Source organism: Pseudomonas putida, assembly GCF_001941965.1.
Classification (GTDB): Bacteria; Pseudomonadota; Gammaproteobacteria; order Pseudomonadales; family Pseudomonadaceae; genus Aquipseudomonas; species Aquipseudomonas putida_L.
This window is the reverse complement of sequence record NZ_MKZO01000047.1, coordinates 226,870-282,747: the sequence shown is the minus strand read 5'-3', so window position 1 is coordinate 282,747 and position 55,878 is coordinate 226,870. Positions and strand designations below refer to the sequence as shown.

Annotated in this window: 53 protein-coding genes, 1 pseudogene and 1 riboswitch (2 of these 55 cut by a window edge); of the genes and pseudogenes, 24 read left to right on the top strand and 30 right to left on the bottom strand. The window is 64.6% G+C overall.

All coding sequences use genetic code 11. The annotated features are described in order from the left end of the window. The 3 genes from PSEMO_RS24660 to PSEMO_RS24650 all read right to left on the bottom strand — a co-directional run. Positions 1 to 2,134 carry the 5' portion of a TonB-dependent siderophore receptor gene (locus tag PSEMO_RS24660; RefSeq protein ID WP_075805548.1) on the bottom strand. The gene continues 293 nt to the left of window position 1, outside the view, so 2,134 of the gene's 2,427 nt are visible here — the first part of the coding sequence; its start codon is at positions 2,132 to 2,134; its stop codon lies off the left edge, out of view. A 109-nt stretch (positions 2,135 to 2,243) separates the two neighbouring features. Continuing rightward, a complete protein-coding gene (locus PSEMO_RS24655; protein WP_075805547.1) occupies positions 2,244 to 3,188 on the bottom strand; it encodes a FecR domain-containing protein in 945 nt (314 codons plus the stop codon). Further along, positions 3,185 to 3,688, bottom strand: coding sequence for a sigma-70 family RNA polymerase sigma factor (locus tag PSEMO_RS24650; RefSeq protein WP_075805546.1), 504 nt, complete (start codon positions 3,686 to 3,688; stop codon positions 3,185 to 3,187). Before PSEMO_RS24650 ends, PSEMO_RS24655 begins: the two co-directional genes overlap by 4 nt. Before the next feature lie 163 nt (positions 3,689 to 3,851). Between PSEMO_RS24650 and PSEMO_RS33605 the strand changes: the two genes are divergently transcribed. Together PSEMO_RS33605 and PSEMO_RS24645 are read left to right on the top strand one after the other, a co-directional pair. Continuing rightward, entirely contained in the window at positions 3,852 to 4,004 is a 153-nt protein-coding gene (locus PSEMO_RS33605) for a hypothetical protein (protein ID WP_178392050.1), read from the top strand. Then, positions 4,001 to 4,438 (top strand): hypothetical protein, encoded by a 438-nt coding sequence (locus tag PSEMO_RS24645; RefSeq protein WP_075805545.1) that lies wholly within the window; start codon positions 4,001 to 4,003, stop codon positions 4,436 to 4,438. The genes PSEMO_RS33605 and PSEMO_RS24645 overlap by 4 nt, the downstream gene beginning before the upstream one ends. A 36-nt stretch (positions 4,439 to 4,474) precedes the next feature. On the opposite strand, the gene PSEMO_RS24640 is transcribed toward PSEMO_RS24645, so the two are convergent. The 8 genes and pseudogenes from PSEMO_RS24640 to PSEMO_RS24605 form a co-directional block, all read right to left on the bottom strand. After that, on the bottom strand, positions 4,475 to 5,368 hold the full coding sequence (locus PSEMO_RS24640) for a LysR family transcriptional regulator (RefSeq protein ID WP_075805544.1): 894 nt from the start codon (positions 5,366 to 5,368) through the stop codon (positions 4,475 to 4,477). An 82-nt stretch (positions 5,369 to 5,450) separates the two neighbouring features. Next, the gene (locus tag PSEMO_RS24635; RefSeq protein WP_075805543.1) at positions 5,451 to 6,503 is read right to left on the bottom strand and encodes an alpha/beta hydrolase; all 1,053 of its coding nucleotides are present in this window, start codon (positions 6,501 to 6,503) and stop codon (positions 5,451 to 5,453) included. A gap of 49 nt (positions 6,504 to 6,552) precedes the next feature. Beyond that, positions 6,553 to 7,497 carry an alpha/beta hydrolase gene (locus PSEMO_RS24630; protein ID WP_178392054.1) on the bottom strand — a complete coding sequence of 315 codons (945 nt, stop codon included), beginning with the start codon at positions 7,495 to 7,497 and terminating at the stop codon, positions 6,553 to 6,555. A 121-nt stretch (positions 7,498 to 7,618) separates the two neighbouring features. Then, positions 7,619 to 8,392 (bottom strand): annotated as a pseudogene (locus tag PSEMO_RS24625) (carboxymuconolactone decarboxylase family protein). Between the two features lie 228 nt (positions 8,393 to 8,620). Continuing rightward, positions 8,621 to 9,088, bottom strand: a complete 468-nt coding sequence (locus tag PSEMO_RS24620; protein ID WP_075805541.1) for a (R)-mandelonitrile lyase — start codon at positions 9,086 to 9,088, stop codon at positions 8,621 to 8,623. Between the two features lie 60 nt (positions 9,089 to 9,148). Continuing rightward, entirely contained in the window at positions 9,149 to 10,141 is a 993-nt protein-coding gene (locus PSEMO_RS24615) for an aldo/keto reductase (protein ID WP_075805540.1), read from the bottom strand. A 24-nt stretch (positions 10,142 to 10,165) separates the two neighbouring features. Continuing rightward, positions 10,166 to 10,756, bottom strand: coding sequence for a flavodoxin (locus tag PSEMO_RS24610; protein WP_075805539.1), 591 nt, complete (start codon positions 10,754 to 10,756; stop codon positions 10,166 to 10,168). Further along, the gene (locus PSEMO_RS24605; protein WP_075805538.1) at positions 10,753 to 11,742 is read right to left on the bottom strand and encodes an aldo/keto reductase; all 990 of its coding nucleotides are present in this window, start codon (positions 11,740 to 11,742) and stop codon (positions 10,753 to 10,755) included. Before PSEMO_RS24605 ends, PSEMO_RS24610 begins: the two co-directional genes overlap by 4 nt. A gap of 288 nt (positions 11,743 to 12,030) precedes the next feature. Between PSEMO_RS24605 and PSEMO_RS24600 the strand changes: the two genes are divergently transcribed. After that, positions 12,031 to 12,705: a hypothetical protein gene (locus PSEMO_RS24600; RefSeq protein ID WP_256721191.1), complete on the top strand. Its 675-nt coding sequence runs from the start codon at positions 12,031 to 12,033 to the stop codon at positions 12,703 to 12,705. Between the two features lie 17 nt (positions 12,706 to 12,722). After that, positions 12,723 to 13,238: a DUF2846 domain-containing protein gene (locus PSEMO_RS24595; protein WP_075805537.1), complete on the top strand. Its 516-nt coding sequence runs from the start codon at positions 12,723 to 12,725 to the stop codon at positions 13,236 to 13,238. A 162-nt stretch (positions 13,239 to 13,400) separates the two neighbouring features. Here the strand turns inward: PSEMO_RS24595 and PSEMO_RS24590 are convergent, their stop codons facing one another. Then, entirely contained in the window at positions 13,401 to 13,841 is a 441-nt protein-coding gene (locus tag PSEMO_RS24590; protein WP_075805536.1) for a PACE efflux transporter, read from the bottom strand. Between the two features lie 115 nt (positions 13,842 to 13,956). Between PSEMO_RS24590 and PSEMO_RS24585 the strand changes: the two genes are divergently transcribed. Together PSEMO_RS24585 and PSEMO_RS24580 are read left to right on the top strand one after the other, a co-directional pair. After that, positions 13,957 to 14,847: a LysR substrate-binding domain-containing protein gene (locus tag PSEMO_RS24585; RefSeq protein WP_075805535.1), complete on the top strand. Its 891-nt coding sequence runs from the start codon at positions 13,957 to 13,959 to the stop codon at positions 14,845 to 14,847. Positions 14,848 to 15,037: 190 nt separating this feature from the next. Further along, positions 15,038 to 16,264: an MFS transporter gene (locus PSEMO_RS24580; RefSeq protein ID WP_075805534.1), complete on the top strand. Its 1,227-nt coding sequence runs from the start codon at positions 15,038 to 15,040 to the stop codon at positions 16,262 to 16,264. A 140-nt stretch (positions 16,265 to 16,404) separates the two neighbouring features. Here the strand turns inward: PSEMO_RS24580 and PSEMO_RS24575 are convergent, their stop codons facing one another. Beyond that, positions 16,405 to 17,322: a bifunctional helix-turn-helix transcriptional regulator/GNAT family N-acetyltransferase gene (locus PSEMO_RS24575; protein WP_075805533.1), complete on the bottom strand. Its 918-nt coding sequence runs from the start codon at positions 17,320 to 17,322 to the stop codon at positions 16,405 to 16,407. Positions 17,323 to 17,437: 115 nt separating this feature from the next. On the opposite strand from PSEMO_RS24575, the gene PSEMO_RS24570 reads away from it, so the two are divergent. Then, a complete protein-coding gene (locus PSEMO_RS24570; RefSeq protein WP_075805532.1) occupies positions 17,438 to 17,884 on the top strand; it encodes a GNAT family N-acetyltransferase in 447 nt (148 codons plus the stop codon). Positions 17,885 to 18,221: 337 nt separating this feature from the next. Further along, positions 18,222 to 19,556: an MFS transporter gene (locus tag PSEMO_RS24565; RefSeq protein ID WP_075805531.1), complete on the top strand. Its 1,335-nt coding sequence runs from the start codon at positions 18,222 to 18,224 to the stop codon at positions 19,554 to 19,556. A gap of 99 nt (positions 19,557 to 19,655) precedes the next feature. Here PSEMO_RS24565 and PSEMO_RS24560 read toward each other — a convergent pair whose 3' ends face one another. From PSEMO_RS24560 to PSEMO_RS24540, 5 genes are all read right to left on the bottom strand, one after another. Then, positions 19,656 to 20,990: an OprD family porin gene (locus tag PSEMO_RS24560; RefSeq protein ID WP_075805530.1), complete on the bottom strand. Its 1,335-nt coding sequence runs from the start codon at positions 20,988 to 20,990 to the stop codon at positions 19,656 to 19,658. Further along, entirely contained in the window at positions 20,987 to 21,421 is a 435-nt protein-coding gene (locus PSEMO_RS24555) for a pseudoazurin (RefSeq protein WP_075805529.1), read from the bottom strand. The genes PSEMO_RS24560 and PSEMO_RS24555 overlap by 4 nt, the downstream gene beginning before the upstream one ends. Beyond that, the gene (locus PSEMO_RS24550; RefSeq protein WP_075805528.1) at positions 21,418 to 22,431 is read right to left on the bottom strand and encodes an ABC transporter substrate-binding protein; all 1,014 of its coding nucleotides are present in this window, start codon (positions 22,429 to 22,431) and stop codon (positions 21,418 to 21,420) included. Before PSEMO_RS24550 ends, PSEMO_RS24555 begins: the two co-directional genes overlap by 4 nt. Positions 22,432 to 22,558: 127 nt before the next feature. Next, positions 22,559 to 22,759, bottom strand: a riboswitch (cobalamin riboswitch). 22 nt (positions 22,760 to 22,781) lie between these two features. Next, positions 22,782 to 23,903, bottom strand: coding sequence for a ShlB/FhaC/HecB family hemolysin secretion/activation protein (locus tag PSEMO_RS24545; RefSeq protein ID WP_075805527.1), 1,122 nt, complete (start codon positions 23,901 to 23,903; stop codon positions 22,782 to 22,784). A gap of 160 nt (positions 23,904 to 24,063) precedes the next feature. Then, positions 24,064 to 24,357, bottom strand: a complete 294-nt coding sequence (locus tag PSEMO_RS24540) for a hypothetical protein (protein WP_075805526.1) — start codon at positions 24,355 to 24,357, stop codon at positions 24,064 to 24,066. A gap of 261 nt (positions 24,358 to 24,618) precedes the next feature. On the opposite strand from PSEMO_RS24540, the gene PSEMO_RS24535 reads away from it, so the two are divergent. The 3 genes from PSEMO_RS24535 to PSEMO_RS24525 all read left to right on the top strand — a co-directional run bounded on the left by PSEMO_RS24535 (position 24,619) and on the right by PSEMO_RS24525 (position 27,924). Next, positions 24,619 to 25,311 carry a response regulator gene (locus PSEMO_RS24535; RefSeq protein WP_256721190.1) on the top strand — a complete coding sequence of 231 codons (693 nt, stop codon included), beginning with the start codon at positions 24,619 to 24,621 and terminating at the stop codon, positions 25,309 to 25,311. A gap of 59 nt (positions 25,312 to 25,370) precedes the next feature. After that, positions 25,371 to 27,131 carry a sensor histidine kinase gene (locus tag PSEMO_RS24530; RefSeq protein ID WP_178392049.1) on the top strand — a complete coding sequence of 587 codons (1,761 nt, stop codon included), beginning with the start codon at positions 25,371 to 25,373 and terminating at the stop codon, positions 27,129 to 27,131. 283 nt (positions 27,132 to 27,414) lie between these two features. Continuing rightward, positions 27,415 to 27,924 carry a GNAT family N-acetyltransferase gene (locus PSEMO_RS24525; protein ID WP_075805524.1) on the top strand — a complete coding sequence of 170 codons (510 nt, stop codon included), beginning with the start codon at positions 27,415 to 27,417 and terminating at the stop codon, positions 27,922 to 27,924. Here PSEMO_RS24525 and PSEMO_RS24520 read toward each other — a convergent pair. Continuing rightward, on the bottom strand, positions 27,860 to 28,999 hold the full coding sequence (locus tag PSEMO_RS24520; protein WP_075805523.1) for an NADH:flavin oxidoreductase: 1,140 nt from the start codon (positions 28,997 to 28,999) through the stop codon (positions 27,860 to 27,862). The genes PSEMO_RS24525 and PSEMO_RS24520 overlap by 65 nt on opposite strands. A gap of 114 nt (positions 29,000 to 29,113) precedes the next feature. On the opposite strand from PSEMO_RS24520, the gene PSEMO_RS24515 reads away from it, so the two are divergent. The 5 genes from PSEMO_RS24515 (at position 29,114) to PSEMO_RS24495 (ending at position 31,950) form a co-directional block, all read left to right on the top strand. Then, positions 29,114 to 30,007, top strand: a complete 894-nt coding sequence (locus PSEMO_RS24515) for a LysR family transcriptional regulator (RefSeq protein ID WP_075805522.1) — start codon at positions 29,114 to 29,116, stop codon at positions 30,005 to 30,007. Between the two features lie 72 nt (positions 30,008 to 30,079). Continuing rightward, positions 30,080 to 30,697 carry a hypothetical protein gene (locus tag PSEMO_RS24510; RefSeq protein WP_075805521.1) on the top strand — a complete coding sequence of 206 codons (618 nt, stop codon included), beginning with the start codon at positions 30,080 to 30,082 and terminating at the stop codon, positions 30,695 to 30,697. Between the two features lie 7 nt (positions 30,698 to 30,704). Continuing rightward, positions 30,705 to 31,100, top strand: a complete 396-nt coding sequence (locus tag PSEMO_RS24505; protein WP_075805520.1) for an ASCH domain-containing protein — start codon at positions 30,705 to 30,707, stop codon at positions 31,098 to 31,100. Next, positions 31,091 to 31,594 carry a surface-adhesin E family protein gene (locus PSEMO_RS24500; RefSeq protein WP_075805519.1) on the top strand — a complete coding sequence of 168 codons (504 nt, stop codon included), beginning with the start codon at positions 31,091 to 31,093 and terminating at the stop codon, positions 31,592 to 31,594. The genes PSEMO_RS24505 and PSEMO_RS24500 overlap by 10 nt, the downstream gene beginning before the upstream one ends. 53 nt (positions 31,595 to 31,647) lie before the next feature. Beyond that, positions 31,648 to 31,950 (top strand): hypothetical protein, encoded by a 303-nt coding sequence (locus PSEMO_RS24495; RefSeq protein WP_075805518.1) that lies wholly within the window; start codon positions 31,648 to 31,650, stop codon positions 31,948 to 31,950. 1 nt (position 31,951) lies between these two features. Here the strand turns inward: PSEMO_RS24495 and PSEMO_RS24490 are convergent, their stop codons facing one another. Next, positions 31,952 to 32,380, bottom strand: coding sequence for a TOBE domain-containing protein (locus tag PSEMO_RS24490; RefSeq protein ID WP_075805517.1), 429 nt, complete (start codon positions 32,378 to 32,380; stop codon positions 31,952 to 31,954). Between the two features lie 375 nt (positions 32,381 to 32,755). On the opposite strand from PSEMO_RS24490, the gene PSEMO_RS24485 reads away from it, so the two are divergent. Next, the gene (locus PSEMO_RS24485) at positions 32,756 to 34,114 is read left to right on the top strand and encodes an 8-oxoguanine deaminase (RefSeq protein ID WP_075805516.1); all 1,359 of its coding nucleotides are present in this window, start codon (positions 32,756 to 32,758) and stop codon (positions 34,112 to 34,114) included. Positions 34,115 to 34,213: 99 nt separating this feature from the next. Here the strand turns inward: PSEMO_RS24485 and PSEMO_RS24480 are convergent, their stop codons facing one another. Both PSEMO_RS24480 and PSEMO_RS24475 read right to left on the bottom strand, forming a co-directional pair. Next, the gene (locus PSEMO_RS24480; RefSeq protein WP_075805515.1) at positions 34,214 to 35,140 is read right to left on the bottom strand and encodes a PDR/VanB family oxidoreductase; all 927 of its coding nucleotides are present in this window, start codon (positions 35,138 to 35,140) and stop codon (positions 34,214 to 34,216) included. Continuing rightward, positions 35,137 to 36,189, bottom strand: a complete 1,053-nt coding sequence (locus PSEMO_RS24475; protein ID WP_075805514.1) for an aromatic ring-hydroxylating oxygenase subunit alpha — start codon at positions 36,187 to 36,189, stop codon at positions 35,137 to 35,139. Before PSEMO_RS24475 ends, PSEMO_RS24480 begins: the two co-directional genes overlap by 4 nt. Positions 36,190 to 36,381: 192 nt before the next feature. On the opposite strand from PSEMO_RS24475, the gene PSEMO_RS24470 reads away from it, so the two are divergent. From PSEMO_RS24470 to PSEMO_RS24445, 6 genes are all read left to right on the top strand, one after another. Then, complete coding sequence (locus PSEMO_RS24470) at positions 36,382 to 37,083, top strand: GntR family transcriptional regulator (RefSeq protein WP_075805513.1); 702 nt, start codon at positions 36,382 to 36,384, stop codon at positions 37,081 to 37,083. Positions 37,084 to 37,235: 152 nt separating this feature from the next. Next, on the top strand, positions 37,236 to 38,051 hold the full coding sequence (locus tag PSEMO_RS24465; protein ID WP_075805512.1) for an NADPH-dependent oxidoreductase: 816 nt from the start codon (positions 37,236 to 37,238) through the stop codon (positions 38,049 to 38,051). A 64-nt stretch (positions 38,052 to 38,115) separates the two neighbouring features. After that, positions 38,116 to 39,450, top strand: a complete 1,335-nt coding sequence (locus PSEMO_RS24460) for an MFS transporter (RefSeq protein ID WP_081430330.1) — start codon at positions 38,116 to 38,118, stop codon at positions 39,448 to 39,450. A 329-nt stretch (positions 39,451 to 39,779) separates the two neighbouring features. Continuing rightward, a complete protein-coding gene (locus PSEMO_RS24455; RefSeq protein ID WP_075805619.1) occupies positions 39,780 to 40,937 on the top strand; it encodes a TolC family protein in 1,158 nt (385 codons plus the stop codon). A gap of 22 nt (positions 40,938 to 40,959) precedes the next feature. Beyond that, a complete protein-coding gene (locus PSEMO_RS24450) occupies positions 40,960 to 42,174 on the top strand; it encodes an efflux RND transporter periplasmic adaptor subunit (protein ID WP_075805510.1) in 1,215 nt (404 codons plus the stop codon). A 24-nt stretch (positions 42,175 to 42,198) separates the two neighbouring features. Continuing rightward, positions 42,199 to 45,345, top strand: coding sequence for a CusA/CzcA family heavy metal efflux RND transporter (locus PSEMO_RS24445; protein WP_075805509.1), 3,147 nt, complete (start codon positions 42,199 to 42,201; stop codon positions 45,343 to 45,345). Between the two features lie 39 nt (positions 45,346 to 45,384). Here the strand turns inward: PSEMO_RS24445 and PSEMO_RS24440 are convergent, their stop codons facing one another. Next, positions 45,385 to 46,098, bottom strand: a complete 714-nt coding sequence (locus PSEMO_RS24440) for an alpha/beta fold hydrolase (protein ID WP_075805508.1) — start codon at positions 46,096 to 46,098, stop codon at positions 45,385 to 45,387. A 177-nt stretch (positions 46,099 to 46,275) separates the two neighbouring features. Continuing rightward, positions 46,276 to 47,157, bottom strand: a complete 882-nt coding sequence (ptrR, locus tag PSEMO_RS24435; protein WP_075805507.1) for a putrescine utilization regulator PtrR — start codon at positions 47,155 to 47,157, stop codon at positions 46,276 to 46,278. A 105-nt stretch (positions 47,158 to 47,262) separates the two neighbouring features. On the opposite strand from ptrR, the gene PSEMO_RS24430 reads away from it, so the two are divergent. After that, positions 47,263 to 48,654 carry an aldehyde dehydrogenase family protein gene (locus PSEMO_RS24430; RefSeq protein ID WP_075805506.1) on the top strand — a complete coding sequence of 464 codons (1,392 nt, stop codon included), beginning with the start codon at positions 47,263 to 47,265 and terminating at the stop codon, positions 48,652 to 48,654. Between the two features lie 113 nt (positions 48,655 to 48,767). Here PSEMO_RS24430 and PSEMO_RS24425 read toward each other — a convergent pair whose 3' ends face one another. The 6 genes from PSEMO_RS24425 to PSEMO_RS24400 form a co-directional block, all read right to left on the bottom strand. Continuing rightward, positions 48,768 to 50,198 carry an aldehyde dehydrogenase family protein gene (locus tag PSEMO_RS24425; RefSeq protein WP_086937259.1) on the bottom strand — a complete coding sequence of 477 codons (1,431 nt, stop codon included), beginning with the start codon at positions 50,196 to 50,198 and terminating at the stop codon, positions 48,768 to 48,770. 7 nt (positions 50,199 to 50,205) lie between these two features. Next, positions 50,206 to 51,705 (bottom strand): purine-cytosine permease family protein, encoded by a 1,500-nt coding sequence (locus PSEMO_RS24420; protein ID WP_075805504.1) that lies wholly within the window; start codon positions 51,703 to 51,705, stop codon positions 50,206 to 50,208. Positions 51,706 to 51,778: 73 nt separating this feature from the next. Then, on the bottom strand, positions 51,779 to 52,180 hold the full coding sequence (locus PSEMO_RS24415; RefSeq protein ID WP_075805503.1) for a YybH family protein: 402 nt from the start codon (positions 52,178 to 52,180) through the stop codon (positions 51,779 to 51,781). A gap of 220 nt (positions 52,181 to 52,400) precedes the next feature. Beyond that, complete coding sequence (locus PSEMO_RS24410; protein WP_075805502.1) at positions 52,401 to 53,825, bottom strand: aldehyde dehydrogenase family protein; 1,425 nt, start codon at positions 53,823 to 53,825, stop codon at positions 52,401 to 52,403. Further along, positions 53,822 to 55,108 (bottom strand): aminotransferase class III-fold pyridoxal phosphate-dependent enzyme, encoded by a 1,287-nt coding sequence (locus PSEMO_RS24405; protein WP_075805501.1) that lies wholly within the window; start codon positions 55,106 to 55,108, stop codon positions 53,822 to 53,824. Before PSEMO_RS24405 ends, PSEMO_RS24410 begins: the two co-directional genes overlap by 4 nt. A gap of 24 nt (positions 55,109 to 55,132) precedes the next feature. After that, on the bottom strand, positions 55,133 to 55,878 hold the 3' portion of the coding sequence (locus PSEMO_RS24400; RefSeq protein ID WP_064303937.1) for a serine hydrolase domain-containing protein. Its footprint extends 754 nt past the window's final position; only the last 746 of its 1,500 coding nucleotides appear in the window; its start codon lies beyond the right edge, outside the window; it ends in the stop codon at positions 55,133 to 55,135.

The window sequence follows — 55,878 nt, the reverse complement described above, 5'->3', positions numbered from 1 at the left end:
GCGGCGCGGTTTCGGTGCCATAATCCTTGCCTTTGTTCGGACCTGCCACGTACTCGGGGTGGCTGTAGGTATAGCCGGCCAATGCATTCCAGCCCGGCAGCAGCTCGCCCGACACTTCCAGGTCGAACCCCTGGTTACGCACTTTTGCCCCTTCGCTGTAGCAGCGCGAAGTGCGCGTCGGCCCACACTGACGAGGTGCATCCGCAATCACCGCCGGCAGGCCCGTCTGGTCCACTTCGAAGAGCGCCACGGCGGTGTTGAGCCGACCATCGAAGTACTCGCTTTTCACACCGATTTCATAGTTGCTGCCGGTGATGGGCTTCAGCAGTTTGTTGTCCAGGCTGTAGTTGCTTTGCATCTTGTAGATCTCGGTGTAGCTGGCATACACCGAGTGGTTGTCGTTCAGGTCATACACCACCCCGCCGTAGGGAATGATCTTGGCATCCTCCTTGAACGCGTCGGTATCCCAGGGCCCGGCGGTGTCGTAGTCGGCCCAGCTCAGGCGGCTGCCGATGATCAGGTGCAAGTCGTCGACCGGGTTGAGGCGCGTGGCGAGGTAGAGGCCTTTGTCCTTGCGCAGATGGCGACTTTCGGAGACGGAGGGAAGCAGCTCTGGCGCGGGCAGCGGGCCTCCGCTGAAGGTATCCAGGTCGATCGTGGTGGGACCAGCGGTGCTGCGGGTGCCGTATTCCAGGCGGTCGCGCCGCGCACTGGCCCCGATCACCAGCTCATGCTTGCGGCCGAACAGTTCGAAGGCGCCATCGAGCGCGGCATCCAGGCTGATCTGGTCGTCGTCGTAGCGCGCCGAGTTGGCGTAGAAGTCCAGAACGCTGTCGTCACCACTGCGGTGGTAACCGTACTGGGCGAGAAAGTCGGCGTTGGACCAGATGACGTTGGTGGCCAGCGTCAGCTTCCAGTCCTCGTTGAAGCTGTGCTTGATATCGGCAAATACACTGCGATTGATCTTGTCCAGGTGCGCCCACTTGCCAGTGAACGAGGTGGAGCGGGAGAACCCGTAGGACTGGCCATTGCTGCGGGTCGGCATGCCGCCCCAGTCGTAGCCGCCGTTGTCGTCCTGTTGCAGGGAGATACCCAGCGATACCGTGGTGCGCTCGCCGAGGTCAGCCTCGCCGATGGCATAGAACAGCTGGTTGTCCTTCTCGGAATAGTCCTGGTAGCTGTTGCCCGTGTTGTACATCAGTACCGTGCGCCCCCGCAGGGTGCCCTGCTGGTTGAGCGGCCCGCCGACGTCCAGCTGACCGCGGTACTGGTCCCATGAGCCGGCGCTGAGTTCGCCCTTGAGCTGGTAGAAATCGGTCGGCCGTTTACGCACCAGGTTGACCGCTGCGGACGGGCTGCCCGCGCCTTGCAGCAAGCCATTGGCGCCGCGCACGAACTCGACGCGGTCGTAGATGGCCATGTTGGTCACCGACATCACGTCCATCGAGAAGCTTTCCGAGATGCTCGTCGGCAGGCCATCGAACTGCAGATCGTCAACCTGGAAACCGCGGGAGAAATACCGGGAGCGTTCAGTGCCGAAGTCCTTGACGGTGTTGATCCCCGTCGCGGCCCGCGCGACGTCATCAAGGGACTGCATGTTCTGATCGTCCATCTGCTGGCGCGTCACCACGGTGACCGACTGCGGTGTTTCCCGTGGCGACAAGGCAAGCTTCGTTGCGGTACTGGTGGAGCCGGTGATGTAGGACCCGGTGCCCTCGCTCGCCGCCCCGGGCGCCCGCGCGTTCACGTTGGTCGCCCCCAGCTCCATCACCGCGTCACCGCTGGCGACCACCAGCACATAACCCCCATTTGCCTGGCGCTGGGCGTGCAGGCCACTATTGGCCAACAGGCGTTGCAAACCTTCCTCGACACTGTAGGCACCTTCAAGCCCGGGGGTGGTGAGCTGGCGTGTCTGATTGGTGTCGAACGACAAAGTCACGCCGGCCTGCACGGCAAACTGCGTGAGTGCCGCGCCCAGAGGGCCGGCGGGAATCTGGTAGATGGCTTGGGTTTGCGCTGCGACCTGGGCTGGCAACAGCACGGCGGTAGGCACCGCGGCGAGGGTGATGCCGAACAGGGAAAGGCGGATGGCGCGGGTAATGGCGGGGCTGGCATCGAGGTGAAGCGGGAGCATTGAGTGATCCTTCCGTTGCTATGGCAGAAGTCGCTGTGATCGCGGCTTGTGTCATTGACGGATGAGAATCCAGATCAGCAAGGCAGCCCGAAAAGTTTTTGCAAAGGGCTCAGGCGGGTTCGACGCTGGCCCAGTAGCGCGTGAGGTAGCGCACCCTGACCGGCAGGCTCTTGCCGAGGTTTTCCAGGACCGTGTCGGTATCGTCGATGCGGAAGGCGCCGGAGATCTTCAGGTTCTCCACGGCGGCTGCACAACGCAGTACGCCCGGACGGTAGCGCCCCAGCTCGCTGATGAAATCGCCCAGCCGGCAGTCGTTCACGCTCAGCATGCCCTGCACCCAGGCGGCCGAGTTGGCGGGTAAAGGCTCGATGCTGCCGGTTTGCGTGTCGTCGAAGACTACCTGCTCTCCGGCCTCTACACGCAGGGCGGTCCCGGCAAGATATTGCGGACGCACCTCCACCGCTGCCTGCAATACTCCGACCTGGGTCCGCTGTTCCAGCTGGCGCACGCTGAACCGGGTGCCCAGGGCGCGCACGCTGCCGTTGGCGGTCTGCACGATAAAGGGCCGTTGCCCAGGGTCCCTGGCCGTTTCGATCAGCACTTCCCCTTGGTACAAGCGGATCAAACGCGTGTCGGCATCGAAGCGAATATCCACGGCGCTACCGGCGTTCAGTTCCAGTTGCGAACCATCGTCCAGGCGCAGCGAGCGGCGTTCGCGCACGCTGGTGCGCTGCTGGGCAAGCAGCGCTTGATACGGCAGCTGTTCGACGGCCAGCCAGGTGCTGCCGCTGGCGGCGAGCAACAGCCCCAGCAGCTTCAGCACCTGGCGTCGTTGTGCCTGGGCGGCCCCCAGACCGGACAGCGCCGCCTCCTGGGGAATCCGCGCCCATTGCTGCTGCAGCCGCTCGACCCGCGCCCAGGCCGAAGCGTGCTCAGGGCTGGCCAGCAGCCAGGTCCGCCAGGCCTGCTTGCGCGCGGCATCATCGTCACCGTCATTGAGTTGCACATACCAGGTTGCGGCGGCCTCCAGGACCTTGAGGTCGGGAGCGTTCATGGCGCGTCGACCAGCAACAGGCAGCGGGTGGTGGCACGGATCAGGTGGTTCTTCACCGTGGTGATCGACACGCCGAACTGCTCGGCAACGGCCCCGTAGCTCAGGCCCTCCAGTTGCACGGCGAGGAAAATATCCCGCGTGCGCGGGCCCAGTTCATCGAGCAATGTATCGATCTGGAGCAGCATCTCGATGATCGACAGCCGCACCTCCGGCGACACCTCCACCGGCTCCGGGCGCTGCGCCAGGGCGAACAGATAGGCCTGTTCGATGGCCCGGCGGCGTGACTTGTCGATCAACAGGGACCGGGCGATGGCACTGAGGTAACCGCGCGGCTCGCGGATGGGCGCGTCGTTGCGCGCGGTCATCACCCGGATGAAGGTGTCCTGGGCCAGGTCGGCAGCATCGGCTGCGTTGCCAAGGCGTACCCGCAGCCAGCCCTTCAGCCAGGTGTTGTGTTCGCGGTAAAGCAGATGGACAGCGGCTGAGTCGAGCGTCGACATGGGATGCAACCGATATGCAAATGGGAATTTGTCGCATTGTCTGGAGTTGAGGGATTTAATGCAAGGTTCAAAGGCCGCACCGAACGCGTTTTACTGTTTCGCCCATAGCGGGTGGAAAACACCTGGCCTCAAACGTCTTTCATAGACAGCCAAAGGAGCAACCATGAAAACGGACTGGAACCTGATTCGCGAAATGATGAACACCGCCATCGATAGCTGTGAGCAAATCGAGGCAGCGGGCTTTGACGAATCCCTTCGTTCAGCCACCATCAACATCAGCGGCGTCGAGTGCACGGTAATGGGAGCGCAAGAGTGAATACCACCCTGTTGCGCCGTCTCGTCTTTTGCCTCATCGGCACCCTCGGTCTCGCCCTGCTCCTCCCTTGGGGTATCTACTGGTTGGGATTGTCCAGGCTTTCCCACTACCCAGAGCCCCCCGTTCGCGCCATATCAGCCGTGCAACATGAATGGGTAAGGCGCCTCGCCGGAGGCGAAGGTGATCCGGTCGTGACGCCGCTGACTCCGTTTTCGTACGGCTACGCTATTTTCGCCCGGGAAATGGAAGCGGACAAAAGTACTCGGGTCATCGGGTTGGTGGCCTCCGATCATCTCAGCAATCAGGAACCCCAGCAGAGAATGCTGTGGCGGCACTTGTCGGGCGCGGCCCTGACCATCTGGTTGAGCAGGAACTGGACAGATCAACAGATTACGGCAGCGGCCTTGGTCGCCCTTCAGCGCCGGCCTCGCTGAACGAGCGACGACACCGCTTCAGGGTTCGTGACTCTCTCAGCGCTTGTGCCGCAATGCCTCAACCACCACGCCAAACGCTGACGAATGCTCACGCCGATTCGGGTAGTAGAGATGGTATCCGGCGAAGGGCTGGCACCAGTCTTCAAGTACCCGCAGCAGCGAGCCATCGGCCAGATGGTTCGCCACCATGTCTTCAGGTAGAAACCCCAGGCCACACCCCGCCACGGCCGCACGCAGGATCGGCACGCTGCTGTTGAAGGTCCACTGCCCTTCCACGCGGGCCTTGAGTTCATGGCCGTCCTTTTCAAAATCCCACTGCAGCAGGCTTCCGTGCGTGGGCAGGCGCAGGTTGATGCAGTTGTGGCTGGCCAGGTCACCAGGCTCCATGGGGAATGGCCGCTGCCTGAAGTACTCGGGCGACCCTACGACCGCAATGCGCAAAGGCGGGCCGATCGGCACGGCAATCATGTCCTTGGCCACCTGGTCACCCAGCCGCACACCTGCGTCATAGCGCTGGGCGACAATGTCGGAGAGCGCGTAATCCACGGTGATTTCGACCTTGATGTCCGGGTAGTCGGGCAATACCTTCAGCAGCTTTGGCCAGAGGATATTGTTCGCTGCGTGCTCGGACGCGGAGATCCGCACGTTGCCGGCCGGAGTGTCACGAAACTCGCTGACCGCCGCCAGTTCAAGCTCTATCTCGTCGAAGCGTGGCGCCATGGATTGATACAGGCGCTGGCCAGCTTCGGTCGGCGACACGCTGCGTGTGGTACGCGTGAGCAGACGTACCCCGAGCCGGGTTTCCAGCGCGCGCATGGTGTGGCTGAGCGCAGACTGGGAAACGCCCAACTGTGCGGCCGCGCGGGTGAAGCTGCCTTCGCGGGCGATGACCACGAAGGCTTGCAGGTCGTTGAGGTTGGCGCGGGACATTGATGAGAACCTCTCATGAGGGGCGCGGGATTGATCCATGAAAGCAGGTTGCACACGGATGCGCGACCCTCAGGAGCGCTGATTACAAGGTGCGGGCGTAAAACGCGGTCAGTTTGCCAATCGCGGCATCGACATAACGGGGCACCCAATAGGTTTCGATGTGCGTGGCGCCCTCGAGGATAAACACTTCCTTGTCGGTGGTGCCGGTTGCCCTGGGGAAGGCGTCCTGCGTCATGTACAGGCTGTCGGCCTTGCTGCCGGCAATCATCAGCAATGGCTGGTTGATCAGCTCGATGTGGTCAGTGGCGTCGAAACGCATCAGGTCGATCAGGCTGCTGGTGGTGTATTTGAAGGTCGAGTTGGGGTGCGCGTGCGTCTTCCAGTAGTACTCATAACCTTGGCGATACAGTTCGAAGGGCAGCTTGGCAATCTGCTCGTCGGTGAGGTTGGCGTCCCCCGAGTAGAGCACGGCACCACCGGCCGCTTGCTGGGCACGGGCTGCTGACGCCTGCTCCAGGCGTTGCTGGATGCTATCCATCTGCGAGTCGTTGTAGCCGTTGCGACGTACCCTTCCGGAGTTGAACATGCTCACCGTGGCCAGCGATTTGAAGCGTTTGTCGGTTTGCGCTGCCGCCAGCGAATAACCACCGCCACCACAGATGCCGAGCAGGCCCAGCCGCTTGTCATCGACGCCGGCAAACTGGCTGATGAAGTCAGCCATACCGTGAATGTCTTCTATGCGATACGCCGGTTTATCGATGCTGCGTGGCTGGCCGCCGCTCGCGCCCTGGTAGGCCGCGTCGGCCGTGATGGTGATGTAGCCCTGCTCGGCCAGGCGTTGCGCGTACAGACCGGCGACTTGCTCTTTTACGCCGCCATTGGGGTGTGCAACGACCACGGTCGGGTAGCTCTTCTTCGCGTCATAGTTGGCCGGCGTGTAGACGTTGGCGGCGATATCCAGACCGTTGAGCGTGTAGCTGACTGGATGGATATTGACCTTGCCGGGTTCGTTCTTGCTGATCGCGCCCTCGTAGGCAAGGGTGAACGGGTTCTTTTTGTAATCGGCGGCCAAGGCTTCGCCCGTAGAAAGGCCGACCAATGCCGACATGAACGTGGCTTTGAGGGTGTTTTTCATGTGAAGCTCCTGAGCAATCAAAGGGGCGGCAGTTGCAAAAGTGTTCGGGTCAGTCCAGCTGGTTTTCTTTGAGGAATTGCGCAACCAGGTCCGCGATCTGCATGTTGTTCAGATCCGACATGGGGAAATGGGTATTGCCGTGAATGCCGATTTCCGGCAGGTGGATCAGTCGCACGGCACCGCCGTGGCGATTGACCGCTTCACGCCAGAGTCGGGCCATTTTCAAACGTGCGCGCCAACTGTCCTGAGCGGGCAGGTCGACCTTCTCCTCCGGGATGTTGTCGCCGTAGAGGATCAGGATCGGAATGCGTGTAAGGGCCATGAATTGCTCCATCGACACTGCCGCGCCTTGCACCGTGTCGAACGCGCTGGGAATCGGCGCGGGCACTTCACCCTCAGCGAACACGAAGCTGCTGCCCGGTTCGAACGCCACGATGGCCTTGATCTTGTCGTTCTTGATCGCCGTCAACCAGCCCGGCCCGCCGCCTTGCGAATGGGTGAATAAAATTCCCGGGCCGATCTTGTCGAACAGCGCTGACACACCATCAGAGACCACACCCATGTCGAACGGTCCGGTGTTCGGCGTCATCGCCCGGAAAAACTGCTCGCGGGCCTGTGCATCCTGTGCCACCTGTACGCCCTCGAAGTAATTGGGCCACAGGCCGAGGCGGAACTGGTTGAACCATAGTTGTTCGTCAGGCACAGGCTTGATGGTGACCTCGACCATGCTGCGTCCGGCATCGCCACGTCGCGGCTGATCGATCAGGTAGACGCCGTAGTGCCGACGCAGAAAGATGTTCTGAAAGCCTTCGCGACCATCAGCGGTGGTTTCCCAGGTCTTGGAAAACTGACCCGCACCGTGCCACATGACGATGGGCAGTTTTTGCGCATCCACCGGAATTTGATAGAAGGCGTAGGCGTGGTCACCGTGGTAGGTCTGGCCGTTGGGCGTCATCGGTTGACGCGGGTTGAAGGTGCCCGGTGCAGTGGTCACCGTTCCGCCAGCGGCAAAGCTGCCTTGTCGTTGAATCAGCAACGCGCCGTCGGGGTGATTCGCGCAGGCCGCCAACAGACTCAACAGCGCGATGTTCAGCAGGTACTTTGCACAATTCATGTCATTTCCCCGAAGCCGCGAGTGCCTGGCTCAACGCGGTACTGGCACGTTCAGCCGTCTGCGCATCGCCGTGTTGTTTCAGCAGTTCGGTAACCTCGTGCAACTGTGCCGCGCTCAGACCGACGCGCAGGCTCGCCGCCATGTGCGAGCGCAATTGCGGCTCGACACCTGGCGTTGCCGCCAGCGCCCCGACGGTCGCCAGTTCGCGGCTTTGCCAGTCGAGGTTGTCGCGCTCGAAGATGTCGCCGAACAGGTGGGTTTGCAGGAAGCGGTTGATCACCGGCGCGAACTCGAACACCGGGCCTTTGACCGGAGCACCGGAGATCCTGGTTTGATTCGCGGTGCCGGCGGCCAGCAACTCATCCCCGCTCGGAATCGCCCGGCCTGGCTCACGCCCCGGTACATCTTCGATGCCGCGCTGTTTGCGCGCCTGCACCACCGTCATCAGCTCGCTCAAGGCATTGAGGCTGTGCGGGAAGCCCACATAGGCGTACAGTTGCACCAGAATTTCCCGGGTTTCGCTGATGCTCAAGCCAGCATCGAGCCCTTAATTGAGCGCGGTGTCCAGGCTGGGCATGTCGCTGGTCGCCATGAACGCGGCGATCAGGGGAATCGCTTGTTGCTGGCGCGACAAGGTGACTGCGCTGGGGTGCGTACTGGCCATGGTCTGCGATACCTCGGCTGCTTGAGTCGTAACGCTGAGCATCGCCCCGATGCCCAGACAAAGCGCCATGAGTGCGGGAAGCGCAGCGCTGCGGCGTGCGTCAGTGTTCATCGTGAAAGGCTCCATCCATTGCGGGTAGCTGCGGTGTCGCTGGATCGTACGGAGGACGGTTGTGGCGATTAACCCCGAAATTGCGCAAGGACTTCTGAGCAGGGCTCATGAGTCGGCCTCGCCATAACCGCGGCAATTGCAGCGCAACCATGCCACTACGGGCCTGGAGCACGGATGACGGCTTGCGGCAAAGGTGCCGGGCGAGCGACCTCGACACATTCGGTAACTTCATTGGCCGGCGTATTGCGCCTCCGAGACCTGTTCCGCCCAGGTAACGGTCTGGCCGTCCTCGGCTTCAGCGATGGCGATGTGGGTCATGCCAGTGCTGGCCGTGGCGCCATGCCAGTGACGGGTGTGGGGCGCAATCCAGACAGTGTCGCCCGGTCGGATTTCCTGTCGCGGCCCCCCTTCTTGTTGAACGTAGCCGACGCCTGCGGTGACGATCAGCGTTTGCCCAAGCGGATGGGTGTGCCACGCCGTGCGTGCGCCGGGTTCGAAGGTCACCGTGCCGCCGGCGATGCGCGCAGGCGGCTCGCCCTTGAACAGGCCATCAACACGTACCGTGCCGGTGAAGTTTTGCGCCGCGCCCTTGACCGAGGGCTGCGAGCCGTGCGGCGTGATGCGGATTCCGCTGGCAGCCTGGGATTCCACTGCCATGAATGACAGGGCAACGAGTGGTGCGATCAATCGGTTCATCGGCTCGACTCCGGCCAGACGTGAAGGCAGCGGCGCATAGCGCGCCGCGTGTGCGCAGACTCAGAGTCCGGTCATCTTCAATGCCGATTCCGGCAGGCGTTCACCCTGTACCTGAAGCTGCGCCATCTGCTCGCTGATCATGCGCAGATCCTCGCTGGTCAACTGCAGCTCGACGGCGCCCAGGTTCTCTTCCAGCCGATGCGGCTTGGTCGTGCCCGGGATCGGCACGATCCACGGTTTCTGTGCGAGCAACCAGGCCAGCGCGACTTGCGCCGGCGTGGCCTGTTTGCGCTGCGCAACGGCTTTCACCACCTCGACCAATGCCAGATTGGCCTTGCGCGCTTCAGGGGAAAAGCGTGGGACGACGTTGCGGAAATCGCTGGCGTCGAACTGCGTGTGCTCGTCGATCTGACCGGTGAGGAAGCCGGCACCGAGCGGGCTGAACGGCACGAAACCGATTCTCAGTTCTTCCAGTACCGCCAGCAGCTCCAGCTCCGGGCCGCGCCAGAACAGCGAATATTCGCTCTGCACCGCCGTGACCGCTTGCACCGCGTGCGCCCGGCGAATGGTGTCCACACCCGCCTCGGACAAGCCGAAATGCTTGACCTTGCCCTCGGCGATCAGGTCCTTGACGGTGCCGGCGACGTCTTCGATAGGCACCTGCGGATCAACGCGATGCTGATAGAACAGGTCGATGCAATCAGTACGCAGACGCTTCAGCGAGGCCTCGGCCACCGCGCGGATGTGTTCCGGGCGGCTGTTGGTGCCACCGCCGCGTGCGCCGGTGAGCAGGTCGATATCGAAGCCGAACTTTGTAGCGATGACGACCTGCTCGCGGATCGGCTGCAACGCCTCGCCCAGCAGATCTTCATTGGCGAACGGGCCATACGCTTCGGCGGTGTCGAACAAGGTGATGCCTTGCTCGTGGGCCAAACGAATCAGCTTGATCATGCTGGCCTTGTCGGCAGCAGGCCCATAGGCCGAGGTCATGCTCATGCAGCCAAGACCCAGTGCGGACACTTCCAGGCCATTGCCCAACGTGCGGATTTTCATGATGTCACTCCGTAGAGAATTCGATCAAGGCGTGAGGGGGTGATCGCTCAGCCAGCCGTTCACGCGCTCCATGGTCTTGCGCTCCTGCTCGCTCTCCATCACAAAACCTTCCAGAACCCTGGCCTTCGGCGCGTGCTCGACCAGCACGCTGCGGCTGTTGCCCAAGCCAAAACCGCCGTGGGTATTGACCGGGATAAGGGTCTTGCCGCTCAGGTCGTGGACGCTGAGAAAGGCGCGCACAATGGGCGGAGCGGTTTCCCCCCAGATCGGAAAGCCGAGATAGATCGTGTCGTAGTCGCTGAGGGCGTGAACCTTGTTTTGCAGCTCGGGTTCGAAGCCGCTGTCACGCTCCCGGCGCGCCTGCTCCACGGTTTGCAGATAGTCCTCGGGGTACGCATTGGCCGGCTGGATCTCGAACAGATCGGCGCCGAGCCCACGCTGGACCAGCCCGGCGACCACCCGGGTGTTGCCGGAGCGCGAAAAGTACGCCACCAGGATCCGTGATCCCGAACGCGGCGTTTCAGCACCGGCCTGCGTGTCCGCGAGCGAAAGCAGTGGAGCACTCGCAAGCGCCGCTATCACCGTGCGCCGGAGCGGATCGGGTTCATCGCTCATCGCCCCACCCGCGCCTTGAGTGCCTCGGGATAGCGATCACCTTCGATCGGTATCTGCGCCAGCGCGCTATCGATGGCCCTGAGTTCGCTGGCGTCAAGGGTGATGTCCGCGCCGCCCAGGTTCTCTTCCAGCCGGTGCAATTTGCTGGTGCCGGGAATCGGCACGATCCACGGCGCCTGGGCCAGCAGCCAGGCCAGCGCGATCTGCGCCGGGGTAGCCTGTTTCTCCTGCGCAATCTGCCGGATCAGGGCGACCAGGCCCTGATTGGCCAGCAGCGCCGACTGGCTGAAGCGGGGTACGACGCTGCGGAAATCGTCTTTGGCGTAAGTCGTCTCCGGCGACACGGTGCCGGTGAGAAAGCCCTTGCCCAGCGGACTGAACGGTACCAGTCCTATGCCCAGCTCCCAGAGCGTAGGCAGAATCTCCTGCTCCGGCTCCCGCCACCACAACGAGTATTCGCTTTGCAGCGCCGTCACCGGTTGCACCGCATGGGCGCGGCGAATGGTTTGCGCCCCGGCCTCCGACAGACCGAAATGCTTGACCTTGCCCTCCTCGATCAGAGTCTTCACCGCACCCGCAACGTCCTCGATCGGCACGTCCGGATCAACCCGGTGCTGGTAAAGCAGGTCGATGACATCGGTCTTCAAGCGGCGCAGTGATCCTTCGACGGCGACGCGGATATGCTCCGGACGGCTGTTGAGGATCTGCTGTTTATTGTCGGCGCCGAAGGTAAAGCCGAACTTGGTTGCGATCACCACCTGATCACGAATCGGGGCCAGCGCCTGCCCCACAACCTCTTCGTTCAGGTAGGGGCCGTAGACCTCGGCGGTGTCGAAGAAGGTGACGCCCCGATCCACTGCTGCGCGGATCAGCCCGATGGCCTGTTGCGTGTCCGTCGCCGGGCCATAGCCATGGCTCAAACCCATGCAGCCCAGGCCCAGGGCGGACACTTCGAGTGAACTGCAACCGAGTGTGCGCTTGTTCATGTGGTTCTCCTGACGTTGGCGTTGGGAGAACATTAAGGGAGGTCGGGATGGGGGACTAGAGGGTCAAATTGGGAAGGGTTCATGAGCAGTGCTCATGAATGTTGATGCGGGGTGGCTGCGTTGGGTAGATTGTAGTGAGTGTCCGCATTCGACCCAAAGCTGCTGTTGGCTAAAGGCTGCTTACGGCCAGGGGCGGACGCTCACGACGGCCAGAATTTGAGGACAGGAGGAACCCACGAAACCAAAAGCTATTCAACTTAACGCCTCGCAGACGTTGCGAGGCAAGACATGCATATCCGCTTGAATCGTTACCCGAACAAGGTCGAATTGATCTACACGGACGCTCACAGGCCTAATGGCCTCGATCACCTCAAGGAACAGAGCCCTATGTATGCCCGCTTTATCTTGGTCACGGTCGCCCTCATCCTCAGCGGATGCACAGCCAACCAGTACGACAACAGCAAACCCCCGGACCCAACTCAAGCCGTCATAGTTGGCCGCATCGCCGAAGGTTTCCTCACGCAACCGCACGGTCTGCAGATAGACATCCAACGTCAGGGCGAGCCCGCCACACGTATCCAGCTCAGGACCCTCGGGAACAACAAAGACGTCCACGGCCGTTTCGTTCTGGGCGAACACTTCATGTACCAGGTCCCACCAGGTACCTATGAAGTCACCGGTTGGCAGTACCAGTACTACGCTGGCAAGTCGATGGCCAGGCGCGCCGCCGACCATTTCACCGTCAAGGCTGGAGAAGTAGCCTACATCGGCAACTACACCGCTAATTCCCTGAGCTACTGTCTGACCCGCAACAGCCAGTTGGAGCCGGCCGTGGAGCCTTTGGTGAAGAAGTTCCCGATACTCAAAGACCGCCCCATCAACAACGTCGCCGAGAGCGCCCCCTTCGCCCCCTGGCCAACGTCTGATGCTCGTGACAATGGCAAAGGCCTCTGCAACTTCTGATCGAGTATCCCCCCACGATGATCAAGCACTTCCTGGCCGCTGTAGTGGTCGCCACCTCCCTCCTCCTCGCCGGCTGCAGCACTTCCAACTTGGAGGGGCGCCCATTCTTCGACACACTCGAAGCGCCACGCGCCGACCAGGCCACCCTGTACTTCTACCGAGTCATGCCCACCATCGCAGCCAAGGTCCCGGCAACCATCACCGTCAACGGCAACACCGCCGGCGAACTGCTAGGTGGAAGCTATTTCGTCACCCACCTGCCAGCTGGCAAGTACCACATCAAGTCGTCAACCTCGCCCCTGCTTGCAAGCCGGGACAATAGCGCTTTCGATCTGCAGGTTGAGAGTGGCAAGACCTACTTCATCGCCGACCAGGAAAACACCGAGCCCTTCAAAGCCGACGGCCAGTTGCTTGGATTGGAGTCCCACGCCAACTACCAGCGTAGCCCCTTCTATTTCCGTTACGCCCTGGTAACCCAAGATGAAGCACTGCGCGCGCTTAAGTGGTGTCAGAAAAGTACACCGGTGCGCTGAGGTTGAAACCCGGGCTACTACAGCGAACGGATGGAACTCGGATGGTCTCCGGTGGCAGGCCCAAGAAATTGGGTCTTTAGGCCGCAACATGAGCGTCTGCTATGGCTCGTAAACGGCCGTTCACGACCCATCGCAGGATGGCCAATTGGCGTTTCGGGCGGATTATGAATTAACAGAACCCTCCTCCTTCGCGGACACTGGTAGATCAAACACCCTGTCGAAGACCCACTGAAATACCAGCGCGTAGAAAAAGAAGAACACGAACAACCCCAGATCGGTGACCAGTGCAGCCCACCAGGAAATCTCCAGCCACCAGGCCACCAGTGGCACCAACAGCAGAACCAGTCCGCCCTCGAAACCCAGTGAATGGAGCAACCGTCTGCTCAATGTCCGCTCACGCCGGGGCTGGCGCGCTTCCCAGTACTCGAAAACATGGTTGAACAGTACGTTCCACAGCAGCGCGCTGACAGACAACATCACTGACAGCGCACCCGCATGAGCCAAACCTTCGCCGTATATCAACGCAAGGCTGGGTGACAGCACCGTAATAGCGATCGACTCATAGAGGATGGCTTGAAGGATTTTTCTGGAAGGGCCTTGCACGGCGTTCTCCGAAGGTTGGGCAGGTCGAATTCCAGCGACGGTATCCGCCCCGACGCACCAGGAAAAATGAGATAAATTGAATCCGCATCAATTCAATTCATTCAGGGAGCCCTGCGTGTTTTCGACTCTTCCACTCAACGCGCTGCGCACCTTCGAAGCGGCGGCGAGGCTGGGCAGTTTCAAGGCGGCCGCTGAGGAACTTTCGGTCACCCCGGCGGCCATTTCCCACCAGGTCAAAACACTCGAAACCCACCTCGGAACGCTGCTGTTCAATCGGTCCGGACAAGGCGTGGCATTGACCGATGAGGGTGAGTTGCTCTATCGCCAGACCCATCAGGCGTTATCAGACATTCGCCGCAGTCTGCAGGCTTTGCAGCCGGACACCGTTCACCAGACCCTGACCATCACCACTACGCCGGGCCTGGCCGCAGCCTGGCTGATTCCACGGCTGGGTGGCTTTTACCGGCGCTTCCCACAATTCACCGTGCGGGTCGATACACGCAATGAACTCGTCGATCTCCTGCGTGATTCCAGCATCGATCTTGCCATTCGCTCGGTCAGCCGCGATGACCCCAGGTTGTTCTGCCAAGCGCTGATGAATGAGCGATTTTCGGCTTACGGCGCCCCGGACCTGGTCGCCTCGCTGAACCTGGATCAGCTCGAGCTGATCAACCTGCAATGGAAAATTCCAGGCGCATTCCCGGTCAATTGGCAAAGCTGGTGTGCGTCAGCGAATTGCCAGGCCTGGCTTGAAACCGCGCAGATGCGCGAGTTCGATGATGAGCATTTTGCCTTGAGCGCAGCCATCGCCGGTCACGGGCTGGTGCTGGCCAGCAATGTGCTGGTCGCTGACAGCCTCAGCCGTGGGGAACTGGTGGCCTACAGGCCAGAAATCAGCCTGCCGGGGCCGCGGTACGTTGCTGCGTGCGTACCGGGAAGGGAGCGGCAGGTGCAGGTGAGCGCGTTCCTGAGGTGGCTGGCAGATACCGCGCTCCAGGAAGGATGACCAAACCGGAGAACGCGAATCCAACCACCCCGTGACCATTCCACGATCACGGATGTCCCATCGATCACACTGATGATTACTATCGAACCGCCCGCCTGTCGAGCGGTGGAACCGCGCTCTTATAATCGCCTTCGATTTTCCCCGCTTTCCCGCCTGCTCCAGGCGACCTCCCTCCTTGGAATCCGACACTATGCCAAGCGCCAGCCAGGCCCCACGGGGCCGTCCCGAACATGATCAACAAAGCGTTTTCCAGCAGTGGCTGGCGATCCTCTCCGTCGCCGTGGGTGCCTTCGCCCTGGTGACCAGCGAATTCCTGCCGGTGGGCGTGCTCAACGATGTCGCCAGCGACCTGGGCATCAGCGCCGGCCATGCCGGACTGATGGTGACCCTGCCCGGCATCATGGCCGCCCTCGCCGCGCCGCTGCTGTCGGTGGGTATCGGCGCGATGGACCGACGCTACCTGCTGGTCGGCCTGACGCTGATCATGATCCTCGCCAACTCGGTGGTCGCCTTCGCCAGCGACTTCAACCTGCTGCTGGTCGGCCGCGTCCTGCTGGGCATCAGCATCGGCGGCTTCTGGGCCACCGCCATCGCCCTGAGCGGGCGCCTGGCACCCAAGGGAGTCGGCGTGGCCCAGGCCACCTCGATCATCATGGCCGGGGTGACCCTCGCCACCGTGCTCGGCGTGCCCGTCGGCACCTGGCTCAGCGGCCTGATGGGCTGGCGCATGACCTTCCTGGCCACCGCGCTGGTGGGCATTCCGGTGCTGCTGGCGCAGGTCTTCCTGCTGCCAAAGCTGACACCCGACAAGGCGATCCGCGTCAGCGACCTGCCGGCCCTGTTCATCAACCCGCTGGCCCGGGTCGGCCTGATCGCCGTGTTGCTGATCGGCCTGGCGCACTTTGCCGCCTATACCTATGTCGCGCCGTTCTTCAAGCACAGCTCCGGCTTCGATGGCGCGACCATCAGCTCGTTGCTGCTGCTCTACGGCGTAGCCGGGGTGATCGGCAACCTCTTCGCCGGCTTTGCCGCCAACCAGAGCGTGCGCCATACCCTGCTGCTGGTCGCGCTGATGATCGGCGCCAGCACCGCGCTGTTCCCCTACTTCGCCACCGGCATGACCGGCGCGGTGATGCTGATCGCGCTGTGGGGCTTCGCCTTCGGTGCCTTCCCGGCCTGCGCCAGCATCTGGATGTTCGTGGTCGCGCCCAAGGACGTGGAGCGCGGCATGCCGCTGTTCGTTGCGATGTTCCAGGTGATCATTGCCCTGGGTTCGTTCTTCGGCGGGCAGATCGTCGACCAGTTCGGCAGTGCGCTGCTGCTGAGCCTGGCCACGGCGCTGGTGGGTTGTGGTTTCATCACCGTGCTGGTGCTGGGGCGCAATGTCAGCAATAGCCTGGCCACCCAGGCCGGCTAGGGTTTGGACGAAAAGTCGCCGAGCGGCGATCAGGCAAGGCGAAAACAGGCGAGGAAGCGGAGTTGACTGGTTGTCAATGAGCATTCCGAGCCTGTTTTCAACGCAGCATGATCGTCGCGCAGGCACTTTTCGTACAAAGCCTAGAGTTGCAAGGCCCAGGTCTGGCTGACCAGATCCTTGCCGAACTCATGCACCGGCGCCTCCTCGACCAGTTGGAAACCCGCCTTCTGGTACAGGCGCCGGCCATCGGTCAGCACGCTGACTGTCCATAGCATCATACGCGCGTAGCCGCTGTCCCGGGCGAAGCGCAGGGTTTCTTCGATCAGCCGCTGGCCGATGCCCAGGCCACGGGCGCTGGCATCCACGTACAGCATGCGCAGCTTGGCGGTGCTGTCGTCGTGGCGGGTGACGAAGACCGAGCCGATCACCTTGCCGTCCTTTTCGGCGATCCAGCAGCGCTCCGCAGCCGGGTCGAACTCGCGCAGGAACTTCGCCACGATCTCCGCCAGCATGGCCTCGAACTCCGGGTTCCAGCCGTATTCACGGGTGTAGAGCTGCGCCTGCTGCTGGACGATCAGGCCCATGTCCCCGGCCTGGGGCGGGCGCAGGATGTATGAGCTGTCGCGCTCGCCAAGCAGCGACTGGACCTGCGCCATGGCCAGGATCAGTTGCTGTTGCCGGGCCGCAGGCATGTCCTGAAGCAGAAGCGCGACCTCTTCGCGGGCCGCTTGCTCGAGAGAGGCCAGCACCGCCTTGCCCTGTGCAGTGAGCTGAAGCACCGTCGCCCGCGCATCGCTGGCGGAGCGCGACTTGCTGATCAAGCCTTTCCTTGCGAAGCCGGCGATGATCCGGCTCAGGTAGCCGGCGTCCAGGCCCAGCAGTTGCCGAAGCTCGGCGCTGGTCAGGCCCGGGGTGCTGCCCAGTTCGAAGAGGATGCGGCTTTCGCTGAGGGAAAACCCGGTGCGCGCCAGATGCTCGCCCAGGGCGCCGATCTGGCGGGTGTAGAAGCGGTTGAAGCGGCGGATGGCGTCGGCGTGTTCAAGAAGAATGGCGTTCATTGGCAAGACGACTCATTTATTTGCCTTTAACAATCATGTCAATAGTTGGGCATTCTCTTGGGTAGACTCCCTCCCTTTACGCAAGCAGCGACTCTCGAAACCAAGGACGACCCTCATGCAGATACGCCACCTCACCCACGCCGACCTTCCCCACGCCAGCGCCCTGTGCCTGGAGGCCTTCATGCAGGCGGTGGCGCCGTCGCTGTCGGCGCAAGGCGTGGAAACCTTTTCGGGGATTGCGACAGAGACCGCCTTCGCCGAGCGCATGAAGGGTGACAACCTGATGCTGGCCTGTGTTATCGATGAGCTGCTGGTCGGGCTGATAGAGCTCAAGGAAGGCCGGCACGTGGCGATGCTCTTCGTTCTGCCGCAATGGCAGCGCAAGGGCGTTGGCCGACGCCTGATGGAGGCGGCGCTGGAGCAGGCCAGGAGCGAGGTGGTGACGGTCAGGGCGTCGTTGTCCTCAGTGCCGTCCTATGAACGCTATGGGTTCGTGCGCAGTGGTGAGGTGGGCGAGTTTGCCGGGATGGTGTTCCAGCCGCTGGAAAAGCATCTGGCCTGAGGCCCCTGTAGGAGCTGGCTTGCCTGCGAAGGACCGCAGAGCGGTCCCAAAACCATCCAGCACGAGCCGGCACCTCGCTCGATTACGGATTCGGTGCCTGCCAGACCGTAGTCATCCCGATACACGGTGAGACAGGTTTCGGGACCGCTTTGCGGTCCTTCGCAGGCAAGCCAGCTCCTACAAGATCCGCGTGCGTCCCGGTTACTGCGTCCACCCTCACCCAATACGACCCCCACCATCCCGATCGAGACACCCACCTTGCCGACCGCCCCGGGCGCCTTGCATCGTGCGCGAAACCCCATTCGCGCCGCTGCAAGACCCCAGGAGAGCACCGGTCATGACCGAGACCATCAGCGTATCCCCCGCCACTTTGCGCAAGGTGACCGCCGCCGCAGCCGTGGGCAACTTCGTCGAGTGGTTCGACTTTGCCGTGTACGGTTTTCTCGCCACCATCATCGCCAAGCAGTTCTTCGCCAGCGATGACCCCAACGCCGCCCTGCTGCAAACCTTCGCGGTGTTCGCCGTGGCTTTTGCCCTGCGCCCTCTCGGCGGGATCGTATTCGGCGCACTGGGCGACCGCCTCGGCCGCAAGCGCGTGCTCTCGGCCACGGTACTGATGATGGCCGCCGCGACCACGGTGATCGGCCTGCTGCCGACCTACGCCAGCATCGGCCTTATGGCCCCGGTGCTGCTGACCCTGACCCGCTGCGTCCAGGGCTTCTCCGCCGGCGGTGAATACGCCGGGGCCTGCGCCTACCTGATGGAACATGCGCCCAATCACAAGCGCGCCTGGTATGGCAGTTTCCTCCCGGTGTCGACCTTCTCCGCCTTCGCCAGCGCTGCGGTGATCGCCTACCTGCTGGAAGCCAGCCTGTCTGCCGAGGCCATGTCCCAGTGGGGCTGGCGCGTGCCGTTCCTGGTGGCCGCGCCGCTGGGCATCGTCGGCCTTTACCTGCGCTGGAGAATGGAGGAAACCCCGGCCTTCCGCCTGGCCATGGCGGAGCAGAAGGAGCATGCCCACTCGCCCCTGCGGGAAACCCTGACCCAGCAGAAAGGCGCGATGCTGCGCCTGGGGGCGTTCATCTCGCTGACGGCACTGTCGTTCTACATGTTCACCACCTACTTCGCGACCTACCTGCAGGTGGTCGGGCATCTGACCCGGGCGCAGTCGCTGATGGTCTCGACCATCGCCCTGCTCTTCGCGGCCGGCGCGTGTCCAGCGGCAGGTGCCTTCGCCGACCGCTTCGGCCGGCGCCGGACCATCGGCCTGACCTGCCTGTGGGTGATCGTCGCGGTGTTCCCGGCCTACTGGCTGGCGAGTTCCGGGAATGTGGTGGCGGCCGTGGTCGGGGTCATCCTGCTGGCGGTGGGCGCGGTGTCGTCAGGCGTAGTGACAGCGGCGCTGCTCTCGGAAACCTTCCCGACCCGCACCCGCTATACCGCCTCGGCGATGACCTACAACGTGGCCTACACCCTGTTCGGGGGCACCGCACCACTGATGGCGACCTGGCTGATCGGCCTCAGCGGCAGCAGCCTGGCGCCGGCGTTCTATCTGGTGATGATTGCCTTGGTGGCGTTGGTCGGAGGGTTGGCGTTGCCGGAGACCAGCCGGATTTCGTTGCATGATGAGCCAGCCGCTGCACCTGCCAGCGGTGTGGGACAGACCCACTGAGGATTTCAAGCCAGCCCCCCACGGGTACCGCGCGCACCGCTGAACCTGTGGGAGCTGGCTTGCCAGCGATGAGGCCCTGAAAAGCACCACAAGGCCCGATCAGAGCCCGCCGCCCAACGGATACTCCACCGCCAAACGGATTTGATCCCCATCCAGCTCCGCCTGCGCCGTATCCCCCCGGTGCACATTGTGCCGAATCGAGAAGGCCAGGCCCTTGGCCTTGCCGTCCTGCACCACATAACGCGCTTCCAGATCCCGCTCCCAGTGCTTGCCGTCCTTGCCGTAGCCCAGGTACGCATAGCCACCGTTCGGATCGACATGGGTCCCGTCGATATCGAAGCCACGGACATAGAGCGCCGTCAGGTTCAACCCGGGCACCCCGAACGCGCCCATGTCCAGGTCATAGCGCGCTTGCCAGGACTTCTCGTTGGGCGCGTTGAAGTCGGACAGCTGCACCGCGTTGCTGATATAGATCGCGCCACGGCTGACGTAGTCGAACGGCGTGTTGCCATCCACCTGCTGCCAGCCAAGCCCGAAGCCATGAGGCCCGCGGACGTAGCGCGACATCAGGCTCCAGGTGGTGTTGTCGATCCGCCCCGAAAGGGCCTTGCCGGTGTCGGTGGTGCGATACAGGTTGAGATCCAGGCTCAGGCTGCTGCGGTCATCCAGGGCGTGGGTGAAAGTGCTGCCGAGGTAATGCTGGTTCCAGCTGTCCTCGTAGCGCGAGGTGTACAGGCTGGCGCTGAAATCATCGCGTGGGTTCCACACCGCCCCGGCCAGGTCGAAAGCATTGCCCTGCTCGGCGTTGGAGTAATTGACCACGAAGCCCTGGTCATGACTGGAGGCATTGCGGTCGGCATTCTCGGTGAAGTGGCCGGCCACCAGCTTGAGTGTGTCGATCTCGTTGCTGGTGAGGAAGAACCCGGTGAAGGTCTCGGGCAGCAGACGGCTATCGGAAGAACTGAACACCGGCGTTTTCACCCGCTGCTCGCCCCAGGCCAGCACCGTGTCGGACACCCGCACCTTGAGCGCCGCGCCGGCCCGGCCGTAATCGTCCTTCGGATGCCCCTCGTTATCGACGCTGAGCAAGCGCGCCTTGCCGGCACGACCGCCCCCACTGTCGAGCTTCACGCCGAGATAACCATGGGCGTCCACCCCGAAACCGACCGTGCCCTGGGTAAAGCCGGATTGATAGCTGCCCATCAGGCCATAAGCCCATTCCTGCGCCAGGCCATTACGCTCGCTGCGCGGCTTCCAGGCATTGCGCGCACTGCCATTGCGGCCGCCGTGGCGATAATCGCGCTGGTCGAAGACGCTGCGGTTGAGCACGCTCCAGGTGCTGTCCTCGATAAGGCCTTTGGACTGCGATTGGGCCGAGTCGGCCTGGGCGAACGGTGCGGCAACCAGCAGCGGAAGGTACCTGAACGCACTCACTGACCGGCCCCCAGCTTCTCCAGCTGACTGGCAAGGCGTGCAGTCGCCCGCGCTGGCAGGCCCTCTGGCAACGCCGTCTTGTCGACCGCGGAATCACCCACCTGGATCAACATCACCATACCCATGGCCAGGTGCGGCACGCACTGGATGCCATACAGCCCCGGCACGCTGAAGGTCTGCTCGAACGGCTGGCTGAGCTTGCTCTTGAACGCCTGGGCCCCTGCCGGCAGCAACCCTGGAAGGCTGGCGACATTGTGGCTGGCCTGGGTCGGCAGGAAACGCACGCTATCGCCAGGCGCAATGTGCAGGTGGTCCGGCTCGTAGACCATGGCACCGTCAGCGCCACGGTTGAGCATCTTCACTTCATGCACTTCGGCCAGCGCCCCGCCGCTGCACACCAGGCCGGCCAGGGCGAGCAGCACAGCCTTCATTGCGCCACCGCCTTGCCCGTGGCAAAGGCCGTGGACAGGGTTTCCAGGCCGCGGAACAGACGGATACCGGCCTGCATGACATCGGCGTCGAGGACGATGATGCGGTTGTTCTTCACCGCGTCCATATGCTGCGCCACCGGGTCGCTGCGCAGGAATTCCAGCTTCTTCAGGTAGTCATCGGCGGGGAAGCGGCGGCGGTCCATGCGGGCGATGATGATCCAGGTCGGATTGGCCTTGGCCAGGGTCTCCCAGCCCACCGAGGGCCATTCCTCGTTGGACTCGACCACGTTGCGCACGCCCAGGGTCTGCAGCATGTAGTCGGCCACGCCGCTGCGGCCCGCCACATACGGGTCGACTTCCATATCGGCACTGGAGAACCAGAACACCGCGCTGGTCTTGCTCAGGTCCTTGCCGGCCAGCTGCGCCCTGGCCTTGTCCATCTGCCCCTTGAGCCGGGCATTCAGCGCTTCACCCCGGTCCTGCGCGTCGAAGATCTGCGCCAGCTGGCTGACGCTCTTGTAGATGCTGTCGATATTGAACGGCTGGGTCCGGGTGCCATCGGCGCCGACCAGGTTGTCCTTGCCTTCGCAATCGGAGGGCAGGATGTAGGTCGGGATACTCAGCTCGTGGAACTGCTCGCGGGTGCCGACCACGCCTTGCGCGCCGACCATCCACTCGAACTGCACCGCCACCAGTTGCGGGCGCTTGCCGGTGACCGACTCGAAGCTCGGGTCGTTGTCGGCCAAACGCGGCACCCCGGCGTTCTGCGCAGCGAACTCGGGCAGCACATCGTTGAACCACAGCGAGGTCCCGGCGAGTTTTTCACCCAGGTCAAGGGCATAGAGCATCTCGGTGCCGGCCTGGCCGATGGTCACGGCGCGCTCCGGCGCCTGCGCGAAGGTCTGCGGCATGCCGCAGTTGTCGATAGTCAGGGGATAGTGGGTGGCGGCGGCCTGGGCCAGCCCGGTCAGGCTGAGTCCGGCAAGCAGGATGGCGAAGCGAGGCAACATCGGGGGCGATCTCCTATCGAACGCGGCGCGGGACGAGCGCGCGGACAGGCATCACCGGGCTCCCGGCCGGCAGCAGGGAGCGCCACCCAGGGACAGGGCGCGGATGTCCATCCCGGACACCCCGCCGGTTGGTAAATGTATGCCGGCAGGTCTCCTGACTGGTGCGTCCTCATCTGGCCCCACCTTCCCGGATCGAAGGATCCAGTGGCGATCAAAAGGAGCAGACTCGGCACCTACAGTTGCGGGGGCAGTTCCGTTTGGCCCGTGCGGGAAGGGCTACGGATTCCCTATTGATTCCGTGATGGAAACCGGCGGGCGGCATGGTAGACCATCTGCCCGCCGAAAGGGAATCAGAAGGAATAGGCCAGTTGCCCCCAGATTCGCGGCTGACGCTCCTCACTCTCGCGCTCCCCCAGCGGCCAGCCCGCCAGCGCGCTGATATTCCAGCCCCCATTTGACCAGCCTCCGCCAAACCCTGCAGCCGAAAGGCGCCGGGGTGCCGTGTCGACGGTCCAACTGGGCGTATTCAAGCGTGCCTCACCATGATCGGCAAAGGCGACCAGTTGCCAGTGTTGGGTCAGGGCATAGCGCAATTCGGCGCTGGCCTGCCAGCCCTGGTCGCCGAAGGCGGCGGTCTGGGGTTCGTAGCGCGCGCCGAAGACACCGCCGAGATAGAGCTTTTCCGAGTCATCCAGGTTGTCGTTCGACCATTGCCCCCGCACGCCCACGTACAGCGCCAGGCGATCACCCAGTGGCTGCAGACGTGCCAGGCTTGCGCGCAGCACGCTGAAACGCCCCGTATCGGCCTTGCCGACCAGCGACCAGGGCGAGCCTTCGATCTCCAGGCGACCCTGGCGCCAGTTCAGTTCCAGGACGCTCCTGCCCGCCGTGGCCAACAGACCGTAGTCGAACACCCGGGAGTGCTTGTCGCTGTCGAAGGCAAGCAGTCCCGATTCGTCGTGCAGGTGCTTGTCGTCGTATTGCAGGCGGGCCTTGAGATCGAAGCCCGCGGTTTGCAACAGCGGCTGGAGGATAAAGGCACTGGCGGTACGCGCCTTGCCCTTGGCGTCGAGGGCTTGCAGTTCGTCACCGAGCTTGTAGGCCAGGTCCGAGAGGATGAAGCCGACACGGCTGGACCATGGACTCACGGCCAGGGAGTAAGCGGCCCAGTGATAATGACCGGCCTCGGCCGAGCCCATGCTGCGCAGGCTCAGCAAGTCGTCCGTGGCGAGCAGGCCATGCAGGTTGAGGCCACTGGCCAGGCGGCCCTGGTCGTCATGGCCGCCGAAGTTGTCCAGGGCTACGGTGCCGCTGAGGAACGGCATCGCCGTGATGGCCTCGGGCAGGTGGTAATGGGTGTCGGCCAGGGACAGGCTGCTGCGGGTCGGCAGGTCGGGCAGTTCCTGGAACGGCAGCACCTGGGCAAGGCAGGACAGCGGCAGGAGGCAGGCTGTGGACAACAGGGTGCGCATGGAGAGGATTACCAAAAAAAGAGAGAGCGACACGGACCCTGTGGGAGCTGGCTTGCCAGCGATGAGGCCAGCACTGACGATGATGTTGTCAGGACTGGCCAAATCGCTGGCAAGCCAGCTCCCACAAGTCCCTGCTAAATCAATGAGTCATGCAGCGTACTTAGAACGATCGAACCACCTGCGCCCACACCCGCGGCGTGCGGTCCACATCGCTTTGCGGATCATCATTGCCCAGCTTCCACGCCGCCACCGCGTTCACCTGCCAGCCATAGGCCGCCCAGCGTGCACCCACGCCCGCCGCCGACAGGCTGCGGTGGTTCTCGCCATTGCTCCAGGTGTCCTTGTTCAGCCGCACTTCGCCGTGGTCGACGAAGGTGCTGAGCTGCCAGGCATCGGTCAGCGCATAGCGCAGCTCGACGTTGGCCAGCCAGCCCGAGATTCGGGCTCCAGACAAGCGCGTAGGTGCGGTTCATGGTGGTACTCCTGGGGCCTTGCCGATGAACGGACGACAAGGTAAGGGCCGGAAAGTGGGCACAGGCGATACGGACCGCAAGGCCTGGCAAAGTGCTATTGGGCGTGAACCTATTGGCAAGTGGCTATCACCGAAATCAGGTAATTTCAGCGGCCCGGCATACCTGATTCTGGTGATGGTCGAAGGCCTTCACGGCATGTCAGACTAATGGCATTCCTTGTTAGCGGCATGGAGTGCCATTACTTGATAGCAATTCCCAATCACCCTCCTGATGAATCCCTGCTGCCTGCGCCGGTACTGGTCGTCGAGGACGATCCACTGATGCGCCAACGGCTGTCGCGGGTGCTCGGGGAGATCGGCTATGGCGCCGATGCGGTGAGTTTCTCGGTGAACCTCGCCGAGGCCCGCGCCCATGTCAGCCAGCACCCGGCCGCGATGGTGCTGGTGGACCTCGGCCTGCCGGACGGCAATGGCATCGAGCTGATCCGCGAGCTGCGCGCCCAGGACCCGGCGCTGTGGATCCTGGTGATCTCGGCCTGGAGCACCGAGGAAGCGATCCTCGGTGCCTTGCGTGCCGGGGCCACCGGCTATGTGCTCAAGGAACGGGATGACCTCGAGGTGAGCCTGTCGATCCGCAGCGTGCTGCGCGGCGGCGCGCCGATCGACCCGTTCATCGCCCGGCGCATCCTCACATTGTTGCCCACCGAACCACTGGCGAAGCCGGCCGATGCCCAGGATGGCGAGGCCCTCAGTGCCCGCGAGAACGAGATTCTGCAATGGGTTTCCCGCGGCTTGAGCAACCGGGAAATCGCCGATCAGCTGACCATTTCCCGCTATACCGTCGAATGCCATATCAAACGGATCTACCGCAAGCTGGCCGTTTCCTCGCGTACCCGCGCGGTAAACGAAGCCCGGCAACGCGGCTTGTTGCCCTGATCCTGCTGCTCGCCCTGCTGCCCTGGCTGCCCGGCCTGGCGCGGGCGAGCTGTCAGCCGATGATTACCCAGGTATCGGTCGCTCCCGAGCGGGCTGGCGATGGCTTGCGCCCGGTCGAGGGCTGGCAGCCGGTCACCCTGCCGGACCTGTGGCAACGGCACTGGCCCGGTTTCAGCGCCGCGGCCTGGTACCGCCTGGACTGGCAGGCCGACTGCCCGGGCGAAGTGCTGGCGCTGAATATCGACCGCCTGGTCATGGCCGCCGAGGTGTGGCTCAACGATGACCTGCTGTGGCGTGACGACAGCCTGGTCGAGCCCCTGTCACGCAGCTGGAACCTGCCGCGCTACTGGTTGCTGCCGCAATCCGGGCTGCGAGCCGACAACACCCTGTGGATTCGCCTGGTGGGTTCCGAGCATGCCGCGCCGGGGCTGGGCACGGTGCGGGTGGGCACGCCTGCTCAGGTCTGGCCCGAGTACCGCAAGCAGGAGTTCCAGCAGCGCGAGGTAATTTTCATCAGCCTGATGATTTCCCTGGTGCTCGGCGTATTGTTCCTCACCTTCTGGCTGTTCCGCCGCCAGGAGCGCGCCTTCGGCTGGTTCGCCCTGGCCTCGTTGTTGTGGTCGCTGGGTATCCTCAACATGCTGGTGACCTCGTCGTGGCCCTTCCCCAATGGCGAAGTCTGGGACCGCCTGAGCCTGGGGGCGCTGGCCCTGTACTGTCCGGCGTTCTGCCTGTTCATCTGGACCTTCGGCGGCATGCAGTTCCCGCGGTTCAGGACCGCGCTGTGGACCCTGTCCCTGGCCCTGTGCCTGGCGACGGTGGTGGTACCAAAGAGCGACCTGGCAGTCCTGCAACTGACCTCGGCGTTTTCCCTGCGCCTGGCCTTGTTCGTGGTTTGCCTGCAACTTTTGTGGCGGGCGTTCCGGGACCGGGATACCTACCTGATCCTGCTGGGGCTGGGCATCGGCGCGCTTTCCGTCTTCGAGTTCCTGGCCCTGACCGGGGTCCTCGGTATCGAGGGCGTCTACGCCCTGCTCTCTGCCCCGCTGATGTCGGTGCTGATGTTCCTGATCCTGGCCACGCGCTTCTCCAACAGCCTGCAGCGTATCGAGCGTTTCAACGATGAATTGCGGGCCACGGTCGACAGCACCCGCGCGGAGCTGACCCAGACCCTGCAGCGTGAACACCGCCTGGAAGGCGACAACATCCGCCTCAATGAACGCCTGCGCCTGACCCACGACCTTCACGACAGCCTGGGCAGTTCGTTGATGCGCTCGATCGCCCGTATGGAACATGGCGAGGGCTTGCGCGAGGCGCAGTTCCTCTCGGTGCTCAAGACCCTGCGCAGCGACCTGCGCGACGTGATCGACGGCTCGTCCGCCGTGCCGGCCTGGCAATCGCCGCAGGAATGGCTGGCGCCGTTGCGGCGGCGCTTCATCGACCTGTTCGATGACCTGGGCATCACCACGCGGTGGGACCTGCCGGAGCACTGGCCCGGGGTGTTCAGCGCAACGCAGTTGCTGGCGTTGACGCGGTTTCTGGAGGAAGCGCTGACCAATGTGCTCAAGCATGCCCGGGCAACCCGGCTGGAGGTGGGCGTTTGGGCTGAAGGGGAACATGGGTTGGGGCTATGGGTCTGTGACAACGGGCGTGGGTTCGATGTGGAGACGGTGCTGGCGGCCGGGACCGGGGTGGGCATGAGCAGCATGCGCATGCGCATCGAGCGGATGGGTGGGGAATTGCGGGTTGAATCGCGGGCGGGGGAAACGCGGTTGGTGGCAACGATTCGCGGGGCTGCGCCGGGTTCCACGGGGTCTTGAATCAAACCTGGCCTTTGTGCCCGATAGAAAACCCTGTGGGAGCGGGTTCACCCGCAATTGCGATAGTGGCTGCACCACCGCAATCGCTGGCAAGCCAGCTCCCACAGGTTTCTCGGCCAGCCACAGGTGTTGTGTTCAACGCGGTCACTGGGGGAGCTGGCTTGCCAGCGATTGCGGCAGATCAGGCAACATCATTGTCATCGCCGGCCTCATCGCCGGCAACGCCGGCTCCCACAGGGTCCGCGCCCTCCAAGAGTTATGGACTGTATCTGGAAGATCACCCATGGAAATCCGACTGACCACCCAGAACGACTGGCAACGTCTCAAGCAGGTCCGCCTGGCCGCCCTCCTCGACTCACCCACCGCCTTTGGCGTGAGCTACCAGACGGCCTCCGGGTACACTGACGAACAATGGCAGCAACGCGCCTCATCGACGGGCACGACGTTCTGGCTGGCCATGCTTGGGGATCAAACCCTGGGGATGGTCGGTGCAGCGCTCAGCGACACCGGGCGCTTCAACCTGATCGGCATGTGGCTCACCCCCGACGCCCGCGGCAGCGGCGCGGCCGAGCAACTGGTCGAGGCGGTCAAGGCGCGGGCACGGGAACGCGGGCATGGACAGGTCTACCTTGATGTCTCCCCGGAAAACGCCAGGGCGGTGAGCTTCTATCTCAAGCAGGGCTTCGTCTTCGTGGATGAATGGGAAACCCTGGAAAGTCATCCGCAGATCAAGGTGCGAGGGATGGTCTGGTCAGCTTCAACCCGAGATTGCCGATCAATTCATCGTCCTTGATATCGGCAATCGGTCCAAGAATGGCCGGATCGAACGGCGCCAGCGCCTCATCTGCAGCAATACGCCGCGGAAAATCCGGACTGGCCAGCGCCACCTTGCCCAGCGCAACGATATCGGCCCCCTCCTCGATCAGCGCTTCGGCACACTGACCATCCTGCACCCCGCCATTGCCAATCACCACGACACCCGCCGCATACCGACGCGCCAGCGCCACAAGGCTCCTGTCGCTATCCGCAAACGCTGGCTTCCAGGCTTCGAACTCCGTGACATGGACAAAATCCGCCCCCGCATCCGTCAGCGAACCGAAGATCACCTCGGCATCCGCCTCGCCCCCCGCCCACTTGTGGGCAAAGTCATTGACCTTGCCCTGGGAGATCCTGACCCCAACCGGAACCTCACCCACCGCATCCCGAACCGCCTTGACCACCTCCAGCGTCAGACCAATCCGTGCCCGAACATCACCCCCCCAACGGTCACCGCGCTGATTGCTGTAGTCCGTCAGGAACTGGTCGAGCAGATAGCCATTGGCGCCATGAATCTCGACCCCGTCAAACCCCGACTCCTGCACAGAGCGCCGCGCAGCCTGGGCAAAACCCGCGACGGCATCGGCGATGTCTTCCTCGCTCATGGCCCGAGGCACCCGGTACTTGCCCTCGCCGTAGTAGAAACGCATTTGCTCGCCCTTGGGCTGCACTGCAGCAGGCGCGACGCTGTGATCGACGAAGCGGTTGCCCTGGCTCAAGGCCCCGGCATGCATCAGCTGGGCGAATACCTTGGCGCCATGCACATGAGCGGCATCGGTGATGGTGCGCCAGGCCGCAGACTGCTGCGCATCGACGATCCCCGGCTGATACGGATAGCCCTGGGCAAACTGCCGGTCGGTGTAGATCCCCTCGGTGATCACCAGGCCGAACCCGCCCCGGGCGAATCGCTGGTAGTAATCAGCCATGCGCCGGGTGGCCAGCCCGGTCTCCGTGGCGCTGACCCGGGTCATGGGCGCAACCGCCAGGCGGTTGTGTAGCGCCAGGCCTTTAATATCGAATGGCGTTAGAATCCTGCTGTCTGAATGGCTCATGGCTGTCTCGTCGCTCCAGTGCTGTAGGGATGAATGAGCCAATCCTAGAAGTGACAACGAAGCCGACCAAGCCATGCTGAGGTGAAGGCGGCTTAACCAAAAAGGATAAAACCAATGCTGGTCGCGGATCTGCGCATCTTCCTCTCGGTCGCCGGCGCCGGAAGCTTTTCGGCGGCGGCGCGGCAACTCGACGTGGCGCCCATGCAGGTGTCGCGACGCCTGGCGGCGCTGGAGGAGGAACTGGGCGTGCGCCTGTTCCACCGCACTACCCGCTCGGTCGCGCCGACCGCCGAGGGCGAAGCCTTGCTGCCCTACGCCAGGACGATGATCGATGCCGAAGAAAGCGCTCTGCGCGAGCTTGGCCCCTCCTCCGCCGGCGTCAGCGGCACCCTGCGCCTCACCACACCCAGCGTGTTCGGCCAGTCCGTGGTGCTGAACCTGCTGCCGAAACTGCTGGCCGAGCACCCCGGTCTGCGCGTGGACCTGGAGGTGTCCGACCGCCTGGTGGATATCGTCGCCGGCGGTTTCGACCTGGCCCTGCGCGTAGCGCCCCTGGCTGATTCGGAACTGGTCGCGCGCAAGGTCGCGCCCAACCCGCGTGTGCTGTGTGCCGCGCCGGCCTACCTGAAACACCGCGGTCACCCCAAGCACCTGGCCGACCTGGATGCCCATGACTGCATCCAGCTCCAGGCCGTGGCGCGGTGGCCGTTCGTGATCGACGGGCAAGTCCAGCGTCGGCGCATGCATGGCCGGGTCAGCACCAGCAGCGTCGATGCCGTGCGCAGCGCCGCCGTCGCCGGCCTGGGCATCGCCATGCTGGCGTACTGGGATGTGGTGCAGCAGTTGCGCGATGGCTCGCTGGTGGAGATAAAGCTGGAAGATGCGGAGATGGAAGCACTGTCGGTATGGGCCGTGACCCCGACCAGGCGCTATGTGCCGGCTCGGGTCAGGATCTTTCTGGATGCGCTGGAGACCGAGATGAACGCACTGCAAGCCGCATCGCCCTGAAGGCGTTCCCCGTGCCCTCGATGAACCCTGTATCCTCCGCCACGGACGTGCCCACTTTCAGAAGGATCCCGAATGAAGTTCGCAGCAATCGCCACCAGCGTACTGTCCCTGGCCCTGCTCAACACGGCTCACGCAGGAAACGACGGCAACAGGGCGTTGGTCGAAGCCCGCTGGTACACCCTGGACTATCTCGAGAAGCGGCTGGCCGTCATCAATCCGGGCTTGCTCAAAGAGACCTTTCCCGGGCGCACTACCTATGCCTTCGTCGACGACGTGCCTGGATATCCGGTGAAAGGGGCAAACCTGTTGCGCGAACCGTCGCAGACGCTACAAGGCGCCTTCATGCGCTGGCCGGATCCGAAAAGCGGCAATGTACTGGCGACAGCGGTGGACGACTTATGCGTGAAAAACGCTGCGCTGGGACTGCGTTCGTTGTATCGGCAGGCCCGCCAGGTAGCACACCCCAAGCCCGGCCAGGGCATCGTCATCGCCGGGATCAGCACCGGGGAGCTGAAGTCGGCACCGCAGGATCTGGACCGGACCCCAAGCAGGAACCGCGACGACATCAGGTCGGTACGCCCCACGGACGAAGGCAGAATCCGCTGCAACGTCTATCGCACCGTTACCAACCGCAGCACGGTCTACGACATCTCCGTGGTCATGCGGTCCTTGGGGGCCTACTGGAAGTGACCGGGATATGAAAGCCCTCTCGATCGTCAGCCCCGGCGGCACAAGAATCGCCTCCGGCCAGAAAACCCTCGAGATCCGCCGCTGGCATCCTGACCTGGCCCTCTGCGAGGACCTGCTGATCGTCGAGAACGAACGCTTCCTGCACAACGACGGCGAGGAAGACGAGGGACACGCGGTAGCCATCGTCCGGGTCAAGGCCGTGCGCCCCTTCGAAGTCGCCGATATCGAGGCGGCCTGTGCCAGCTATCACGAAGACGGCTGGCTCGCCTGGGAACTCAGCGACATCAGGGCGATCACAAAACCGCTGCCCGTTCGCGCTGCCCGGGGGATCTACGAAGTGGAGTTCCCGGACTCGCACCCGCAGTCTTCCACGTGTTCAGGAGCTACGACGCAATGGAACTGACCCGCCCCCTCATCTGCCTGGCCGCCGCCCTGCTCCTGGCCGGCTGCGCCCATGACGCCGCAAAACCCGAGACCACCCCGGCAGCGCCTGTCGCGCCAACTCCCTCTTCCGACAAGCCAGCCGGCCTGTTCGAGATCATCTCGACGTCCGAAGTCGCCACCTTCTTCGATGCCCATTCCGTGGCGCTGTACCAGGGCAAACCACAGCTGCGCCAGTTCAGCCTGATCAACAACTACGCCAAGCCCGCCAAGATCGGCTCCGGCGAAACCTGGGTACGCAGCTCCAGCTCGCTGCGGGTAATCGACTGCGAACAAGGCAAGACAGCCCAGTTCGGCCGGGTGTATTTCACCGAATACTTCGCCAAAGGCGAAGAGGTCCTGCGCAAGGACGAAGTCCCGCGGTGGGAGGCGGTGCTGCAGCAGTCGATGCTGGGGCAATTGCGCACCATGGTGTGCGGGCTCGATCCGGCACGACTCAGGGGCGCAGGTAACTGACCCGACGACCACCGGCGACCACAGACCAACCCGAAGATAGAAAGGACAGCCCCATGCACCACGCGGCTCCCGCCATCGACACCATCGTATTCGACCTCGGAGGCGTTCTGGTCGACTGGAACCCCCGGCACCTGTACCGAAAGATCTTCATGAACGACGAACCGGCAGTGGAGGCGTTCCTGTCCGAGGTCTGCAACACCGCCTGGAACGAGCACCAGGACCGCGGCCGCCCCTGGGCGGAGGCCATCGCCCAGGCAACCTCCGAGCACCCGACCCACGCGGCCAACATCCGCGCCTATCGCGAGCGCTGGGACGAGATGCTCGGCGAACTGTTGGAACGGGGCCTGCTGCGCTGACTCAGGCCGGCACACCCAGAATGATTTGCGACGCCTTGATCACCGCCGTAGCACTCACCCCCGCCTTCAACCCCAGCTCATCCACCGCATCACGCGTGACGATCGAATACACCTTGCTGCCACCTGCCAGCTCCAGCAGCACCTCGGCATTCACCGCACCGTCGGTCACGCTGAGCACCTTGCCCTCCAGGCAGTTGCGCGCCGAAAGACGGATGCCGGCAGCCTCGGTCATCAACATCACCCACGGTGCCTTGACCAGCGCCACGGCCTCCTTGCCCACCGCGATGCCCAGGCTGCGCACACTTTCCATGGTGACCACGGCCACCAGTTGCTCGCCACCCGGCAGGGTCAAGACCACTTCGGCGTTGACCGCGCCTTCCTGCACCTGGCTGACCTGACCCTTGAAAACGTTGCGTGCGCTGACCTTCATGAGAGACTCCATTTCCTGACTTCAAAGTTAGATTCTGCCGTCATGATGCGAGCTTGCTCTGTGTAGTCACAACCATAACGCCAGACATTCCCTGTATACAAAAACCAAAAACACTGCTTACAATCTTTACCGCCTACGACATCGGCAATCGCCCATGCGTATAGCAACGGTCCACAGCCATGCAACGCCAACCACAGTTCGACCTGATCGAACGTCCCCGCTGCATCCCCCTCGGTAACGCCCGTTCACGCCAGCCCTTGGGCAGGTCGAGGCCCTCGTCCTCGACAGCCATCCCGTTCGCGCCTTTGCACTGATCGATTTCGCCCGAGCGAAATGCCTTTGAAAACCGCACTCCCCCTCAGGAGAGGAATCCCCATGCCCAAGACATTACTGGTCAAGAACGCCGAGCTTCTGGTGACGATGGACGGCGAACGCCGCGAGATCAGACGCGGCGGCCTGTACATCGTAGACAATGTGATCCAGCAGGTCGGCCCCAGCGACGAACTGCCGCAACAGGCCGACACGGTCCTCGACATGACCGGCAAGGTGGTCATCCCCGGCCTGGTCAACACTCACCATCACATGTACCAGAGCCTTACCCGGGTGGTCCCGGCAGCCCAGGATGGCGAGCTGTTCAACTGGCTGACCAACCTCTACCCGATCTGGGCCCGGCTGACCCCCGAGATGATCGCCGTCTCGACCCAGACCGCCATGGCCGAGCTGATCCTCTCGGGCTGCACCACCTCCAGCGACCACCTGTACATCTACCCCAACGGCTGCAAGCTGGACGACAGCATCCACGCTGCCGGCGAGATCGGCATGCGCTTCCATGCCGCCCGCGGCAGCATGAGCGTCGGCCGCAGTCAGGGCGGCCTGCCGCCGGATTCGGTGGTGGAGAAGGAGAGCGACATCCTCAAAGAGTCGCAGCGCCTGATCGAGGACTACCACGACGCCAGCCATGGCTCGATGCTGCGGGTCGTGGTCGCGCCCTGCTCGCCGTTCTCGGTGAGCCGCGACCTGATGCGCGAAGCGGCGGTGCTGGCCCGTGAACACGGGGTGTCCCTGCACACCCACCTGGCGGAAAACGTCAACGATATCGCCTACAGCCGCGAGAAGTTCGGCATGACCCCGGCCGAGTACGCCGAGGACCTGGGCTGGGTCGGCCACGACGTCTGGCATGCCCACTGCGTGCAACTCGACCAGCATGGCATCGAGCTGTTCGCCCGCACCGGCACTGGCGTCGCCCACTGCCCGTGCTCGAACATGCGCCTGGCCTCGGGTATCGCGCCGATCCGCAAGATGCGCGATCACGGTGTGCCGGTGGGTCTGGGCGTGGATGGTTCCGCGTCCAACGATGGTGCCAGCATGATCGGCGAAGTGCGCCAGGCCCTGCTGCTGCAGCGGGTCGGTTTCGGTCCGGATGCGATGACCGCCCGGGAAGCCCTGGAAATCGCCACCCTGGGCGGCGCCAAGGTGCTCAACCGCAACGATATCGGCGCCCTGGCGCCGGGCATGGTGGCGGACTTCGTGGCCTTCGACCTCGGCCATGTGGCCTATGCCGGTGCCCTCCACGATCCGCTGGCAGCGCTGGTGTTCTGCACCCCGACCCATGTCGATACCAGCGTGATCAATGGCCGGGTGGTGGTGAAGGACGGGCGTATCACCACCGTCGACCTGCCACTGGTGCTGGAACGGCATAACCAGTTGGCGCGGCAATTGGTGCTCGGCGAGTAAAGAGATCTGCGTTGCCGCTGAGGGTCTCATCGCTGGCAACGCCGACCTGGGCTGGAAAAGGGGTGCTCCGGCCGGGATCGACCAGGCAGCACACCCTGGCTAGATATCCAGCACCAGGCACCCGCCTATGGCCCGGGAACAGCAGGGCGTCATCTGCCCCCGCCGCTCCTCGGCCGTGAGGAACTGGTCCCGGTGCTCCACCTCGCCCTCCACCACCCGGGTGATGCAGGTGCCGCAAATCCCCTGCTCGCAGGACACCGGAATGATGATCCCGGCCTCGTCCAGCACCTGGGTGATGGAGCGGTCCGGCGGAATCTCGAAGACCTCCCCGGTCGCGTGGATGCGCACTTCGAAGGTTGCGTCGCCCGCCTGCGTCACGGGCGCCGCGCCGAAGTATTCGCGGTGCAGCCGCGATTCGTTCCAGCCCAGCGCCCGGGCGCCATCGAGTACGTGAGCCATGTAACCCGCCGGGCCACAGACGTAGAGATGGGTATCCGCAGGCTCGGCCGCCAGCACCTCGGCCAGCGCCAGGCGTTCGCCATCGTCGAAGTAACAACGCGCCGACAGCGCCCCAAGCACATCGAGAAACGCCGCGCACTGCGCCGAACGTGCCGAGTAATGCACCGCGAACGCCCGCCCCTCGCGGGCCAGGCTACGGGCCATGGCCAGGATCGGCGTGACGCCGATTCCCCCGGCAAACAACAGCGAGCGCCCGCCGTCGCGCTCCAGGGCGAAAAGATTGCGCGGCTCGCTCACCGTCACCCGTTGCCCCACCCGCAAACGCTCATGTACCGCCCGCGAGCCACCGCGAGACGCGGCATCGCGCAGCACGCCAATGCAATAGCGATGGCGCTCCTGGGGGTCATTGCACAATGAATACTGGCGCACCAGACCCTCGCCCAGGTGCACGTCGATATGCGCCCCGGCGGCGAACGACGGCAGTTCGCCACCGTCCTCGCGCACCAGCTCCAAACCGAGGATGTCCTGCGCTTCCAGGCGCATCGCCCTGATCAGCAGTTCCATCACGACGCACTCCGGGCAATGACCGGCGCCTGTTCCGCCGCAATGATCCGCTCGATGATGCGCCGCGATTGCACGCCACCGGCATCGATATTCAGCTTGAGCAGGTTGCGCTGCGGGTGCTCCAGCAGGTTGCGCTGCTGGCGCTCGAGCATTTGCAGGTCCTCGGCGAAGATCTTGCCCTGGCCCGTGCGGATGGTCTCGGTCAGCGCTGCATCATCGGCCTTGAAGTTGCGCGCCATGCCCCAGAAGTACCAGATCGAGGTATCGCTCTCGGGGGTGATGAAGTCGACCACGATGCTCCCGGCCTTGCATTCGGCCGGGGCGTCGTAGCCACCGGTGCCGGCATGGGCTACGCCGACTTCGATCATTACGTGGCTGGGCGGGGAGAACCGGCAGATCTGCCAGCGGTCCACCGCCACGTCGTCGGCCAGGCCGTTGCCGCGCAAGGCCGCCTGCCAGAACGGCGGCGGCAGGATGTTTTCCATGTAGCGGCTGGTGATCACCTCGTCGCCATTGACCTTGGTACTGACCGGCGCCTCGTCGATTTCCTTCTGGCCGATGCTGGAGGCATGCACGTAGGTTTCGTGGGTCAGGTCCATCAGGTTGTCGATCATCAGGCGGTAGTCACAGGCGATGTGGTAGAGCCCGCCGCCATAGGCCCAGTCCGGGCTCTCGGCCCAGTGCAGATGGGGTATCAGCGCCGGATCCGCCAGCGCCGGATCACCCGGCCAGACCCAGATGAAGCCGTGGCGCTCCTCCACCGGGAAGCTGCGGATCGCCGGAAAGGCCTGGACCCGCTGGCAGGGCATGGCGGCCGTTCGGCCGTCGCTGCCCATCTCCAGGCCGTGGTAACCGCAGATCAGCTTGCCGTCACGGACGAAGCCCAGGGACAGCGGCGCACCACGGTGCGGACAGAAGTCTTCCAGCGCGCCGACACGGGACGCGTCACCGCGATAGAACACCATGTTCTCGTTGCAGATCTTGCGGCCCAGGGGCTTTTCAGCGATCTCGTCGGGGGTGCAGGCGACGTACCAGGCGTTTTTCGGGTGCATGGGTCAGGCTCGTTTTGTTGTTGTGATGGATCCATAAACTGCAATTTAACGACCAATAACACAACAGAAACGCAAATAATGGATCCATTAACGGTTCGATAATCGCCCCGCTTTTGTTTCGCCCCTCCCTTCGCAGCGGCCGGCAAAGCCGTTACAGTGCCGCGCACGAAGGGTTTGGCCGTGGAGGCCGCAGTGAGTGGATCCGGACAACGTGTATTGAACCTGCTGCGCAGGATGATCCTCGACGGGCAGTTCGCCCCCGGCGAGCGCATCGCCGAGGTGCCGACCGCCGAATTGCTGGAGGTGTCGCGGATGCCGGTGCGCATGGCCTTGCGGGCGCTGGAGCAGGAAGGCTTGCTGGTACGCCAGGGTGCGCGGGGCTTTGCGGTGAAGCAGGTGACCGCCGAAACCCTGGGCAATGCCGTGGAAGTGCGCGGTGCGCTGGAAGGCCTGGCAGCGCGGCAAGCGGCCGAGCGCGGCCTGGACAAGGCGGCGCGGGCGGTGTTGCTGGAGTGCCTGGAGCAGGCGGACCTGTTGTTCGAGAAGGGCTTCGTCACCGAGGAAGACCTGGCGGCCTATCACGACATCAACAAGCGCTTCCACCAGACCATCATCGAGGCCAGCGGCAATGCGGCGGTGGCCGAAGCGCTGTCCCGCAATGAGCACCTGCCGTTCGCCTCGGTCAGCTCGATCGCCGTGGACCGCGGCAACCTGGCCCAGGAGTTCCGCCGCTTCAACTTCGCCAACATGCAGCATCACACCATCGTCGATGCCCTGCTGGCCGGGCAAGGGGCACGGGCCGAGGCGATCATGCGCGAGCATGCGCAGGTGACCATCAGGTACATGAAGATCTTCAGCGGGCCGCGGCAGGAGGGGTTGAAGATTATTCAGTGACTGTACCGGCGACGAGGCCCGAAAGTGAAACATGTAAATTCCGCATAAAAACAAAACATTGTTATTAACAAAGCACCAACCGGTATTTCACAACCTACCCTTCCCGCCCCTACCCTGTTCGCCATCCCTCCCCGTGATGAAGAACCCCGACCATGTCCCGATCCACCACCCTCCTGACCCACCGCTACGGCCCCACCCACACCACGCCCGCCCTCGACAACCCGATCATCGAGCACCTGCTGAACCACCGCAGCCTGCGCACCTACGCCGACCAGCCACTGCCGCCGGGCACCCTGGAAACCCTGGTCGCCGCCGCGCAATCCGCTGCCACCTCGTCCAACCTGCAGGCCTGGAGCGTGATCGAGGTGCAGGACCCTGCCCGTCGCGCGCGCCTGGCAAAACTGGCCAACAACCAGGCGCATATCGTCCAGGCACCGCTGTTCCTCGTCTGGCTGGCGGACTTCTCCCGCGCCCAGCGCATCGCTGACCAGCGCGATACCGAACTCAAGGCGCCTGCATACTTCGACAGCCTGCTGGTCGGCAGCATCGACGCGGCCCTGGCCGCGCAGAACGCGGTGGTCGCAGCGGAGGCCCTGGGCCTCGGCACCGTCTACATCGGCGCCCTGCGCAACGACCTGCAGGCAGTGATCGACGAGCTGCAACTGCCGCCGCTGGTCTACCCGGTGTTCGGCCTGTGCGTCGGCTACGCCGCCACGGAAACCGCGATCAAGCCACGCCTGCCGCAAACCGTGACGGTGCACCGCGATACCTACCAGGTCGACCCGGAACAGGAACAGGCGCAGATCCGCGACTACGAAACCCTGGCCGCCGACTTCGCCCGCAGCCAGGGCCAGAACTCGCCGTCGTGGAGCGAGCAGGTGATCAATCGCCTCAAGGACGAAAGCGCCCTGCACGGCCGCGAACGCATCGCCGGAGTACTCAACGCCCAGAAACTCGCCCTGCGCTAAGGCGGACCACCTGAACGCCCTGACCCGCCCGGACGCACCGCCAACCTTCCAGCGCAAGGTGCCGATGATCATCGGCTGCGCGCTGTTCATGGAATTGCTCGACTCCACCGCCGTGCTCACCGCCCTGCCCCAGTTGGCGGCGGACTTCGGCGAGCCCAGCGTGCGCATGAACCTGGTGGTGACCCTGTATCTGCTGGCGGTGGCGATGTTCATCCCGCTGAGCGGCTGGCTGGCGGAGCGCCTGGGGCCGCGCCGGGTGTTCATCGCGGCGATCGGGTTGTTCGTGGTCAGTTCGCTGGCTTGCGCGCTGTCCGCCAGCCTGTGGCAACTGGCCCTGGCACGCTTTTGCCAGGGCATGGCCGGGGCGCTGATGGTGCCGGTGGGCCAGGTGATCCTGCTGCGCTGGTCGAGCAAGGGCGATCTGCTCAAGGCCATGGCCTACCTGACCATGCCCGCCCTGCTCGGCCCGGTGTTCGGCCCGCCGCTGGGCGGGCTGCTGGTGACCTGGCTGTCGTGGCACTGGATCTTCCTGCTCAACCTGCCCATCGGTCTGCTCGGCATCTTGCTGGTGCTGCGCCATGTGCCGGACTATCCGGGGCAACGCATCCGGCCGTTGGACCTGCGCGGGTTCCTTCTTGGCAGCCCGGCGCTGGCTTGCCTGGTGCTGGCCTTCGAAAGCCTCGGGCATGGCTCATTGCGCGGGGAGTGGGCGTGCCTGTTGCTGGTTTCGGGAATGGCTTTCGCCTGGGCCTTTGTGCGCCATGCCCGGCGGGCAGCGGCGCCGCTGCTGGACCTGTCGCTGTTGCGCATCCCCAGCTTCGCCCTGGTGCTGTGGGGCGGCACCCTGTTTCGTCTCGGCAGTGCGTCATTACCCTTCCTGCTGGTGCTGCTGTTCCAGCTTGGCTACGGCATGAGCGCGCTGGAGGCCGGGCTGCTGACCTTTGCCGGCGGCGCTGGGGCCTTGTTGATCAAGTTCATTTCCGTGCCGCTGGCGCGGCGTTTCGGCTTTCGTGACCTGCTGGTGTGGAACACGGTGCTGGGCGCGCTTTCCATTGCCCTGTGTGCGTTGTTTACCGAGGACACGGCTCCTATCGTGGTGATGTTCATGCTGTTCGTGGGCGGGCTGTCGCGGTCGTTGCAGATGACGGCGATGGGGGCACTGACCTATGCGGATATCCCGCCGGAGCGCTCGGCCAGTGCGGCGACTTTGTCGGCGACCAGTGTGCAGATCAGTTTGAGTCTGGCGGTGTGCCTGGCGGCGATGTTGCTGGGCGGGATCCAGCGGGTGCAGGGGCATGGGCAGCCGCAGGCCGGGGATATTCAGGTGACCCTGGTGCTGGTGAGTTTGATGTGCCTGGGGGCTGGGTTGGTGTTCAGGCGGTTGGACAGGGAGAAGTGAGGGTGCTCTCTCGGGTCTCATCGCTGGCAAGCCAGCTCCCACAGGTTCACCAGTGTTCTTAAGAGCACCGCTGTACCTGTGGGAGCTGGCTTGCCAGCGATGAGGCCGGTAAGAGCAACACAAAATCTGGCGCTGTCCCTCGATTACAGCATTGTAATTTTGCCGCCACCCCCCTGATACCTGCCGCTCCTTAGAGTGCCGCCATCTTTCCAACCGGGCCTGGCGGCACCTTCGGCGTTTCCGTCGGGCTTTTCGAGCACGAGGACCCGCCAGTGCCCCGACCCTCCTTGTTCCTTACGCTGTGCGCCGCGCTGGCCACGCCCGTCGCCATGGCCGACAGCCTGAGCCTGCCCCAGGCCCTCGCCACGGCCCTCGAACACAATCCGGACATGGCCGCCGCGCGCCAGGAGATCGGTATCGCCGACGGTGCCCGGCGCCAGGCCGGGCTGATCCCCAATCCGGAGCTGTCGGTCGAGGTCGAGGACACCCGGCGCAACACCAGCACCACCACCGTGACCCTCAGCCAGCCCCTGGAACTGGGCGGCAAGCGCGCGGCGCGGGTCGAGGTGGCCAGCGTCGGCCAGGCCCTCGCGCAGATGACCCTGGAACGCCAGGTCAACGACCTGCGCGCCGAAGTCACCCAGGCCTTCCATGCCGCCCTGCGCGCGCAGACCGGCGTGGAACTGGCGCAGCAATCCCTGGACCTGACCGAACGCGGTCTGCGGGTGGTCGAGGGGCGCGTTCGCGCCGGCAAATCCTCGCCCGTGGAAGCCACCCGCGCCGAAGTGCAACTGGCCGAGGCACGCCTGCAACTGAGCCGCGCCGAAACCGAAAAGACCAGCGCCTGGCGGCAACTGGCGCAGATCACCGGCAGCAGCGTGAGCAACTTCGACCGCCTGCAAGCCCCTTCCCTCTCGCCCGGCCTGCCACCCGATGCAGAGCTGATGCTCGCCCGTATCGAACAGACTGCCGAACTGCGCCAGGCCGCGGCGCAGATCGAGCAGAACGAGGCGGCGCTGGGCTCGGAAAAGGCCCGGCGCATTCCCGACCTGACCGTCAGCCTCGGCAGCCAGTACGACCGCGCCGAGCGCGAGCGGGTCAACGTGGTCGGTCTGTCCCTGCCCTTGCCACTGTTCGATCGTAACCAGGGCAATGTCCTCGCCGCCGCGCGCCGCGCCGACCAGTCCCGCGACCTGCGCAATGCCGTGGAGCTGCGCCTGCGCAGCGAGACGCACACGGCCCTGAACCAGTGGGCCACGGCCATGGGCGAGGTCGGCGCCTATGACAGGACCATCCTGCCCGCCGCGCGCCAGGCCGTGGACACCGCCACCCGCGGCTTCGAGAGGGGCAAGTTCGGCTTTATCGAAGTGCTCGACGCCCAGCGCACCCTGATCAGCGCCCGCGAGCAATACCTCGCCGCCCTCACCGCCGCCACCGAGGCCCGGGCCCGGGTGGAACGGATCTACGGCGACCTCGGCCCCCTTTGAATCCCCTGCCTCTGGAGCATCCATGAACAACACACGCAAGATCGCCCTCGCCCTGGTTGCGGCGACGGCCCTGGGCTTTGCCACCGTGGCCTGGAATGGCAGCGCCGAGCATGGCGAGGAAGACGGTCACGGCCATGGCACCGAGAAAACCACAGCCGCCAAGGATGAGCACGGCCATGAAGAACAAGGCGAAGCCGGCCACGAAGAGGAAGGCAGGCTGACCCTCAACGAACAGCAGATCCAGGCCGCCGGCATCGAACTGGAAGCCGCCGCGCCCCGGGACCTGGGCAGCGTGGTCAGCTTCCCCGGCGAGATCCGCTTCGACGAGGACCGCACCGCCCACGTGGTACCCCGGGTCCCCGGCGTGGTGGAAAGCGTCCACGCCAACCTCGGCGAGCCGGTGAAAAAGGGCCAGTTGCTGGCAGTGATCGCCAGCCAGCAGATTTCCGACCTGCGCAGCGAGCAGCAGGCGGCGCAGCGCCGGGTCGAACTGGCGCGGGTCACCTTCGAGCGGGAAAAACAGCTGTGGCAGGAGCGCATCTCCGCCGAGCAGGACTTCCTGCAAGCCCGGCAGACCCTGCAGGAAGCCGAGATCGGCCTGGCCAACGCCCGGCAGAAGGTCGCCGCACTGGGCGCCTCGGTCAGCGCCGCCGGCGGCAACCGCTATGAACTGCGGGCGCCCTTCGATTCGGTGGTAGTGGAGAAACACCTGGCCCTCGGCGAGGTGGTCAGCGAAGCCAGCAATGCCTTCACCCTGTCCGACCTGTCCCGGGTCTGGGCCACCTTCGCCGTGCCGCCGCGGGACCTGGACAAGGTCGCCAGCGGCCGCCCCGTGCGCGTGTCGTCACCGGACCTGAACAGCGAAGTGGCCGGCACCATCGGTTATGTCGGCAGCCTGCTCGGCGAGCAGAACCGCGCCGCCACGGTGCGCGTCACCCTGACCAACCCCAATGGCGCCTGGCGCCCGGGGCTGTTCGTCAGCGTCGCGGTCACTGCGCAAACCGCCCCGGCAGCCGTCACGGTGCGCCATGACGCGGTGCAGACCGTGGAAGAGAAACCCTCGGTGTTCGTGCGCAGCGCCGACGGTTTCGACACCCGCCCGGTCACCCTGGGCCGCCGCGACGGCGACTACGTCGAGGTGCTCGACGGCCTGCCCGCCGGGGCCCTGGTCGCCACCCGCGGCAGCTTCACCCTCAAGTCCGAGCTGGGCAAGGCCTCCGCCGAGCACAGCCACTGATGCGCCCGTACAGGATGACCTTCCATGTTTGAACGTCTGATTCGCTTCGCCATCGAGCAACGCATCGTGGTGATGATCGCCGTGCTGCTGATGGCCGGCCTGGGGATCTACAGCTACCAGAAGCTGCCGATCGACGCCGTGCCGGACATCACCAACGTGCAGGTGCAGATCAACGCCGCCGCGCCCGGCTATTCACCGCTGGAAACCGAGCAGCGCATCACCTTCCCGGTGGAAACCGCCATGGCCGGCCTGCCCGGGCTCAAGCAGACCCGCTCGCTGTCACGCTCGGGGCTGTCCCAGGTGACGGTGATCTTCGCCGACGGCACCGATATCTTCTTCGCCCGCCAGCAGGTCAACGAACGCCTGCAGGTGGCCAAGGAACAGTTGCCGGAAGGCGTCGAGGCGGTGATGGGCCCGGTGTCCACCGGCCTGGGCGAGATCTTCCTGTGGACCGTGGAAGCCGGGGACGGCGCGCGCAAGGAAGACGGCACGCCCTACACCCCCACCGACCTGCGGGTGATCCAGGACTGGATCATCAAGCCGCAACTGCGCAACGTCCCGGGGGTGGCCGAGATCAACACCATCGGCGGTTTCGCCAAGCAGTACCTGATCGCTCCGGACCCCAAGCGCCTGGCCGCCTACAAGCTGACCCTCAGCGATCTGGTCACGGCACTTGAACGCAACAACGGCAACGTCGGCGCCGGCTATATCGAGCGCAGCGGCGAGCAATTGCTGGTCCGCGCCCCGGGCCAGGTCGCCGGCCTGGACGACATCGCCAACGTGGTGATCTCCAGCGTCGACGGTACGCCGATCCGGGTCAGCAACGTGGCCGAGGTCAGCATCGGCAAGGAACTGCGCTCCGGTGCCGCCACCGAGAACGGCCGCGAAGTGGTGCTGGGCACGGTGTTCATGCTGATCGGCGAAAACAGCCGCACGGTGTCCCAGGCCGTGGCCGCCAAACTGGCCGAGATCAACCGCACCCTGCCCGAGGGCGTCGTCGCGGTGACCGTCTACGACCGCACCAACCTGGTGGAAAAGGCCATCGCCACGGTGAAGAAGAACCTGGTCGAAGGGGCGATCCTGGTGATCGCCGTGCTCTTCCTGTTCCTCGGCAATATCCGTGCGGCGCTGATCACCGCCATGGTCATCCCGCTGTCGATGCTGTTCACCTTCACCGGCATGTTCCACAACAAGGTCAGTGCCAACCTGATGAGCCTGGGCGCCCTGGACTTCGGCATCATCGTCGACGGCGCGGTGGTGATCGTCGAGAACGCCATCCGCCGCCTGGCCCATGCCCAGCACAAGCACGGGCGCATGCTGACCCGCAGCGAGCGCTTCCACGAAGTCTTCGCCGCCGCCCGCGAGGCGCGCCGGCCGCTGATCTTCGGCCAGTTGATCATCATGGTGGTGTACCTGCCGATCTTCGCCCTGACCGGGGTCGAAGGCAAAATGTTCCACCCCATGGCCTTTACCGTGGTCATCGCCCTGCTCGGCGCCATGCTCCTGTCGGTGACCTTCGTGCCGGCGGCGATCGCCATGTTCGTCACCGGCAAGGTCAAGGAAGAGGAAGGCCTGGTCATGCGCAAGGCGCGCCTGGGCTATGCCCCGGTACTGGAGTGGGTGCTGAAGCATCGCAAACTGGCCTTTGCCTCGGCGGTCGGCGTGGTGTTGCTGACCGGGGCCATGGCCAGCCGCATGGGCAGCGAGTTCATCCCCAGCCTCAGCGAGGGCGACCTGGCCCTGCAGGCGCTGCGGGTGCCGGGCACCAGCCTGAGCCAGTCGGTGGACATGCAGCAGCGCCTGGAAAAAGCGGTGATGCAGCAGGTGCCGGAAGTCGAGCGGGTGTTCGCCCGTACCGGCACCGCGGAAATCGCCGCCGACCCGATGCCGCCGAACATCTCCGACGCCTACATCATGCTCAAGCCCAAGGCGCAGTGGCCGGATCCGGGCAAATCGCGGGAGGCCATCATCGCTGCCGTGCAGCAAGCCGCCGCTGGCGTTCCAGGCAGCAACTACGAACTGTCGCAGCCGATCCAGTTGCGTTTCAACGAGCTGATTTCCGGGGTGCGCAGCGACGTCGCGGTGAAGGTCTTCGGCGACGACATGGACACCCTCAACCGCACGGCGGCGAAGATCGCCACGGCCTTGCAGGGCGTTCCCGGCGCCTCGGAAGTGAAGGTGGAACAGACCACCGGCCTGCCGGTGCTGACCATCAATATCGACCGGGAAAAGGCCGCCCGCTACGGCCTGAATATCGGCGAGGTGCAGGATGCCGTGGCGATTGCCGTCGGTGGGCGCCAGGCCGGTACCTTGTATGAGGGCGACCGTCGCTTCGACATGGTGGTACGCCTGTCCGAAGCGCTGCGCACCGATGTCGCCGGGCTGGCCGAGCTGCTGATCCCGGTGCCGGCGAATGCTGCCCTGGGCGCCGAACAGATCGGCTTCATCCCGCTGTCCCAGGTCGCCAGCCTCGACCTGCAACTGGGGCCGAACCAGATCAGCCGGGAAAACGGCAAGCGCCTGGTGGTGGTCAGTGCCAACGTGCGTGGGCGCGACCTGGGTTCGTTCGTCGAGGAGGCCAGCGACACGCTGGTGCGTGAGGTGCAGGTCCCGGCGGGCTACTGGACGACATGGGGCGGGCAGTTCGAGCAGTTGCAATCGGCGGCCAAGCGCCTGCAGGTGGTGGTGCCGGTGGCCTTGCTGCTGGTCATGACCCTGCTGTTCCTGATGTTCAACAACCTCAAGGACGGCTTGCTGGTGTTCACCGGGATTCCCTTTGCCCTTACCGGTGGGGTGCTGGCGTTGTGGTTGCGGGATATTCCGCTGTCGATCTCGGCGGGCGTGGGCTTTATTGCCCTGTCCGGGGTGGCGGTGCTTAACGGGTTGGTGATGATTTCCTTCATCCGCAACCTGCGCGAGGAAGGGGCTTCATTGAGCAGTGCGGTGACCGACGGCGCCCTGACCCGCCTGCGGCCGGTGCTGATGACGGCGCTGGTGGCATCCCTTGGCTTCATTCCAATGGCCCTGGCCACCGGCACCGGCGCCGAGGTGCAGCGGCCGCTGGCGACGGTGGTAATTGGCGGGATCCTGTCGTCGACCGCGCTGACCCTGCTGGTATTGCCGGCGCTGTACCAGTGGGCGCATCGCCGGGATGAGGCGCTCGATCAGTAGGTCATGCCGGGGTTCGAGGGCCTGATCGCTGCGCAGCGATCAGGCGTCGAAGCGCCCGGCCAGCCAGTGGCCGAGCAGCTCGCTGGTGCGCTCGGGGTGCTCCAGCGGCGGCAGGTGGCCGCACTCGCCAATCACCTCGAAATGGGCTCCGGGGATGCCGGCATGGATCACCCGAGCCTCGGCCAGCGGAGTGATTTCATCCTGGGCGCCGAACAGCACCAGGGTCGGCACCTTGATATCGGCCAGCAGTGGCTGGTAATCGGCACGGTCGATGATCCCCTGCTGCTGGCGGATAAAGCCTTCGCGGCCGATGGCGTCGGCCATGTCCATGACGATCCGGGGCACCTCGGTGTCCAGGGCGCGGGCGTGCATCAGGCGTGGCAACAACTGTGGCGTCACCCCCTTGAACTTGCCCAGCCCGGCCAGTTCCAGCAGGCCGCGACGGACCCGGGCACGGTTCGCATCGTCGGGGCGGGCCATGGTGTCGAGCAGGGCCAGGCGTTCGACCCGCTGCGCAGCGCGGCGGAGAATCTCGAAGGCAACATAGCCGCCCATGGACAGTGCGGCCAGGGCAAAGCGTGGTGGCGCCTGTTCCAGCACGTGATCGGCCATGGCGGCGATGGAGTCATGCTGGCTGAGGTCCGGAATCAGGATCTCGCGGTCGGATTCGAAGGTGGCCTGGGCGTGGGTCCAGAGACGGTGGTCATTGAGCAGACCGGGGAGCAGGACGAGCGGGAGGTTGTTGCGGGACAACGGCAGGACTCCAGGGTGACGCTTGGGATGAGGGGGATAGTTTATACAGGATGTGTCTGGGAGTGTTGGGGTGATCTCTCGGGCCTCATCGCTGGCAAGCCAGCTCCCACAGGGATCGCGTGCACCGCTGAACCTGTGGGAGCTGGCTTGCCAGCGATGAGGCCCTCAAATACACCATCAGGCTTCAATATCCAGCACATCCCCCCGCTCCCTGAGCAACTCGACAAACGTGCTCAGACACCGCGACATCATCCCCTTCCTCCACACCAGCCAGGTCCGCAGATAGCGGAAGCGCTCCGACAACGGCCAGACACTGACCGTACTGCACCCCGGCATGCTATCGAGCATGCTTCGCGGCATCAGCGCCAGCCCGGCCCCGGCGCTGACGCAGGCGAGCATGCCGTGATAGGACTCCATCTCGAGGATCTTCCCCGGCACCGCGCCATCCTGGGCGAACCAGCTTTCGAAGTGATGCCGGTACGAGCAGTTGGCCCGGAAGGCATAGATGGTCGAGCCGTTGACCTCCGCCGCCCGGCTGATCGCCCCGTGATTGAGCGGCGCGATCAGGACCATCTCCTCGATGAACACCGGCACGCCCTCCAGCGCCGGGTGCAGCACCGGCCCATCGACGAAGGCGGCGCTCAGGCGCCCGGCCAGCACGCCTTCGATCATCGCCCCGGAAGGCCCGGTGCTCAGGTCCAGCTCGACCTTGGCATAGCTCTGGTTATAGGCCGCCAGCAGCGCCGGAATCCTTACCGCCGCGGTACTTTCCAGCGAACCGAGGGCAAACGGGCCCTGGGGTTCATCGCCGGCCACCGTCTGCCGGGCCTCGCTCACCAGGTCGAGAATGCGCCGGGCATAGTCGAGAAAGGTCCAGCCGGCCGGCGACAGACGCAGGCGGCTTTTCTCGCGGATGAACAGGTCGACCCCCAGCTCTTCTTCCAGTTGTCGGATTCGCGTGGTCAGGTTCGACGGCACCCGATGAATATGCTGGGCCGCCGCACTGATGCTGCCCTGCTCTGCCACGGCCTTGAACATCTCCAGCTGGACCAGATCCATAGACTCATTCTCTCTACGTGAACGTTTCGCTCAGTATTATTCAGTTTCAGGGAAACATACAACGCAGTAGGCTTCGATCCGTACTCCTTCCATCAGGACGCCGAGATGACCGTGATCAGCCACCAGACCCATGCCCTGTCGATCAATCCCGCCACCGGCGAGCAGATCGGCCACTACCCCTACGAAAGCGACGCCGTGCTAGACGCCGCCCTGGCTCGTGCCGCTGCCGGCTACGCGGTATGGCGCCGCACCCCGCTGGAAGGCCGTGTCGGCCAGTTGCGCGCCCTGGGCGCTGCCCTGCGCGACAACGCCGAAGCCATGGCGCTGATGATCACTGACGAAATGGGCAAGCCGATTGCCCAGGCCCGTGGCGAAATCGAGAAATGCGCCCAGCTCTGCGACTGGTACGCCGAAGCCGGCCCGGCCATGCTCGCGCCTGAGCCCGCGCCGGTTCCGGTAGGCAAGGCGCGTATCGAATACCGTCCGCTCGGCCCGCTGCTGGCGGTGATGCCGTGGAACTTCCCGATCTGGCAGGTCCTGCGTGGCGCCGTTCCGGCCCTGCTGGCCGGCAACACCTACGTGCTCAAGCACGCGCCGAACGTGATGGGCAGCGCCTACCTGCTGCTGGATGCGTTCAAGCGTGCCGGCTTCCCTGAAGGCGTGTTCGAGGTGATCAACGTCACCCCGGATGGCGTGTCCAAGGCCATCGCCGACCCGCGCATCGCCGCCGTGACCCTGACCGGCAGCGTGCGCGCCGGTACCGCCATCGGTGCCCAGGCCGGTGCCGCGCTGAAGAAATGCGTGCTGGAGCTGGGAGGCTCCGACCCGTTCATCGTGCTCAACGACGCCAACCTGGATGAGGCGGTGAAGGCTGCCGTGATCGGTCGCTACCAGAACACCGGCCAGGTCTGCGCTGCGGCCAAGCGCCTGATCGTCGAGGAAGGCGTGGTCCAGGCCTTTACCGAGAAGTTCGTCGAGATGACCCGTGCCCTGGTGGTGGGTGATCCGCGCAATGCCGAGACCTACATCGGCCCGATGGCCCGTTTCGACCTGCGTGACGAGCTGGATGGCCAGGTCCAGGCGACCCTGGCCGAAGGCGCGACCCTGCTGCTGGGTGGCGGCAAGGCGGAGGGCGAAGGCAACTACTACCAGCCGACCATTCTGGCCGATGTCACTGACCAGATGACCTCGTTCAAGGAGGAGCTGTTCGGCCCGGTGGCTTCGATCATCACCGCCCGTGATGCGCGGCATGCCCTGCAACTGGCGAACGACAGTGAGTTTGGCCTGGCCTCGACCATTTACACCGCCAACGTGGAACTGGCCGAGCAATTGGTGGAAGAGCTGGATACCGGCGGCATCTTCATCAACGGCTACTGCGCCAGTGATCCGCGGGTGACCTTTGGTGGCGTGAAGAAGAGTGGTTTCGGGCGGGAGCTGTCGCACTTTGGTGTGCGTGAGTTCTGCAATGCGCAGACGGTGTGGCTGGATCGCAACTAAGGCAAACACAAAACCCCTGTGGGAGCTGGCTTGCCAGCGATTGCGATGGTGAATTCACTACCGCTATCGCTGGCAAGCCAGCTCCCACAAGGTTTATCACAGGCCTGGAGATATCACCCCAGGCAACGGGTCACATGCTTGACCGACTGATACGCCGACAACCCCCAAGGCCCCAGCTCACGGCCAATGCCGCTGCCCTTGGTCCCGCCCCATGACGTCTCGACGAACACCGCCTGGATCGAGTTGATCCACACATGCCCCACGTCCAGGGCATCGGCGACCCGCTCGGCACGCGCCAGATCGGCACTGACCACCGTCGCCACCAGCCCGAAACGGCTGTCATTGGCCAGGGCGATCGCCTCTTCCTCGGTCCCGAAGCGCTGGCTGCACAGCACCGGCCCGAAGATCTCCTCGCTCCACAGACGGCTGCCCGCCGGCACATCGGCATACAGCGTCGGGCTGACGAACCAGCCAGCACGGTCCAGCGGCTTGCCGCCGGTCAGGCAGTTCAGGCCCTCCTCCTTCGCCACGGCAAAGTACGCCGCGACCTTGAGCCATTGCCCCTGGCTGGTCAGCGGGCCCATGTCCACGTCTTCGGTCAGCGGATTGCCGACCCGCAGTTTCTCCAGCGCGACCTTCAGGCGTGCCAGCAGGTCATCGGCAATCCCGTCCTGGATCAGCAGGCGCGAGGTGGCCGAGCACATCTGCCCGGCGTTCCAGCAGATCCCGGCGACGATCCAGTCCACCGCCTGGTCCAGGTCACAGTCATCGAAGACCACGATGGCCGACTTGCCACCCAGCTCCAGGGTCACCGGCCGGCACTGTGCCGAGGCACTGCGCATCACCTGGCTGCCGACGGTATTGCTGCCGGTGAAGGACAGCTTGTCCAGGCCGCTGTGGTTGCTCAGGGCGATCCCGGTCTCGGCCTTGCCCACCACGATATTCAGCACGCCTGCCGGCAGGCCCAACTGCTCGGCGATCTGCCCGTAGCTCTGTTCGATCAGCGGGGTCACCTCGGACGGCTTGAGCACCACGGTGCAGCCGGCGGCCAGGGCCGGGGCGAGTTTCCAGGCGCTGGTCACCAGCGGGAAGTTCCACGGCACGATCAGGCCGACCACGCCCACCGGCTCCAGGCGGGTACGGGCACTGAAGCCCGGGGCGGCCAGGGCCACATTGAAGTCTTTCTGCGCCTGCTGCTCGATCAGGTCGGCGTAGTAGCCGAAGGTGGCGACGGCGTCGTCCAGGTCCACTTCCGCTTCATGACGCGGCTTGCCGTTGTTGCGCATCTGCAGGGCAATCAGTTCTTCGCGGCGCAGCCCCAGTTGCTCGGCGAAACCGCGCAGGTAGCCGGCACGGGTGGCCACGTCGAGGGCTTTCCAGCCCGGCAGTGCGGCGCGGGCGGCCGCCACGGCGGCGTCCACCTGGGCGGCACTGGCCGCGATCAGCTCGGCAAAAGGCTCGCCCAGGGACGGGTCGAACACCTTGATGCAGTCAGCGGTGGCGCCATCCACCCAGCGGCCATCGATGTAATGAGTCATGTGCAGCTCCAGTTCAGGCCGTTTCGGCAGTCGTCAGCGGCGCGTCGGCCGCCGGTTTGCGAAATACCCAGCGCGGGCCCTTGGGGCCATACACCGCAGCGGGTTCGGGGAAAATATTGATCAGCGCCAGGTACAGCACGGTGGCCAGGCCCAGGGTGATCGGCAGGCTGACGTCGATGCCGCCGGCCAGTTCGCCCAGGCTGCCAACGAACTGCCCGGGCAGGTTGACGAAGCACAGGCCGATGATCGCGCTGGGCACCCAGGCCCCCATGCCGCGCCAGTTCCAGCCATGGTGGAACCAGTAGTGGCCGCCCCGCTCGCCACGGGTGAACACCTGCAGGTCATCGGCGTGGTAGAAGCCGCGACGGGTGATCAGGCCGAGGATCATGATCACCATCCACGGGCTGGTGCAGGTGATGATCAGCACGGCGAAGGTGGACACGCTCTGCACCAGGTTGAAGGTGAAGCGGCCGATAAAGATGAAGGCGATGGCCGCGACGCCGATCAGCAGGGTCGCCCCGGCGCGGCTGAGCAGGCGCGGGAACACGCTGGACATGTCCAGGCCGGTGCCGTAGAGCGCCGTAGTACCGGTGGACATGCCGCCGATCACCGCGATCAGGCACACCGGCAGGAAGAACCAGGTCGGTGCGACCGCCAGCAGGCCGCCGACATAGTTGTTGGCCTCGATGTACTGCGGCGCCTGGCTGGCCACCAGGGTCGCTGTGCACAGGCCGAAGAAGAACGGGATCAGGGTGCCGATCTGCGAGGCGATCACCGCCAGCATGATCCGCGCCTTGGGGGTTTCCCGCGGGATATAGCGCGACCAGTCGCCGAGGAAGGCGCCGAACGACACCGGGTTGCTCATGGCCAGCAGCGCCGAGCCGATGAAGGCTGCCCAGAAGCCCGGCTGACCGAGGTTGACGCTCCCGGCAAAGCCCGCATCGAAGGGCCCGGCAAAGGCAAAGATGCCCAGCAGGAACAGCAGGCTGGAGGCCCACACGGCGATCTTGTTGACCCAGAGCATGAAGCGGAAGCCGTGGATGCAGACGATCAGCACCAACACCGCGAACAGGCCGTAGGCCAGGCCCAGGGTCAGGTCGGTTTCCGGCAGGCCGGCCAGGCGCTTGGCGCCGCCCACCAGGGCGTCACCGGAGCTCCACACCGACAGCGAGAAGAACGCCACCGCCGTCAGCAGCGACAGGAAGGAGCCGACGATGCGCCCGTGCACGCCGAAGTGCGCCCCGGACGACACCGCGTTGTTGGTGCCATTGAGCGCGCCGAACAGGCCCATGGGCGAAAGGATCAGCGCGCCGACGCCGACGCCCAGCAGGATCGCCCAGACCCCGGCCTGGAACGACAGGCCGAACAGTACCGGGAAACTGCCCAGTACGGCGGTGGCGAAGGTATTGGCGCCGCCGAAGATCAGGCGGAACAGGTCCAGTGGCGAGGCATCGCGTTGGTTGTCGGGGATCTGTTCGACCCCGTTGGTTTCGATCCCGGAGGAATGGCTCATGGTGGGACTCCAGCGCCTGTCGTGATTGTTGTTGAGTGCGTTGGCAGTGACGGCAAGGCCGTCAAAAAGGGGCTCAGCTATCGCTCAGTGCCGACAGGTGCTCGTGACAGGCCAGCCAGTGCTCGCCGTGCAGGCGGAACACGATGGTTTCCCGTTCCTGCAACTGGAGTTCCTCGCCGCCGACCCGCAGATGGGTCGCCACGTCATGCATGAAGATCGCCACATCGCCCTGCAGGCTGACCTGGCCATTGCTCGACTGGCAGCCGAGCACGACAAAGCCTTCGGCCTGCCATTGGGCCCACAGCTGTTCATAGGCCCGGCGCGACATCAGCGGTTGCGGGAGGGTGTGAAAGAGGAAGGTCGCGTCTTCGCTAAAGCAGGCGAAGTAGCGTTCGGTATGGTTGCTGGCAAAGGCCTCGACCAGGGTGGCGGCGGCCTGCAGAACCTGGGATTCACGCGTAGGTATAGGGTTCACGAGTGTGGCACTCACGGTTTTTGTAGTTGTCGTGAGGGATTCTGGCGAGGCGCCAGTGCCGGTAGAATCGCTGGGGGCAAATAATCAGTTCAGGATTTTCTAAACCATCCCGGCCTCATCGCTGCGGTACGGCGGTCCGACAAGCCCCACAGGATTCGGCGGTGTACACGATCACTGTGGGAGCTGGCTTGCCAGCGATGAGGCCGGAACAATCAGCTACTTATTCAGGGCAATACCCGAATACCGACTTCACCTCCAGATACTCCTCCAGCCCATGTACACCCCACTCCCGGCCATTGCCCGACTGCTTGTAGCCGCCAAACGGCGCGCCGTTGTCGGCCTTGCTGCCATTGAGGTGGACCATCCCGGTGCGCAGGCGCCGGGCCACGGCCCGGGCCCGCTCCAGGCTGCCGGCCGTGACATAGCCGGACAGCCCGTAGGGACTGTCGTTGGCCATCGCCAGCGCTTCATCCTCGCTGTCATACGGCATGATCACCAGCACCGGACCGAACACTTCCTCACGGGCAATCGGCATCCCGGGAGTAATGTCGGCAAACACCGTCGGCCGCACGAAAAAGCCGCGCTCGATGCCTTCCGGTCGCCCCACCCCGCCACAGACCAGGCGCCCGCCCTGCTCCAGCGCCGCGCCAATCAACCCCTGCACCCGCAGGAACTGCGCGGCGTTGGCCAACGGCCCCATGGCACTGGCCGCCACGCTGTCGTCGAAACAGACCGCCCGCGCCACGTCCCGGGCAATGGCGATCGCCTGCTCCTGCAAGGCCCGGGGCACCAACATCCGGGTCGGCGCGTTGCAGGATTGCCCACTGTTGCGCATACACGCACTGACACCATGGCGCACCGCTGCCGCAAACTCTGCATCGGCAAGAATAAGGTTGGCCGACTTGCCGCCCAGTTCCTGGGAAACCCGCTTGACCGTGTCTGCCGCCGCCTTGGCCACGGCGATACCGGCCTGGGTCGAGCCGGTGAAGGACACCATGTCGATCCCCGGATGCCGGGCAATGCCGTCGCCGATGGTCAGGCCATCGCCATTGACCAGGTTGAACACCCCCGCCGGCACTCCGGCCTCATGGAGGATATCCGCCAGCAGCATGGCCGACAGCGGCGCCTGCTCACTGGGCTTGAGCACCAGCGTGCAACCGGCCGCCAGGGCCGGCGCGACCTTGCAGGTGAGCTGGTTGAGCGGCCAGTTCCACGGGGTGATCAGGCCGCAGACGCCGATGGCTTCGCGACAGACCAGGGTGCTGCCATGGGCGCGGTCGAAGGCGTAGTCGCGCAACACATCATGGGCCCGTTGCAGATGCCCGAGCCCGGCGGGGACATGGGCACTGCGTGCCAGCGACAGCGGCGCGCCCATTTCCTGATGCACCAGTTGCGCCAGTTCCTCGCTGCGTGCGCGATAGCCCTCGATGATCGCCGCCAGCAACGCCAGGCGCTGCTCCCGGCTCCATTGCGAGAATCCGGCAAAGGCCCGCTGCGCCGCCGCCACGGCGCGGTCGAGATCGTCGCGGTTGCCCAGGCTGATACGGCTGAAAGAGCGCTCGTCATGGGGATCGATCACGTCCAGGGTCGGCCGATCCACCGGGGTTTCCCAGCGTCCGTCGATATAGAAGTCGAGCGGATTCATGCCACGCGCTCCAGGGCCTGGCGCAGGGTGGCGAAGATCAGCTCAATCTGCTCCGTCGAAACCACCAGCGGCGGCGACAGCACGATATTGTCGCCGGACGCCCGCACCAGCACGCCCGCCTCGAAGCAGTGGCGTGCCACCTCGGCGGCATGGCCGGACAGTTCCACCGCACAGAGCAGGCCGATGGCCCGCACATCCTTTACCAGCGGCTGGTCGCGCAGGGCCAGGGCCGCACCTTGCCAGACCGGCGCCACTGCCCGCACATGGGCATTGAGCCCCAGCTCTTCATGCACCGCCAGGGTGGCCAGCCCCGCCGCGCAGGCCAGCGGATGCGCCGAGTAGGTGTAGCCGTGCATCAACTCGATGGCCGATTCGGGGCCCTGCATGAAGGCTTCGTACACCGCCGCACTGACCAGCACGCCGCCCATGGGCACGGCGCCGTTGGTCAGGCCCTTGGCGCTGGTCATCAGGTCCGGGGTGACGCCCAGCGCCTGGGCGGCGAACGACTCGCCAAGGCGGCCGAAACCGGTGATCACCTCGTCGAAGATCAGCAGGATGCCGTGCTGGTCGCAGATCTCGCGCAGGCGTTGCAGATAGCCCACGGGCGGCGCGTAGACCCCGCCGGACCCGGTCACCGGCTCGACGATTACCGCCGCAACCGTCGCCGGGTCGTGCACCTCCAGCACTTGCAGCAGCACCTCGGCGTAATGCCCGCCCTGCTCCGGCTGCCCGGCACTGAAGCGCAGGCTGGCGTCATAGGGCAGCGACAGGTGCGCGACATCGCCCAGCAGCGGGCCGAAATCGCGCTTCTGCCGACCGATCCCGGACACCGACAGGCCGCCGAAGCCCATGCCGTGATAGCCCTTGGCGCGACCGATCAGCTTGGTACGCCGGCAGTCGCCCCGGGCCTGGTGGTAGGCCCGGGCAATTTTCAGGGCGGTGTCCACGGCTTCCGAACCGGAGTTGGTGAAGAACACCTTGTCCAGTCCGGCCGGGGCGATGGCAACCAGGGCATCGGCCATGCGCAGGGCATCCGGGTGGCTCATCTTGAACGACGAGACGAAGTCCAGGCGCCCCGCCGCTTCGCGGATCGCCTCGACGATGCGCGGCTGGCCGTGGCCGGCGTTGACGCACCAGAGGCCGGCCATGGCATCGAGCACCGGGCGGCCTTCGGGGGTGAAGTAATGCATGCCTTCAGCGCGCTCGAACAGCATCGGCTGGCGGGCGAAATCGCGCATCGGGGTGAAGGGGGCCCACAGGCCGGTGTGCAGAGACTGAGTCATCACAAGGTTCCTTGCTTCAAGCATTCAGAGGCGCTGGCCGCGCAGGGTCGGGCGCTGCAGTGCGCCGGCATTGGTATTCACGCCGCGCTCGAAGAGCAGCGCGCCGTTGTCCAGGCGGCAGTCGACATGGTCGGTAAAGGCGGTTTCGACGAAGCGCCAGAGCATGTGCAGGCCCCCCGCCTCATCCCAGCGTCCGTGGGCGACCACCGGGGTCTGCTCGGGCTGGTACTGGTGGTGCAGGTAGTTGCCGGTGATGCTGGTCTGCGACTCCACGGGCTGGTGCAGACCGACACGGATGTGGTGGGTGCCGCGGTGATCGACCAGGGTGAAGTCACAGCCTTCGGCGTCGAAGGCCAGGGCAATTTCGCTGACGTGGTCCTCGTTCGGCTCCATCCGGTAGCGTCCGGCCAGTTCGGCACGAGCCGGGGAATCGCTGGCGCCTTCAAGCGCAGGCAGGCGCAAGCCGTCGATCAGCGCATCGAGTTGCGCCTGGGCCGCCTCCGGGGCCGGGTTGCAGCGGCCGAGGCCGGGAACCAGGTGCTCCCAGAGCGCCGCGTGCAGGCGCTTTTCGCCCAGGCGCAGGCCACTGGTGAAGACGATCACACTGTTCTGTTCCGGCAGCACGATGCACTGCTGGCCGAACACCCCGGAGGCGTAGTAACCGCCGTGGCGGGTCATCCACCACTGGTAGCCGTAGCCTTCGCGGCGGTTGCCGGCGCTGTTGGCGCTGTCCCGGGGCAGGTATTGTTTGCCGTCGAACTCGCCCATCC

What these genes read in the sequence shown, in the direction of transcription:
- PSEMO_RS24530 (WP_178392049.1), top strand. Translation starts at nt 25,371, where the DNA reads ATGATTACCCAGGTATCGGTCGCTCCCGAGCGGGCTGGCGATGGCTTG.
- PSEMO_RS24490 (WP_075805517.1), bottom strand. Translation starts at nt 32,380, where the DNA reads ATGAAGGTCAGCGCACGCAACGTTTTCAAGGGTCAGGTCAGCCAGGTG.
- PSEMO_RS24615 (WP_075805540.1), bottom strand. Translation starts at nt 10,141, where the DNA reads ATGAAAATCCGCACGTTGGGCAATGGCCTGGAAGTGTCCGCACTGGGT.
- PSEMO_RS24635 (WP_075805543.1), bottom strand. Translation starts at nt 6,503, where the DNA reads ATGAAAAACACCCTCAAAGCCACGTTCATGTCGGCATTGGTCGGCCTT.
- PSEMO_RS24510 (WP_075805521.1), top strand. Translation starts at nt 30,080, where the DNA reads ATGAAGTTCGCAGCAATCGCCACCAGCGTACTGTCCCTGGCCCTGCTC.
- PSEMO_RS24495 (WP_075805518.1), top strand. Translation starts at nt 31,648, where the DNA reads ATGCACCACGCGGCTCCCGCCATCGACACCATCGTATTCGACCTCGGA.
- PSEMO_RS24655 (WP_075805547.1), bottom strand. Translation starts at nt 3,188, where the DNA reads ATGAACGCTCCCGACCTCAAGGTCCTGGAGGCCGCCGCAACCTGGTAT.
- PSEMO_RS24570 (WP_075805532.1), top strand. Translation starts at nt 17,438, where the DNA reads ATGCAGATACGCCACCTCACCCACGCCGACCTTCCCCACGCCAGCGCC.
- PSEMO_RS24550 (WP_075805528.1), bottom strand. Translation starts at nt 22,431, where the DNA reads ATGTTGCCTCGCTTCGCCATCCTGCTTGCCGGACTCAGCCTGACCGGG.
- PSEMO_RS24465 (WP_075805512.1), top strand. Translation starts at nt 37,236, where the DNA reads ATGTCCCGATCCACCACCCTCCTGACCCACCGCTACGGCCCCACCCAC.
- PSEMO_RS24445 (WP_075805509.1), top strand. Translation starts at nt 42,199, where the DNA reads ATGTTTGAACGTCTGATTCGCTTCGCCATCGAGCAACGCATCGTGGTG.
- PSEMO_RS24620 (WP_075805541.1), bottom strand. Translation starts at nt 9,088, where the DNA reads ATGAACCGATTGATCGCACCACTCGTTGCCCTGTCATTCATGGCAGTG.
- PSEMO_RS24520 (WP_075805523.1), bottom strand. Translation starts at nt 28,999, where the DNA reads ATGAGCCATTCAGACAGCAGGATTCTAACGCCATTCGATATTAAAGGC.
- PSEMO_RS24430 (WP_075805506.1), top strand. Translation starts at nt 47,263, where the DNA reads ATGACCGTGATCAGCCACCAGACCCATGCCCTGTCGATCAATCCCGCC.
- PSEMO_RS24565 (WP_075805531.1), top strand. Translation starts at nt 18,222, where the DNA reads ATGACCGAGACCATCAGCGTATCCCCCGCCACTTTGCGCAAGGTGACC.
- PSEMO_RS24605 (WP_075805538.1), bottom strand. Translation starts at nt 11,742, where the DNA reads ATGAACAAGCGCACACTCGGTTGCAGTTCACTCGAAGTGTCCGCCCTG.
- PSEMO_RS24515 (WP_075805522.1), top strand. Translation starts at nt 29,114, where the DNA reads ATGCTGGTCGCGGATCTGCGCATCTTCCTCTCGGTCGCCGGCGCCGGA.
- PSEMO_RS24475 (WP_075805514.1), bottom strand. Translation starts at nt 36,189, where the DNA reads ATGCACCCGAAAAACGCCTGGTACGTCGCCTGCACCCCCGACGAGATC.
- PSEMO_RS24545 (WP_075805527.1), bottom strand. Translation starts at nt 23,903, where the DNA reads ATGCGCACCCTGTTGTCCACAGCCTGCCTCCTGCCGCTGTCCTGCCTT.
- PSEMO_RS24580 (WP_075805534.1), top strand. Translation starts at nt 15,038, where the DNA reads ATGCCAAGCGCCAGCCAGGCCCCACGGGGCCGTCCCGAACATGATCAA.
- PSEMO_RS24485 (WP_075805516.1), top strand. Translation starts at nt 32,756, where the DNA reads ATGCCCAAGACATTACTGGTCAAGAACGCCGAGCTTCTGGTGACGATG.
- PSEMO_RS24575 (WP_075805533.1), bottom strand. Translation starts at nt 17,322, where the DNA reads ATGAACGCCATTCTTCTTGAACACGCCGACGCCATCCGCCGCTTCAAC.
- PSEMO_RS24650 (WP_075805546.1), bottom strand. Translation starts at nt 3,688, where the DNA reads ATGTCGACGCTCGACTCAGCCGCTGTCCATCTGCTTTACCGCGAACAC.
- PSEMO_RS24410 (WP_075805502.1), bottom strand. Translation starts at nt 53,825, where the DNA reads ATGAATCCGCTCGACTTCTATATCGACGGACGCTGGGAAACCCCGGTG.
- PSEMO_RS24610 (WP_075805539.1), bottom strand. Translation starts at nt 10,756, where the DNA reads ATGAGCGATGAACCCGATCCGCTCCGGCGCACGGTGATAGCGGCGCTT.
- PSEMO_RS24460 (WP_081430330.1), top strand. Translation starts at nt 38,116, where the DNA reads ATGATCATCGGCTGCGCGCTGTTCATGGAATTGCTCGACTCCACCGCC.
- ptrR (WP_075805507.1), bottom strand. Translation starts at nt 47,157, where the DNA reads ATGGATCTGGTCCAGCTGGAGATGTTCAAGGCCGTGGCAGAGCAGGGC.
- PSEMO_RS24455 (WP_075805619.1), top strand. Translation starts at nt 39,780, where the DNA reads ATGGCCGACAGCCTGAGCCTGCCCCAGGCCCTCGCCACGGCCCTCGAA.
- PSEMO_RS24505 (WP_075805520.1), top strand. Translation starts at nt 30,705, where the DNA reads ATGAAAGCCCTCTCGATCGTCAGCCCCGGCGGCACAAGAATCGCCTCC.
- PSEMO_RS24405 (WP_075805501.1), bottom strand. Translation starts at nt 55,108, where the DNA reads ATGACTCAGTCTCTGCACACCGGCCTGTGGGCCCCCTTCACCCCGATG.
- PSEMO_RS24640 (WP_075805544.1), bottom strand. Translation starts at nt 5,368, where the DNA reads ATGTCCCGCGCCAACCTCAACGACCTGCAAGCCTTCGTGGTCATCGCC.
- PSEMO_RS24450 (WP_075805510.1), top strand. Translation starts at nt 40,960, where the DNA reads ATGAACAACACACGCAAGATCGCCCTCGCCCTGGTTGCGGCGACGGCC.
- PSEMO_RS24525 (WP_075805524.1), top strand. Translation starts at nt 27,415, where the DNA reads ATGGAAATCCGACTGACCACCCAGAACGACTGGCAACGTCTCAAGCAG.
- PSEMO_RS24595 (WP_075805537.1), top strand. Translation starts at nt 12,723, where the DNA reads ATGATCAAGCACTTCCTGGCCGCTGTAGTGGTCGCCACCTCCCTCCTC.
- PSEMO_RS33605 (WP_178392050.1), top strand. Translation starts at nt 3,852, where the DNA reads ATGAAAACGGACTGGAACCTGATTCGCGAAATGATGAACACCGCCATC.
- PSEMO_RS24420 (WP_075805504.1), bottom strand. Translation starts at nt 51,705, where the DNA reads ATGAGCCATTCCTCCGGGATCGAAACCAACGGGGTCGAACAGATCCCC.
- PSEMO_RS24600 (WP_256721191.1), top strand. Translation starts at nt 12,031, where the DNA reads ATGCATATCCGCTTGAATCGTTACCCGAACAAGGTCGAATTGATCTAC.
- PSEMO_RS24555 (WP_075805529.1), bottom strand. Translation starts at nt 21,421, where the DNA reads ATGAAGGCTGTGCTGCTCGCCCTGGCCGGCCTGGTGTGCAGCGGCGGG.
- PSEMO_RS24500 (WP_075805519.1), top strand. Translation starts at nt 31,091, where the DNA reads ATGGAACTGACCCGCCCCCTCATCTGCCTGGCCGCCGCCCTGCTCCTG.